We start from the raw sequence: 55,572 nt of genomic DNA, 5'->3' as shown, positions 1-55,572 counted from the left end.
AACTGGCCGCCGCCGCGCTCGCAGCAGAAGCCGATGCCGATGCTGATGCCGGCGCGCCATGCTCAGCGGCCGGCACGGCTGGCACAGCCGATGCTGCCGCTGCCTGAACCGACGCTGCATGCGCCGCCGAAGCGGCCGCTGCATGCCCAGCCGCAGCCCCGCCACTTGCCGCGCCGCCATGCGTCCCCGCCGACGCAGAAGACGGCAACGCAGCCGGCGCCGCCGCAGTGGCCGCCCCGCCTTTCGCGGCCAACGCCCCTTGCAGCACCTTCACCTTGCCCTCCAGCTCGACGAGCTTGCTGGACAATTCCACACTGTGCGTATCCAGCGCCGCGCATTCTTTCGCACTCATGCCGGACGGAGTGCAAGCGGCCGGAGCCGCAGGCCGCTTCACGCCCTTAGGCAGCGGCAACGGCGCCAGGGGCAACAAAGCCTGCGCCACGCCCAGCGGCACGCCGCCGTCAGCCTGCGCCGCTTCGCTGCTGGCCGACGGCTTGGCCGGCGCAGGATGTGGCGGCAGGCGCGGCGTCGAGCCCATCGCGTCGGCTATGCGCTCCGGCAAATTCCGCACCGCCGGCGACAGCCGCCGCGCCGGCGCCGTCCGCAAACCAGCCGGCTCGCCCACTTCGGATTCATGCGCCGCCGGCATCGGCGCTGGCCGCGTCCGGTCCCGCACCGGCGCCACGGCCGGCGCCTCCGCTGCGGCGACCGGCGCCGGTGCCAAAGCCGCCTCCCTGGCCGCCCGCTCCGCCCGCGCCAACGCCGCCGCCTGCGCCGCCGTCATGGCCGGCGGTGGCGGCGGCGCCGGATTCGGATCCGCCTGCAGCCACACGGTCGCCGCGCGCACATCCTGGCGCCCGGCAGCGCTCAGCTCCAGGAACAAATGCACATACTCGGCATCGATCGCGCGGGTGGTCGTGACATGCAGGAACTGCCGGCCATCGCGCCGCACCACCGACAGGTGCAGCGAGGCCAGCGCGGGATTCATGCTGATATTGGCGCCGCGAAACACATCCTGCTGCGCCAGCCGGACCTGCAGGGCCGACACCTCGTCCGGCGCCAGCTGCACCAGCTCGATATCGGCCGCCAGCGGCTGGCCGATGTAGGAACGCACGGCGATATCGCCCAGTTCCGCCGCCGGCGCGGCGGCCGCCAGCAGCAACGCGCCGGCGCAAGCAAAGATCGTGGTCAGGAATGGTGTGCGCTGCATGTCGGGGTCGCTTGGACGCGAATTCTTAAAGTGTATCAGCTATAACGGCTGATTTTCCCGGTTTTGTAGCCCTAGGTTAATTTTTCAGGACTGCGCTACACTGGCAGGCACTTAGCAAACACACATGATTGCCTCCCCGCCCAAAGGAAAAACCATGAACACCAGAAGTGAACGTGACAGTTTTGGCCCGATCGACGTCCCCGACCACCAGTTGTGGGGCGCGCAAACCCAGCGCTCGCTGGAACACTTCCACATCTCCACCGAGCGCATGGCGCCGGAGCTGATCCACGCGCTGGCCAGCGTCAAGCGCGCCGCCGCCCGCGTCAACCTGGACCTGGGCCTGCTCGAAGGCGCCAAGGCCATCGCCATCACCCAGGCCGCCGACGAAGTGCTGGCCGACAAGCACCCGACCGAGTTCCCGCTGGCCGTCTGGCAGACCGGCTCCGGCACCCAGTCCAACATGAACATGAACGAAGTGCTGGCCAACCGCGGCTCCGAGCTGATGGGCGGCGTGCGCGGCGAAGGCCGCAAGCTGCACCCCAACGACGACGTCAACAAGGGCCAGTCGTCGAACGACATCTTCCCCACCGCCATCCACGTGGCCGCCGCCCAGGCGCTGGCCAACCAGGTGCTGCCGGCGCTGCGCGCGCTGCGCGACAGCCTGCACGCCAAGGCCGAGGCGTTTGCCGACATCGTCAAGATCGGCCGCACCCACCTGCAGGACGCCACGCCGCTGACCCTGGGCCAGGAATTTTCCGGCTACGTTGCCCACCTCGACTTCGCCGAGCGCGCCATCAGCACCGCCCTGCCCGGCGTGCTGCAACTGGCGGCCGGCGGCACGGCGGTCGGCACCGGCCTCAACGCGCACCCCGAATACGCGCACCGCATCGCCGCCGAGCTGGAGCACACGCTGGCCCTGCCCTTCCGCAGCGCCGACAACAAATTCGCCGCGCTGGCCGGCCACGACGCCCTGCTGTCGGCCCACGGCGCGCTCAAAACCCTGGCCGCCGCGCTGATGAAAATCGCCAACGACGTGCGCTGGATGGCGTCGGGCCCGCGCTCCGGCCTGGGCGAGATCAGCATCCCGGAAAACGAGCCGGGCAGCTCCATCATGCCGGGCAAGGTCAATCCCACCCAGTGCGAAGCGCTCACCATGCTGTGCTGCCAGGTGTTCGGCAACGACGTCGCCATCACCATCGGCGGCGCCTCCGGCAACTTCGAGCTCAACGTCTACAAGCCGCTGATCGCCCACAACTTCCTGCAAAGCGCGCGCCTGCTGGCCGACGGCATGCGCAGCTTCGAGCAACATTGCGTGCACGGCATAGAGCCCAACCTCGGCCGCATCGCCGAGCTGATGGAACGTTCGCTGATGCTGGTCACCGCGCTGGCGCCGCACATCGGCTACGACAAGGCCGCCACCATCGCCAAGCAGGCGCAGCACGAAGGGACGACGTTGAAGGAAGCCGCGCTGGCGCTGGGCTACGTCAGCGCCGGGCAGTTCGAGCAATGGATCGTGCCGCTGGACATGACCCGTCCCGGCGCCAAGGGCTAAAAGCCGTAGGAGTAGCGCACCCCGGTCAGCCAGTCTGGCCGGGCGTTGGCGTCGTGGCCGGGATTGACCCGCCACATCACCGCGCCGGTCAACTTGCCCCCACGGCCATCGCGGCCGAACGAGGTGGTGTAGCCGAACTCCAGGTCGCGCTCGGTGGCGGTCGGCCGCAGGTTCAGGGTCGGCGCGCCGAAGGCCGGCGCGCCCGGGTCGCCGGACTGCGGCGCGGAGCCGCTGTATTGCAGCGTGCCAGAACGCACCTTGGCCGGCACCGACAGGGTCACCGCAAAGCGGTCATGGCTGTTGAACACCTCGCGCGTCGACAAGCCCACACTGAACGCCATCGTCCGCACCGACGACACTTGCGCGATCAGGCTGTCGGGATTGCCGATGCCCTCGGTCTTGCCGTAGGACGCCATCAACATCAGCGCGCTGCGCGAGCTGAGCGCATAACCCAGCGACAGCGAGGTGAAGGTGGTGGTCGGCCGGGTGTTCATGGCCAGCGCCGGCGACTGCTGCGAGCCCAGCGCCGAACCGGTCTCGCGCAACACACCGATGGTCAGGATGCCGACCGCACGTCCCATTTTCTTTTCAAAATCCGCGCTGGTGAGGAAACGCTTGCTGTACTCGTTGAGCATGGGCCCCAGCGGATCGAGCAGCGCCAGGTTGTCCGGCAAGGCGCCGAAGTGCAGCCGCGGCCCGCCGCTGTAGGCGGCGCCATAGCGCGGCGCGGCGTCGCTCTGCAGCTGCTCGCTGAGCGCCAGCTGCCGGTCCGCCGCCTCGAACAGCAAGGACGAATTGGCCCGTTTTTCAAACGCGGGCGGCGGTTTTTGCAGGGAAAAGGGATCGGATGTGGCGGCGCCCGCCAAGCCGGAAAGCGGACAAATCAGGACTGCGACTGGCCAGTAGAGCTTATTCATGATGCAACTCACTGAGAGCAAACCATGCTGCACAAATATTCAGCAGTTAACTCAGGATAGCAACTTTTTTTCCAGACGGCAACCTCAACCGTGCGGGATTCGTGGAGTAAACTGCGGCCCTGTCGGAATGCCGCTACACTACTGAAAGTAAGCGGCGGCGCCGATTTCACATCATAGCAACAGAGGATAAAATGCAGAAAGTAAGTTTTGAATTGAGCGGGGAGTTTGTTGAGCTGAATCAACTGCTCAAGCTGGTTGGCCTGTGCGATAGCGGCGGCGCCGGCAAGATGCTGGTCGCCGGCGGCGGCGTCAAGGTCGACGGCAAGCAGGAATTGCGCAAGACCGCCAAGATCCGCGCCGGCCAGCAAGTGAGCGTGGGCGACATCCGCATCAGCGTCGAGGGCGCGTGAATTGGTCTTGCATTTGGGCAATAACGATCTAAGCTGAGAGTCAGGACGGGTGGGCGCGTTTGATCCAACGCAAACCGGCGGACCTGACCGCCGATATATTGGGATGGCCTGCTACCCGGCTTGTTCAACCAGTTTTCTTATGACCAGGGGAACGTCATGGACGATCCTGAACACAATATGCAAACGCAGGAACGCCTGCTCGACGACCTGCGGCAAGTGATCGAAAACGCCGAGGAGTTGCTCAAGAACACAGACCAGTACAACGGCGCGCTGTACCAGGCGGCCCGCGCCAAGCTGGCGCAGGCGCTGCTGACCGCCACCGAAGAACTGGCGCGCTTCGAAGACACCCAGCTCAACCGCATGATCGAGCTGACCGCCGCCGCCAACCGCCTGCACCAGGACCTGACCGGCGAAGCGAAAATCCTGCGCGCCTTCCGCCCGGGCTAGGCCGCCCGGCGGCCGGCCAGCCACGCATCCAGCGAAAATTTACCCGGACCAAAGGCCACCAGCGCCAGCAGCATCGCGCCCCAGTAGAAATGGTCGTTGATCGCGGCCGGGCATTCAAAGCTCAACAGCTGCGGGTAGGAAATCACCGCCATCGCATTCACCAGGAACAGCGCCAGCGCCGCCGGCCGCGACACCAATCCCACCCACAGCAGCAGCGGCAGCGCCAGTTCGCCGGCCGCGCCGAAATAGGCCGCCAGGTCGGGCGGCAGCAGCGGCACCATGTACTCGTCGTGGAACAGCGCCAGCGTCGCGCTCCAGTCGCCGACCTTGACCAGGCCGGCCTTGAAGAATTGCCAGCCCACATACCAGCGCAGCGCCAGGCTCATCAGTGAACCGCCCCAGGCGGTCAGCGCCGCGTCGTAGCGGGATAATTGTTGGTGCAGTCCGAGGATAGTTTTCATCTTTGCGCTTTCAAAATTAGTTAGTCGCCGCTAGGCGTCTATCCTGACAATCAAGGCGAAATCTATCCACTGCCGCAAATTGGCGGCGAAGTCGTAGTCATCGTCACGCTCGAAGGCCGCGTCCAGCGCCTCACCCAGCGCGCCGCCGGCCACCAGCACCGACAGCGCCGCATGGCTGGCCGCGCTCAGCGGCAGGACCCGGGTTTTCCAGTGCGGCCGCGTGACCAGTCCGTAGCCCGGCGCCGCCAGCTCGTCCGGGAACGGCACGCCGCTGCCGGGCTGGTGCGCCTGCCACAGCGCGACCGTCGCCCACTCCGACGCCAGCAGCGTGCAGGCCGGATGCAGTTGCAGCCGCGCCGTTTCGATCTGTTCCGGCGTCAGCGCCGCCATCTGCTGCGCCGTCACGCCGTCGGCCGAGGGCGCGTAGTGGGCGCGGTGCAGGGTCCACTCCAGCGCCGCCATGTCCGGCAAATACGGGTAGTCGGCCACATGCGGGAAGGCGCGCAGGAAGGCGCCGAAGTGCGCGCCGAAGCGGTTCAGGTCGCCGCTGTCGGAAGGATGGGCATGGCCGTAAGCCTGCGCCAGGCCGCCGAAGAATTCTTCGCCCACCAGCATCTGGATCACTGGATAGGCCTCCCCCAGCACCTTGCTCCAGCTGGCGCTGAGGTTGCCGCGATACAGCGCGTAGCGGTGTTCCTTGTGTTCGCCCTTGAACAGCGCCAGCGCCGCCGGCGTCAGTCGCGCGTCGAACAGCGCGTCGGCGAACACTTGCTGGCTGGCGGCCAGCGCCGGCGCCTGCTGGTCCGCCACGTGGTCCGCCGGCACGGCCGCGCGCGGCGCAGCGGCCACGGCAATCGCAGCATGGCGGCGCTGCATCAAATCAGCCTTTTCCGCCTCGCCCAGCAGCACGCTCAGTTCGGGAATATCGGTATCCCACTCGATCAAGGTCGGCAGCGCGCCGAAGCGCTGCAAGGCCGCCTCGTACAGGCGCCAGACCGGCTCGGCCACCGTGTCGCCATGATGGTCGATCACCGCCTGCGGCGTCACCAGATGGCCGGCCAAATGCATCTCGCCCACCATGCCGGGCCGGATCGCGGCCAGCGCGGCCAGCGCGTCCTCGCCATGGTTGCATTGATTGACGTACAGGTTGTTAATGTCCAGCAGCAGCCCGCAGCCGGTGCGCGCCGCCAAGGCCGCCATGAATTCCGCCTCGCTCATGGCGTCGCGCCGGAAGCGCACATAGGTCGACACGTTTTCCAGCAACAGCTGGCGCTTGAGCGTGTCCTGCACGCGGCTCACGCGCGCGCACAGCAGGTCGAGCGCGGCCTGGTCCAGGGTCAGCGGTAAAAGATCGTTGAGTTGCCGGTCGCCGACGGCGCCCCAGCACAGATGTTCGGACACCAGCATGGGCTCCACCCGCTCCACCAGGGCGCGCACGCGCTCCAGATGATGGTCGGAAAAGCCGCGCGCCGAGCCCAGTCCGAGCCCGACGCCATGCAGGCTGATCGGATAATCGTGCCGCAATTGCTGCAACACGTGCCAGTCCCAGCCGGCTTGATCGAGGTAATTTTCGGTATGGACTTCGAGCCAGGCGGCGCGTGGCCGCTGCTCGATAAACTGGCGGTAATGCGGAGCCCTCAGCCCCACGCCCACGCCCGGCAAAGACTGCGCTGGACCGGGCAAGGACATGGCTCCGCGACCGCCGGCTGCGATTACTTGGCTGGCGCTGCGGTTTTGCCGCCGGCTTTTTCGCAAGTGCCCTTGGCCACATATTTCCACTCGGCGGCGCCGTTGTCGGTCTTCGACTGGCCGGCGCAGGAGTGCGCACCGTTGGCGGCGGCGCAATCGTTCTGGCCTGCCTTGGCGATGCCGAAGCATTTCTCTTTTTCAGCGGATGCCGACGCGGTCGCGGCGGAAGCGGTGCCGACGGAAGCGGCGCATACGGTGGCCAGGGCGGCGGCGATCAGGGCTTGACGTTTATTCATGGTAAGTCTCCTCAATGATGGAAGTTAAGTTCAACGTGCAACGAAAATCGTCTGCAACTGTACGGTAGTCGGCAAACAGCGCTCCAGCCTTACACTTTTTTTCAGAATTTTTTTTCGCAAGATCTTCAAGCAGAAGCAGCGTACCAGCAATAACGCGACTCTGCATCATTCTGTTGACAGGATTCAATTCGGGAGGGGAATGCCGGGCGCGAACACACGCCGGCACGCTGCACACCGGCCGGCGCGCAGAGCGTTCACGCGGCGCCTGGCGGGCCGCGGCGATGCCGTTCAGGCAGTCGTGTTGATGGTGTTGCCGAGATGCGAAGGCAGATTCGGCGCCGATGGCACCGGAGGAATCGCCTCGATCAGGGCAGCCGCGCTCGACGCCTGGATATCCTGGGCTTTTTTCAATACCGCGATGCCGACCGCCTGCTTGGTGCCGGTGTCTGCAATCGTGGTTGCCGTTTGAGCAATACCTGAAACGTCCATGTGATTCTCCAGTAAGGCGTATCACTTTATTTACGGACGTTCCGGGCGTAACTTTAGGCGTTGGCTGAAACTTTTTTCAGATGGCCGCCCAACCAGGCCAGCACGGCCTGCGGCTGGTTCAGGTCCAGCCAGGCCAGGCCGGGCCGCAAATCCGCCGGCGCCGGCTGGTCGGAGGCGACCGCGATCACGCAATCATCGTTGGGATACAGCGGCGGCTTGCCGGTCGCGGTGCGATACACCTCCAGCTTGGCCACCGGATAGGACTTGAAGCCTTCCAGCAGGGTCAGGTCGGCGGGGGCGAGACGGTCCAGCTGCTCATCCAGCGACGGCTCGGGCGCGCCGCGCAATTCGCGCACGATCGCCACCCGGAACGGCGACGCCACCATCACCTCGGCCGCGCCGGCCCGGCGCAGGCGGGAACTGTCCTTGTGCGGCGGCTCCAGCTCCAGGTCGTGGTGGCTGTGCTTGACGACATTGACTTTCAAGCCCTGCGCGGCCAGCCCGGCGATCAGAAACTCCAGCAGCGTGGTCTTGCCGCTGCCCGACGTCCCGGTCACCGCCAGCACTGTGCGCTCGCGCGCGGGAATTACTCTCTGCATTGCCTGACTCTCCGCTGCATCATGTTGCCGCCATTATACGCAGCAACATCGGAGCGGGGCTGGCGGCTTACTCTTCGTTCAAGGCCTTGAAGCGTTCGCTACGGGCGCTGCGCGTGCCCAGCAGCAGCAAGCCGAGGCTGATGAAGCCGGCGACATAGGAGCCGGTATCCTGCTGCACTTGCGGCGTCTGCTCAGCGGCGTGGGCGCGCGGAACGGCGAAGGCTGCGGCGATCAGCAGCGGCAGCAATTTCATGTATTTCATCGTGTTTCCCGTGCATGTATGTCAATGATAGGAAAATATCATTGCAACATGACGGGCGGATGACAGATATCAATACGGAACGCGGTAGCGATAACCCTTGAAATTGAATACCGCCTCGCGCGGCTGCAGTTTATCCAGGATCAGGCCGGGGGCGACCTCCTCGCCTTCGTGGCGCAGTATCTTGTCGATCAACAACAGGCGGTCGGCAGGATTCTTGGAATAGATGTAGCCGCCCACGGTGATATGCGGGATCGAGCGCTGTATCGGTTCCGGCAAATCGCGCAGGTTCTGGACCGGCTCTTCCTGCGCGACAGCCGGCTTGGCGGCTTGCTCCACCACCGGCGCCGCCGCGACCGGCTCCGGCGCCGGATGCGGACGCGGCGCCGGCGTCACCGTCGCCACCGGCGGCGGCAAGGCGGCCGCCAGCGGCTGGCCGTCCGCCGGAACGGCTGGCGCGACAGCGCGCGCAGGCGCAGGTGCGGCTGACGCGGCGACTGGCGTGACTGCTGTTGCGACTGGCGCCGCGGCTGGTTGCGGTTGCGGTTGCGGCGCGGGGCGCAGCACCAACGCCAGCAATACCGCGATCGCCACACCCATCGCCAGTAGCGCGAGCACCACCGGCTTTTTCAAGGCGCCGCCTGCCGACTTGCCGTCCGCCGCATGCAGCGTGGGCGCGTGCAGCGTCGGCGCACTGCCCAGTTGACGTTCCGCCTGCGCCTTCTTCAACGCTTCCAAAATATAAGACATATTATTTCCCTGCCGCGCTGGCCAATAAGCGCGGCTCCTGCACGCCGCCCAGCTGATACAGCCGGATGAAAGTTTTCGGACCGGCCACGCCGTCCGCCTTGAGATGTTGCTCGGTCTGGAATTCGGTCAGGCGCGCGCGCAAGCCGGAGCTCAGCGGCTGATCGTCCTGCGGCTTCTTCAGGCCATAGATCTGCGCCAGCCGCCGCGCCAGCCAATCCACATCGGGACCATGATCGCCGCCGTGGACCTCGTCGCGCCAGCTACGCGGCGCTCGCCAGAAGGTCGTGAACTCGCCATCGAAGCGGGCCTCCAGCGCGTCCAGGCTGATGCTTTGCGGCTTGCCGCCGGGTGCGGCGATGGTCGCGCTGTGTTCGTCCATCGCCGTCAGCAGCACGTAGTTGGGCGCGGTGGGATCGTCATGCAAGGTCAGCATCGCCGGGCGGTCCAGCAGACGCAATTCCGCCACGCCGCCCTTGACCTGCAAGCAGCGCAGGTTCAAGCGCGCCGCCGTCGGACAAGGCTCGCCGTCCGGCAGCGCCAAGCCCCAGACCGCCGCCAGCTGGCGCAAAGCCGCCGCGCTACCGCCTGCCGCCACAGAGGCAGGCACAGGCGTCGCCCCTGCCGCTGGCATAGGCGTCGCCGCTGGAGCCGACACAGGCACCGCCGCCTTGGGAAGCGTCGCTCGCGCCGTCGCCGAAGCCGCTTGCGCGCCCTGCAAAACCGGTTTCGCATCATGCGCGGCCAACTGCCACGCAGCCACACTCAACACCACGCCGCCCAGCACCCCGGCCGCCACCAAAGGCCAGCGCGCCGCGCCCGCCTGCGCGCCCTCGCCGCCGATCGCCGCATCCGGCCGCGCAAACACCTCGGCCGCAGCCTTGCGCAGGATGGTGCGCGTCACCTGCGGCTGGTTCTCGACATACGCGCCCAGCAAAGCCCGGTCGCACAGCAGATTGATACGGCGCGGCACGCCCTTGGCCAGCTTGTGCACCAGGCCCATCAGCCCACGCGGAAACGGCGCGATCGCCGCCGCGCCCGCCACCGCCAGCCGGTGCTCGATATACGCCCCGGTCTCCGCCTCGCTCAGCGAGCCCAGGTGGTAACGCGCAATCACCCGCTGCGCCAGTTGCTCCAGCTCCGGCCGCGCCACCATCGCGCGCAGTTCCGGCTGGCCGATCAGGATGATCTGCAACAGCTTGCGTTCGCTGGTCTCCAGATTGGTCAGCAGGCGCAACTGCTCCAGCACCTCCGCCGACAGGTTCTGCGCCTCATCGATGATCAGCACATTGTTGCGGCCCTGCGCATGGCTGGCCAGCAGATAGGCATTGATCGCATCCACATAACCCTTGACGCTGACCGCCCCCGCGCCCGGCGGCACCAGCGCGATGCCGAACTCGTCGCAGATCGACAACAGCAGCTCCTCCACCGACAGCTTGGGATTGAAGATGTAGGCCAGCTTGCAGTTCTCGGGGATCTGCTCCATGAAGCAGCGGCACACGGTGGTCTTGCCGGCGCCGATCTCACCGGTCAGCAGCACGAAGCCGCCGCCGCTGCCGACGCCATACAGCAGATGCGCCAGCGCCTCGCGATGGCGTTCGCTCATGAACAGGTAGCGGGGATCGGGCGCGATGGAAAACGGCGATTGCTTCAGATTAAAAAAATGCGTGTACATGAAGACCCTGGCGATGCGCTACTTCAAGCGCTGGCGCACCGGCGGCGGCTGCACCGGCGGCAAGGGCTTGAACTTGGCGCAGTAAATCTTGGATTTGGTATCGAAATACACGATGCGGCTGGCCGGCTTGGCCTCGCGCACCGGATAGGCCGAGCTGTCGATTCTCGCATAATGCAGGCCGACCTGGGTGATGATGGCCTGCTCCAGCTCCTCCGGCGTGGCCTCGGCCACGGCGCCGACGAAGATATAGGTGCTGGTGTCGTCGCTGACCATGACCTCGGAAATCGGCTTGCCCCACAGATTGGCGCCGTCGGTCTTGAACCAGTAGGCGCCGCCGTCGTGCTTGTACGCCGGGCCGAAAGCCTTGAGCAGATAGTCGTAGTAATACAGGTTGTCGGTCTGGTCGCGGCACAGCAGGCCGTTGCCAACGATGGTGCCGAAGGTGGTCGGCACCGATTGCGCACCGGCGGCGCAGCAAGCCGCAGCCAGCACGGCGGCCAGGACGCCGCGCAGCAAGCGCATGAATGACGGCATTATAATTTCTGCAACCAGGACCGGTTGGCGCTGATGCGCGCCTTGGCGGTGGCAGGAAGGGCTTCGTAACAGCCTGGGTATTGTTTCAAGGCGCTTTCCCGAATTTCCTTCTGCAAGCCGTTAATCAAAAAAATATACAGCACCGAGCCGTCTTCCGTATTTTTGGTCCCCATGTACCTGATCATGTGCGCTCCTTTGATCTGCGCAGGTGTTCCCCGGCAATACATCTTACGTCCATTATGACATTAACGGTCGTGCCGCACTGAAGTTGAATGACGGTTCATCACCGTTTTTTTGCAGCTGATCCCCTCATTCCGCGCGTCCGTCCCATTCCGCGCGCCGGCTGGCGGCGTTTGTCATATCGTTCAATCCTCGCCACTTCCCATAATCGAGATAAAAATGAAGCAGACGATCAAACACACCGCGCTGGTTTCCGCCCTGATGGTGGCATCCCTGGCCAGCTTCGCCGTCCAGGCCGACACCAAACAGGATGACACCGTCGGCACCGAAACCCGCACCGTGGCGGCCTTCAGCAACATCGCCATCAGCGGCCCGTTCCAGGTGATCGTCACCGCGCAGCCGGGCAACGCCATCGAGCTGTCCGGCCTGCGCCGCCAGTTCGCCGAAATCGAAACCTCGGTCAGCGGCGATACCCTCACCGTGCGCCAGCCGCGCAAGAACAAGGGCTGGGTCTTCAACTTCGGCTGGGGCAAGAAGGACAGCAAGCCGCCGATGACCATCCGCATCAGCGCGGCCGGCCTGAAGAGCCTACGCAACTCCGGCAGCGGTGACGTTGATTTGCAACAATTCCAGGGCCAGCAACTGAGCCTGACCTCCGAAGGCCCGGGCGACTTGCACGCCAGCGGCGCCGTGCGCGACCTGACCGTCACCGCCTCCGGCAGCGGCGACCTCGATCTGCGCACCCTGAAGGCGGCCAGCCTGAACCTGACGATGAGCGGCCCCGGCGACGTCAACGCCGGCGGCATGACGCAGGACGTCAACCTGACCGTCAGCGGCTCGGGCGACCTCGACCTCGGCGACCTGCACGCGGGCAAGATCAACGCCTCGATGCACGGACCGGGATCGGTGTCGCTGCACGGCACCAGCAAGGAAATCCGCGCCGAGATCGCCGGCTCGGGCGACCTGGAAGCGTGCTCGCTCAACACCGAAGCGGCCAGCGCCATACTGCACGGCCCGGGCGAAGCCTGCCTGGCCGGCGCCATCAAGAAATTCGAAGCGGAAGTGCACGGCTCGGGCGACCTGACGGTGCGCGGCCTGCAAGCGCCGAGCGCGCGCGCCCTGCTCAGCGGACCGGGCAATATGAACCTGTCGGGCAGCGTGGGCGTGCTCAGCGCGGAAGTGAGCGGCTCGGGCGATCTGGAGGGGCAAGCATTGCAAGTGGCGCGCGCGGTCACGCGCAGCCGCGGCCCGGGCAACATCATCCTGAGCAAAGTCAGCGACGCGCTGGACGCCGAGTTGAGCGGCTCGGGCGACCTGAGCGCCACGACCGCCTGCAAGAACGTCAAGCTCAACATGCACGGCCCGGGCGAGGTCAAGCTCGAAGGCAAGACCGACACCCTGGTCGCGCAGCTGAGCGGCTCCGGCAGCCTGCATGCCCGCCAGCTGTGGACCAGCCAGGCCGACGTCAAGGTGAGCGGCCCCGGCAACGCCGTCGTCAACGTCGCCGACAAAGCCGTCACCTACGACCGCAAAGGCCGCAGCCAGTAAAAATCGGGGTCAAGTCTGACATTCGGACACGAGCTCTGCCGTAAGCCCGCTTACGGCAGAGCTCGTGTCCGAATGTCAGACTTGACCCCGGTGTGTTAATCGAAGCAGAGGCGCTTCTTGGTGGCGGCGATCAGTTTGTCGTCGTACGGATGCAGGTTTTCGATAAACAGCAACTCCGTCTCATCCGGCTCTTCCAGACACATCGCCAGCATCATCGGACCATCCTCCATCCGCCCGATGAAATGCTTGGGCCAGCGATTCTTGCGGTTCGCCTTCATCACTTCCATCCCCAGCTTGGCCAGCGGCGCCTTCACGCCCGCAGCCAACGCTTCCTTCTGCCAGTCGTCCCAGTAATCGTTCATCATCTTGCTTTCAAAGTGCACTAAAGCCGTAGTGTACTCCCTCGCCCCGCCCCCTACCAAAAGCAGACCAAAGTGGCATGCAAATGCGACACCAAACCACTTGCCGAAAAATCCAGCAATACCCAGCAAAAACAAACACTTACAAATACGTTCCAAGTCGACAACGCCAGTCCACTTCAATATTTTATAATACCAGTTAAATACCTGTTGACAAGCTGGTTTGCCAAACATATAGTGCCCTCACACGGGGGATCCCGGCACAGCATTCTCGGATAATCATGATCGAATTTTTAATCGGCGTAGACGGCGGCGGCACCGGCACCAGGGTGCGACTGGCGCGCGTCGACGGCATTGAACTGGCCGAAGGCGTCAGCGGCCCGTCCGGCCTGATGCACGGCATCGCCAACGCCTGGGCCGCCGTCGAGGACGCGGCCGGCATGGCCTTCCGCGCCGCCGAACTGCCCATCCCCGCCAAGGAACAAGTCGCCATCGGCCTCGGCCTGGCCGGCGTGCACAACCGCGCCTGGGCGGCCGAATTCGTCGCCGCCAATCCCGGCTACGCCCGCGTCGCGCTGGAAACCGACGGCCACACCACCGTGCTGGGCGCGCACCGCGGCCAGCCGGGCTCCATCATCGCGCTGGGCACCGGCAGCGTCGGCGAGATCAAGCGCACCGACGGCGTCCACGTCGAAGTGGGCGGCTGGGGCTTCCCGGCCGGCGACGAAGCCAGCGGCGCCTGGATCGGCCTGCGCGCCATCAACCACGTACAACAGGTGCTGGACGGCCGCTTGCCGGCCTCCCCCTTCAGCGCCGACCTGGCGCAAGCCTGCGGCGGTGGCCGCGACGCGCTGCAGAACTGGCTGGCCAAGGCCACGCAAACGCAGTACGCGCAACTGGCGCGCATCGTGCTGCAGCACGGCGAATCGAACGACACCGCGCGCGCCATCCTGCTTGAAGCGGGACGCCAGGTGGAGTTGATGGGCAACGCGCTCGACGCCGGCGGCAAGCTGCCGATCGCGCTGTGCGGCGGACTGGCCGCGCCACTGCGCCCCTACTTGCCGGTATCGATGTTGAAGCGGATCGTCACGCCGCAAGGCGATTCCGCAGCGGGTGCCTTGCGGCTGATCCAACAACGTCTGAAGGAGTAAGCCTGTGCTAGCCCAGTTGAGCGATTTCAAGCCCGATGCCGAGAGCGACACCCCCCTCTACATGCAGCTTGCGAACAAGCTGTCCGACGGGATCGCGGCCGGCGACTGGCGCGCCAACGAGGCCCTGCCGTCCGAGCGCGTGCTGTCGGACATGCTCAACATCTCGCGCGTGACCGCGCGCAAGGCGATCGACATGCTGTGCGAGCGCGGCATGCTGACCCGCAAGCGCGGCTCCGGCACCTACATCACGCCGAAACTGGAGCAGCCCTTATCCCGCCTGACCAGCTTTTCCGAAGAGCTGCGCGAACGCGGCTTCACGGCCGGCTCGCGCTGGCTGCAGCGCGACATCGGCATCGCCTCGCCGGTCGAGCTGCTGTCGCTCGGCCTGTCGCCCAACATGCCGGTGGCGCGCCTGAAGCGCCTGCGCACCGCCGACGACGTGGTGATGGCGATCGAGACCACCACCATCCCGGCCCAGTACATGCCCAACCCGCACAGCGTGACCGATTCGCTGTACGGCTACCTGGAAGCCAACGGCACCATTCCGATGCGCGCGCTGCAGCATATCCGCGCCGTCAACGCCAGCGCGGAGCAAGCGCGCCTGGCCAACATACCTGCGGGTGCCGCGATGCTGCACATCACCCGCGTCAGTTATCTCGACAACGGCGCAGCGGTGGAACTGACCCACTCGTATTGCCGCAGTGATTATTATGAATTCGTAGCGGAGTCGCGCAGATGAGCAGTGCAATCCAAGGCAATATCCTGACCTCGGCGGGCTGGGTCCGCGGTGAGATCACCTTCAGCGACCGCATCGCCGCCATCCACGGCAGCAGCACCGACCCGTCGAAAAACGAAGACGTCTATATCCTGCCTGGCTTTATCGACCTGCACGTGCACGGCGGCGGCGGCAAGGACGTGATGGAAGGCGGCGACGCCGTCCACACCATCGCCGCCATCCACGCCAGGCACGGCACCACCAGCATGCTGGCCACCACCATGACGGCGCCGCCGGAAGACATCGACCTGGCGCTGCAAGGCATCGGCAAAGCCGCCGCCCTGCGCGGCAAAGGCGAAGCGCGCGTGCTGGGCGTGCACCTGGAAGGCCCGTTCATCAACTCCGGCAAGCTGGGAGCGCAGCCGCCGTTCGCGCGCACCGCCAAGCTGGCCGACGTCGAGCGCCTGGAAGCGATCGCGCCGATCAAACTGATCACCGTGGCGCCGGAAATCGGCGGCCATCTGGAGCTGGTACGCGAACTGTCGGACGCCGGCATGCGCGTGCAGATCGGCCACACCCTCGGCACCTACGAGGACGGCGTGGCCGCGCTGGAGCACGGCGCGCACGGCTTCACCCATTTGTTCAACGCCATGACCGGCCTGCATCACCGCGAACCCGGCATGGTCGGCGCCGCGCTGGCCCATGCGCAGTATGCCGAATTCATCCCCGACCTGCTGCACGTGCACCCCGGCGCCATCCGCACCGCGCTGCGCTGCATCCCGCACCTGTACTGCGTGACCGATTCGACCGCCGCCACCGGCATGCCGGACGGCGAGTACATGCTGGGCCGCCACACCGTCATGAAATGCATGGGCGGCGTGCGCCTGCCCGACGGCACGCTGGCCGGCAGCACCCTCACCATGGACCAGGCGCTGCGCAACCTGGTCGGACTCGGCCTCGATCTGGCGGACGCCTCGGCACGGGTCTCAACGTATGCAGCCGACTATCTCGGCCTGCAAGAGCGGGGCCGCCTGGCCCCCGGCGCCTACGCCGACTTTGTAGTGCTCGACCGTGACCTGAATCTCAAAGCCGTCTATATCGAAGGAGAATTGTTGTGACCTCAATGATGTTGAAAGAAGCCCTGTCCGCAGCCGATTGCGTAGCCCTCCAGCTGGCCAGCGATGGCGACCGTTACGCGGAGCTGGGCCGCAAATTGAGGAGCACGTCCTTCTCGACCGCGCTGACCATCGCGCGGGGCAGCTCCGACCACGCCTGCGCCTACGCGGCCTACCTGATCATGGCCCGCCTGGGCCGCGTGGTGGCGTCGCTGCCGATGTCCCTGGTGACCTTGAACAAATCGCCGCTGATCACCCGCGACACGCTGGCGATCTCGATCTCGCAATCGGGCCAGAGCCCGGACGTGGTCGAGCCGATCAAATACTTCCGCGACGGCGGCGCCACCACCATCGCGCTGGTCAACGACATCGACTCGCCGCTGGCGCATGCCGCCGAGTGGTCGATTCCGCTGCGCGCCGGCAAAGAGCAAAGCGTGGCCGCCACCAAGAGCTTCATCACCAGCCTGGTGGCAGGCGCCCGCCTGGTCGCCGCATGGCAGAACGATCCTGAGCTGCTGGCCGGCCTGGAAGCCCTGCCCGACTCGCTGCGCGAGGCCGCCAAGGAAGACTGGTCCTCGGCCATCGAAGTGCTGGCGCCTGCCCGCAACATCATGGTGGTCGGCCGCGGCATCAGCTTCCCGGTCGCGCTGGAAGCGTCGTTGAAATTCAAGGAAACCTCGGCCCTGCAGGCGGAAGCCTTCAGCGGCGCGGAGATCAAGCACGGCCCGATGGCGTTGATCGAAGAAGGCTACCCGCTGGTGATCTTCGCCACCCGTGGCCCTACGCAAGCGAGCCTGCTGCAGCTGGCGACCGAGATGCGCGGCCGTGGCGCGCGCGTGCTGCTGGCCGCGCCGGCCGACGTGGCCGACCGCGACCTGACCTTGCCAGTGGCGGCGACGCCGGATCTGGATCCTATCGTGGCGATCCAGGCCTTCTACGTGATGGCGGCCCAGCTGTCGGCGGCACGCGGCATGGACCCGGACGCCCCGCGCCACCTGAGCAAAGTCACCAAGACCAACTAAGCAGCGGCACCATCAATGAAGAAACGCATATTGCTGACGGCATTGATGGTGCAGGCCTTGCTGAGCGGCGCTGCCCTCGCGGCGCCTGAAAAAATCGAATTCTGGACCTTCAGCATGAAGCCCAAATTCACTCCCTACTTCGAGACGCTGGTGAAAAACTACGAAGCCGGCAATCCAGGCGTGAAAGTCGAGTGGGTCGACTTTCCATGGGACGTGATCCAGACCAAGCTGGTAACGCGCATCGTCGCCGGCACCCCGCCCGCGCTGGTCAACCTGAACGTGCCCTGGGCCGACGAATTCGCCCGCGACGGCCTGCTCACGCCGGTCGACGCCCTGCTCGGCGACGCCCGCCCGCGCTACCTTCCCAGCACACTGGAAGACCTGACCTTCGGCGGCAAGACCTACGGCTTCCCGATGTACAGCAACGTCGCCGTCATCGCCTACAACACCCAGATATTCAAAGCCGCCGCCATCCCGCACGCGCCGCGCGATCTCGACGAACAACTACTGTTCGCGCGCCAGATCGCCGCCCGCACCGGCAAGGCCGGCCTGTGCCCCGCGCTGTCCAAGATCGACGGCCTGATGATGCAGCAAGGCCTGGCCGTGATCCAGAACGGCAAGGCGGTGTTCAACTCGCCCGCCCACATCGCGCTGATCAAGAAACTGGCCGAGACCTACAAGGCCGGCGGCCTGCTGAAAGATGCGCTGTTCGCCGAAGATAACTTCCCCGCCGCGATCGACGCCTACAAAGGCGGCCGCCTCGGCATGCTGCTGGCGCCACCAACGGCCGTCAAGCGCATCCAGAGCGACGCCAGGGACATCTACGCCATCACCGACGTCGCCCCCGCGCCGCTGGGTCCCACCGGCATCGCCGACGGCGGCTGGCTGATTCACTTCGCCGTGCCAAAGAACGTCGACGCAAAACTGCTGCCGGCGGTCGGCAAGTTCGCCCGCTACCTAACCAACGACGCCAACCAGCTGGCCTTCGCCAAGCAGGCCAGCGTGTATCCGGCCATGTCGCAGGCGGCCAACGATCCCTTCTTCATGACCGTGCCGCCAGGCGCCGGTGCGGCCGAGAAGGCCGTATCGGCGGGCGCCGTTTCGATGCCGCATTCACACACGCTGTACGTGGCCGGCATCACCGACTACGACGAACTGCGCCGCTACCTGGTGAAGGCCGTCGAAGCCGGCGTCACCGGCAAGCAGGACGTGAAGGAAGCGCTGGACCAGGCGGTGGCGATCTGGAACAAGAAACTCAGCGCGCAGCGGAGCCACTGAGATGAGCCGCTCGAACCTCACCGCCTGGCTGTTCCTCGCCCCCGCGCTGGCGCTGCTGGCCGTGTTCTCGTTCTGGCCGGTGGCCTTCGGCTCCCTGCTGGCCTTCACCGACTACAGCCTGATACGCGACACCCACTGGGTCGGCCTGGACAACTTCCGCTACATCTTCGACAACGAGATGTTCGTTACCGGCCTGAAAAACTCGCTGATCTTCCTGCTGATGGTGCCCTTCGTGCAGATCGGCGCACTCGGCCTCGCGGTACTGGTCAACAACCAACTGCCCGGCATCCGCTACTTCCGCGCCGCCTTCTACGTGCCGGTGGTGACCACGGTGTCGGTGGTCGGCATCATGTGGGGCTTCATGTTCCACGAACAGGGCGCGCTCAATTACGTGCTGATGACGCTGCGGCTGGTCGGCGCGCCGGTCGGCTGGCTCTCCAACGACAGCCTGGCGCTGTTCGCCATCATGTTCGTCACGCTGTGGCGCGGCCTGGGCTGGTACATGGTGATGTACCTGGCCGCGTTGCAAGCCGTCCCCGCCGACATGCAGGAAGCGGCCATCCTCGACGGCGCCAACCGCTGGCAGCGTTTCTGGCGGATCACCGTGCCGATGCTGCGCCCGACCATCATGGTCTGCACCATCCTCTCCGTGCTGGCCGCCCTGAAGGCCTACCAGGAAGTGGACGTGCTGACCCAGGGCGGACCGATGAACTCCACCTTCACCGGCTTGTACTACGCCTACGACCAGGGCCTCAAGCACCTGAAGCTGCCGCGCGCGCTGGCCGCCAGCTTCGTCATGTCCATCTTCTGCATCGGCATCGCCCTGCTCTGCCTTCGCTACATCAAGCCCAAACACCGATGAAGACGATCACCCACTACCTGCTGCTCTGCGCGATCGCGGTGGTCTGCGTGTTCCCATTCTGGTGGACGCTGGTGACGGCCATCTCCACCGAAGGCAACATCTTCGCCTTCCCGCCGACCTTCTGGCCGAACCAGCCGTCGTTCGAGAACTTCATCGAAGTGTTCAGGGCGATTCCGATCTGGTCCTTCTTCCGCAACTCCGTCTTCATCGCCGCCTGCACCGTGTTCTGGAAGCTGGCGCTGTGCTCCGCCGCAGCCTACCCGCTGGCGCGCATGCACTTCAAGGGCCGCAAGCTGGTGTTCGGCCTGATCCTCGCCACGCTGGTGCTGCCGTCGGAAGTGAACTTCCTGGTCAACTTCATCACCGTGACGAAACTGAGCCTGGTCGACACCTACACCGGCGTGATCCTGCCCAACGTCGTCACGGCGGTTGCCATCCTGCTGCTCAAGCAAGCCTTCGAGGAAGTACCGCAGGACCTGATCGACGCCGCCCGCGTCGACGGCGCCTCCGAATGGACCATCTTCAGTAAAATCATGCTGCCGCTGATCGCGCCGTGGCTGGCCACGGTCGGCATCCTGACGGCGGTCGAGGCATGGAACGAATACATCTGGCCATCCATCGTGATGAGCAAACCGGACGAATTCCCGCTGTCGGTGGGCGTGCTGTACTTGCGCGGCACCTTCGGCAGCAGCACGCGCGTGATCGCCGCCGGCACCATCTTGACCATCCTGCCCACGCTGGCAGCCTTCCTCTTTACTCAACGATTCTTCATGCGTGGCATGGACGGAGCTGTGAAATGACCCCAACCCAAAACGACCTCAGAAAAATCGCCGGCCAGCTGATCATGATCCGCTTCCCCGGCACCGTGCTCGATGCCGCCACCGCCGACTTCATCAAGGCCAACGGCATCCGCGCCGTCTGCCTGTTCCGCGGGAACATGACCGACTCCGAACAGCTGGCCAAGCTGACCGCCGACCTGCGCGCCGTCATGGGCCCCGAGTCGCTGATCGGCATCGACCAGGAAGGCGGCGCCGTGGTGCGCTCGACCTGGGTGCCGGCGCCGCCGGCCGCCATGGGCCTGGGCGCGGCCAACGACACCGACCTGGCCTACCGCACCGGCGCCGCCGTGGCGCGCGCGGTCAAGGCGCTGGGCTTCAACTGGAACTTCGCGCCGGTGCTGGACCTGAATAACAACCCGCACAACCCGGTGATCGCAGAGCGCTCCTTCGGCGCCGAGCCGCAACGCGCCGCCGAACTGGCGATGGCGTGGATGGCCGGCAGCCATGCGGAAGGCGTATCCTGCTGCGTCAAGCACTTCCCCGGCCACGGCGACACCAACGTCGATTCGCACCGCGACCTGCCGACCGTGAACAAGCCGGTCGAGGAACTGGACCGCATGGAACTGGCGCCGTTCCGCATCGCCTCCGGCGCGGCACCGGCCATGATGACCGCCCACATCGTCTACCCGACACTGGACCCGGACAATCCGGCCACCATGTCGCGCCGCATCCTCACCGGCCTGCTGCGCGAGGAATGGCAGTACAAGGGCGTCGTCATCACCGACGGCATGGACATGCACGCCATCGCCGGCCGCTACGGCGTGGGCAACGCGGCCGTGCGCGCGCTGACCGCCGGCGCCGACATGGTGATGGCGCTGGGCACCACCGAAACGCAAAATGAAACGCTGGACTCCATCGCCGCCGCCATCGCCTCGGGCGAGCTGTCCATGGACGCCGTCAAGCAGCGCCTGGACCGCCTGGCGTCGCTGGCGCTGGCCTATCCATGCAAGCCGCGTTCGTACAAGGAAGACGCCGCCGACCGCGAAGTGATGGCCGAAGGCTGGCGCCGCAGCCTGACCGCCTACGGCGCGCCCACCCGCCCGGCCGCCGGCGCGCAGGTGCGCCTGGTGGTGCGCCAGGACGTGGTCAGCGACGGCGTGTCCGAAGCCGGCGTGCCGGCCGAAGGCGTGGCCGCATCGCTGCGCCGCCTGTACGACGTCGAACTGACCACCTTCGCCGACGCCGACACCTTCGACTGGAGCGCGCTGCCGCAGGACGGCCGCTTCACGATCCTGGCCTCGACCTCGCGCCTGCGCTACGGCGAGCACGCGCGCGCGACGTGGAAGCCGGACCTGCACCTGGCCTTGTGGAATCCGTACCAGGCGCTGGACATCCAGGCGCCATCGCTGATGACCTACGGCTTCGCCCAGCCGGCGCTGGACGCGGTCAACGGCTGGCTGTGCGGCGAACTGGAAGCCACCGGCAACGCACCGGTGCCCGGCTTCGCATAAACAATCAATCAGGGGAGGAGGCAATATGGACAACAAAAAAATACGCAACCCGAAGTTCTGGGTACCCAGCCTGTACCTGGCGCAGGGCCTGCCGTTCTTCGCGGTGGCGATCGTCGCCAACCAGATGTTGAAGAGCATGGGCGTGCCCAACGACGAGCTCAATCACTGGACCGGCTTGATCGGCTTCGCCTGGGTGTTCAAGCCCCTGTGGAGTCCCTTCCTGGAACTGGCCAGCAGCAAGAAGCTGGTGGTGGTCGGCTTCCAGATCTTCGGCGGCTTGTGCCTGGGCGGCGTGGCGCTGGCGCTGCATGCGCCGTTCTGGTTCGCGGCCTGCATGGCCATGCTCGCGCTGGTCGGCATCTCGTCGGCCACGCACGACATCTCCTGCGACGGCCTGTACATCTCCAGCCTCGATGAAAAAGGCCAGGCCAAATACGCCGGCTGGACCGGCACCTTCTTCAACGCCGGCAAATTCTTCACCACCGGCGGCCTGCTGCTGCTGGCCGGCCACTTCGAGAAGACCTTGGGCGTGGTGCCGGCATGGACCATCAGCTTCTGCATCCTGGCCGTCATCATGGTGGCGCTGGGCCTGTACAACAGCTGGGCGCTGCCGACCGCGCTGAACGAAGTCACGGCCGACACCAACGCCGGCGCCATCGCCCGCACGCTGGGCGAAGTGATCGTCGAGTTCTTCAAGAAGCCCGGCATCTGGGTCTCGATCCTGTTCATCATCCTGTTCCGCGCCGGCGAGGCGCAGGTGCAGTCGATCGGCCCGCTGTTCCTGCGCGAGGCGCGCAACCTCGGCGGCCTGGGACTGACCACCGCCGAAGTGGGCGCCGTGTACGGCACCGTCGGCACCGTGGCCTTCGTGGTCGGCAGCATCGCCGGCGGCTACTTCACCTCGTGGCTCAGCCTCAAGCGCGCCATCCTGTGGCTGATCCTCGCGGTCAACCTGCCCAACCTCGCCTTCTACCTGCTGTCGGTGTTCCAGCCCACCGAGCTGTCGGTGATCGGCGTGGCGCTCAGCGTCGAGATGTTCGGCTACGGCTTCGGCTTCGTCGGCCTGATCCTGTACATGATGCAGGTGGTCGCGCCGGGCAAATACCAGACCGCGCACTACGCCTTCTCGACCGGCATCATGCAGCTGGGCTTCGTGCTGTTCAAACTGTTCAGCGGCGACATCCAGCTGTCGCTGGGCTACCAGCACTTCTTCGTGTGGGTGATGCTGTGCGCGATTCCGGTGGCGGTGCTGTCGCAGATCATTCCGATGACCGCGCGCCCGCAGGCGGAGGAAGAGCCGGCGCCGCAAGCCGTGCGCGCGGGATAAGCGGATGGCCAGCGTCAGCCTCAAACAAATCGTCAAGAGCTACGACAAGACCCCGGTGGTGCACGGCGTCGACCTCGATATCGCCGACGGCGAATTCATGGTCTTCGTCGGCCCTTCCGGTTGCGGCAAGTCGACGCTGCTGCGCATGATCGCCGGCCTGGAAGACATCAGCGGCGGCACGCTGCACATCGGCGGCGCGCTGGCCAACGACATCGCCCCGGCGCAGCGCAAGCTGGCCATGGTGTTCCAGTCGTACGCGCTGTATCCGCACATGACGGTGTACGAAAACATGGCCTTCGCGCTCAAGCTGGCCGGCCGCAAGCCGGCCGAGGTGGCGGCGGCGGTGGAGCGCGCGGCGGCCATCCTGCAGATCGCGCCGCTGCTCAAGCGCCGGCCCAAGGAGCTGTCCGGCGGCCAGCGCCAGCGCGTCGCCATCGGCCGCGCCATCGTGCGCACGCCGGAGGTGTTCCTGTTCGACGAGCCGCTCTCCAATCTCGACGCCAGCCTGCGCGTGCAGATGCGGGTGGAAATCAGCCGCCTGCACCAGGAGCTGAAGACCACCATGATCTACGTCACCCACGACCAGGTCGAGGCGATGACCTTGGGCCAGCGCATCGCGGTGTTCAACGCCGGCCGCATCGAGCAGGTCGGCACGCCGCATGAACTGTACAACCATCCGGCCAACCTGTTCGTGGCCGGCTTCCTCGGCACGCCGAAGATGAACTTCATCGCCGGCGAGATCGTCGCGCTGTCGGCCGACCACGCCAGCGTGCTGCTGCCCGGCGGCGCCATCGTCGAGGTGGACGCGCGAGGTTCCGAGCGCGGCCCGCAACGGGGCGACCGCGTCACGCTGGGCGTGCGCGCCGAGCACCTGTCCATCGTCGGCGCCGCCGGCGCCGGGGCCAACACCATCGACGTCGGCATCGGCCATGTGGAATACCTGGGCGACCAGTCCATCGTCTACACCACGCTGGCCGGCGCCGGCGAAATGATCGCCGTCAAGCAGCCGGCCGAAGCGCCGCCGCTGCACGCCGGCGACCTCACCCGCATCCACCTGCCGCCGTCGCGTTGCCTGTTATTTAACGCCGGCGGCCAGGCGCTGGCGCGCGGGCCGACACACGCTTGAATTCGTAATTGCTACCGGTTTTATGTAACAATACGCGGGTTTGTACTGTCGCGATGGCACGGCCTACCCGCCAGCCCTCTAATTTGTTTGATAGAAAGAAGGATAATTCATGTCCCACATTCGTCTCGCTCGTATTAGCCTGATCCTGGCCGCCATCGGCCTGAACGCCGTACCGGCCGTGCTGGGCATGTCCCCGGTCTACGCCGCCGAAGCCGCCAAGCCGGCCGAAGCGCCGAAGGATGCCGTGCGTCCCGAGATCTACAAACTGATCGACCCGGCACAGACCAAGGAACTGCTGGCAGCCAAGAACTACGCCGAATTCAAGAACCGCATCGACACCGCGGCCGCCATGCCGAACGTGACGCCGTATGAAGACTTCATCCTGAACCAGATGCGCGTGCAACTGGGCCAGGCCTCCGGCGACTATCCAGGCACCGTCAAGGCGCTGAGCGCCATGATCGACTCCGGCCGTCTGAAGTCTGAAGACAAGCTGCGCTTCATCGACGCCGTCGGCGGCATCTACTACAGCCAGATCAAGGACTACGACCAGGCCATCGCCTGGTTCACCCGCTACGGCACCGAGTCGGGCGACACGCTCAAGCAGCGCCAGTTCATCGTGCGCTCTTACTTCTTCAAGGACGATTTCGCCACCGCCAAGGCCGAGGCGCTGAAGGACGTCGCCGCCGCCAAGCAGTCCGGCATCGCGCCGCCGAAGGACGAGCTGAACCTGCTGGGCAACGTCGGCATCAAGACCAAGGACACCGAGCTGTATCTGCAAGCGGTGGAAGAGCTGACCCGCTACTACCCGAACGAAGACTACTGGTTCGACCTGCTGAACCGCACCCGCGGCAAGAAATCCTACGCGCCGCGCCTGGACCTGGACATCGCCCGCCTGAAAGCGCTGGCCGCGCCAGCCAAGATGGAGCCTGAGGACTACGCGGAAATCGCCGAACTGGCGGTGCTGGGCGGCTTCTTCACCGAAGCCAAGATCGCCATGGACAAGGGCTACCCGGGCGCCATCCCGGCCGACAAGAACAAGGCCGCGCTGCAGAAAATCCGCGACAGCGCCAACAAGGGCGCCGCCGACGATGCCAAGAACATCGACAAGGGCATCGAGTCCGCGCAGAAGTCGAAGGACGGCGTCGGCATGGTGAACCTGGGCTACAACTTCGTGACGCTGGGCCAGGCCGACAAGGGCATCGAGCTGATGAAGCAAGGTATCGCCAAGGGCGTGGCCAAGAATCCGGAAGACGCCAAGCTGCGCCTGGCCTACGCGCTGGCCATCGCCGGCAAGAAGGACGAATCGGTCAAGCTGCTGGAAACCATCAGCGGCGCCGACGGCCGCGGCGACCTGGCGCGCTACTGGATCATGTACCAGAACCCGCCAAAGGTAGTGGCGGAAGCCAAGTAATTCCCCCCCAAAAAACCGGCCTCGCGCCGGTTTTTTTATCGCCGCATGGCGGCCGACAAGGCGTCGAGCAGCTGGTGCTGGCCATCGTTGCTCAGCTCCCAGAACATCGCCCCGCGCAGGCCCTGCGCCTTGATGTAGCGGGCCTTCTCCTTGAGCGAGGCCGGGTCCTCGTAAGTGATCCAGACCCGCTCCGCCGCGTGGTACAGGTACGGCGCCTTGGCCGCGTCGTTCCAGTAGCGCCGGTAGCCCCTGTCGCCCTCAAATCCCGCCGTCAGATAGCCCTGCTTGAGCAGATGGCTGAACCCATACGAATTGCCGCCGTCCACGCCGCCGCTGGCGCCGCCGTCGCACGGCTGGTACTGGCCGTCGCCGTTGGCGCCGGGCGCGCAGCCCTTCCAGCCGTAGCCATAGAACGGCACGCCCAGCACCAGCTGGTGCGCCGCCACGCCGGCCTGCAGGTAGCGCTGCACCGAACCCGCCGCGTAGAAGCCGCTGGCCGCCACCGGATCGCCGGGATCGGCCAACAGCGCCGCGTGATGGCCGCTGCTCTTCTCCCACGGCATGTGGTAGTCGTAGGCCATGATGTTGATCCAGTCCAGGCTTTGCGACAGCTGTTTGATCCAGCCGCTGCCGGCCGCGCCCTCGTTGACGTAGTTGGCATTGCCGCCGGCCGCGATGGTGATGCTGTAATGCTTGCCATCCTGCTTGCCGGCGGCGTCGAAGGCCGCGCGCAGCTCACGCGCCAGCAGGATGAAGTTCTGCTTGTCGGCCGGCCGCGCGCACACCGCGCCCGCCACGCAAGGCACGCCGGCCTCGGTCGGATATTCCCAGTCGATGTCGACGCCATCCAGGCCGAAGCGCCGCATCAGCTTCACCGACGAGGCGACGAAGCTGGCGCGCGCCGCCACGCTGTCGGCCACGTTGGAAAACTGGTTGGACCAGTCCCACCCGCCGACCGACACCACCACCTTGAAGCGCGGATGCTGCTTTTTCAGCGCCACCAGCGCGCGCAGGTTGGCGCCATCGCTGGCGGCGTCGCGGAACACCAGCGCGCCGTTGGCCGAGGCGGCGTCGCCGGCCGCGTCCTGGCACGCGGCCACGTAGTTGACCGAGGGCTCGGGGTTGCCATGCCGGCCGTTCCAGCAGACGTCGAGGAAGGCGTACAAGGCCATCGTCAGCTTGCCCGCGCCGACGTTGGCGGCGGTGACCGGGAAGGCGTCCGACTTCCAGCCGGGATAGTAGCCGACGATTTCCGCCGAGGTGGCGGTGGTGGCGGTGGTGGCGGCGCTGGCGGTGACAGGCAGCGCGGCGGCCAGCGCCGCCGCCATGGCCCAGCGTTTCAGGTGATGCGCGTTCATAGATCCTTGCAAGGTTAGCTGGCGTTCAATTCCGCCACGAAGTCATACATATCGCCGCGGAAGTAGGAGCGGCAGAATTCCACCGCGCGGCCGTCGCGCAGGAAGCCGAGCCGCTCGACCGACAGCCCGGCGTCGCCCTCCTTCGCCTGCAGCAGCGCGGCCTGTTCGGCGTTGAGCAGCAGCGCCGACAGCCGCTGCAGGGCGCGCACCGGCCGGTTGCCGGCCTTTTCCAGCGCGTCGTACATCGACACGTCGACCGCCTCCAGCGACGGCAGGCAGGACGCCACGATGGTCGCGTACTCCAGGCACATCGGCACGTCGTCGGCGTAGCGCATGCGGTGGAAGCGGTACACCGCCGCGCCGGGACTGAGTCGCAGCCGCATCGCCTCGTCCGGCGTGACCGTGCCCTCCGAGCGCTTGAGCCAGACGCTGCGCGGCGTGCGCCCGCGCGCCCGCATGTCCTCGGAAAACGAGGTCAGCTTGGCGAAGTTCTTCTCGATGCGGGTGTTGATGAAATTGCCCGAGCCGGGCCGGCGCACCAGCACGCCCTCGGCGACCAGGCCGTCGATGGCCTTGCGCACCGTGATGCGCGACACCGCCAGGTCCGCCGCCAGTTGGCGCTCGGCCGGCAGCGCGTCCTCCGGCTTGAGCAAATGCTGCTCGATGGCCGAGCGCAAGGCCCGTTGCAGACGCTGGTACAGAGGCAGGTTACTGGTCTCATTGAGGTGCGCCCGGATGTGTACCAGTGGGGTCATAGAATCGTTGTCCATAACGAGGCAGGCATCCTGTTTGTAGTTGTCAATTGATAATACCAAAAAAAGACCAGCACACAATCGCCGTCACCATCCGGATCCGCAAATATTTTTCGCAAAACCCGCACAACCCGCATGGATGCTGGCTTTCAGGCTGTTGCAGATCATCACAACAGCGGTCCATACCAGCGCCGCAGCGGTATTACATAGTTGCCGAAGACACACTCTGTATGCCGCATACAACATTACGAAAAAGAATTTCAAAGTGGTAGTGATCTGGTATTAAAAGACGGGTATATTGGCGTTGGATTGGTTTTGTAAGTGGTTTGTAAGAAGTAAAAAACGGCATCAACAATCAGTGGGCTCGGCGGAGCCTTCATCAACGGGAGGGAACATGTACCACAATTCGAATAACACTAAAATGTCCAAACTGACGCCTATCGCGACCGCAGCCGCCATCCTGGCGCTGAGCGTCTCGATGACCGCTCAGGCACAACAGGCCGCGGCAGACAAAGAGCCTGAAGTCGTGATCGTGAGCGGCATCCGCGGCTCGCTGCAGCAATCGCTGTCGGTCAAGCGCAACGCGTCGAGCAACGTCGACGTGATCACCGCCGAAGACGTCGGCAAGATGCCGGACAAGAACGTCGCCGACTCGCTGCAACGCGTCCCCGGCGTGAACATCTCCACCTCGGGCGCAGGTTCGGGCGGCTTCGATGAAAACGACCGCGTCTCGATGCGCGGCACCGCGCCGTCGCTGACCCAGACCCTGATCAACGGCCACGCCGTCGCCTCGGGCGACTGGTTCGTGCTGGACCAGGTGGGCGGCGCCGTCGGCCGTTCCGCTTCCTACTCGCTGCTGCCGTCGGAAATCGTCGGCCAGGTGGTGGTCTACAAATCGCCGACCGCCGACCAGATCGAAGGCGGCTCGAGCGGCTCGATCGACATCCGCACCCGTCATCCGCTGGACTTCAAGCAGCCGATCTCGATGGAGGCGACGGTGCAGGCGGTGTACGCCACCCTGCCGGAAAAAACCGACCCGCAAGTGAGCGCGCTGTTCAACTGGAAAAACGAAGCCGGCACGCTCGGCCTGATGGTGCAGGGCTTCTCGGAAAAACGCAGCCTGCGCCGCGACGGCCAGGAGCTGCTGCAGTGGACCCAGGTCGCACCGACCAACGCCGCCGTCAAGACCAATCCCGACCTGGCCAACGTCTGGTTCCCGCGCCTGATCGGCTCCTCGCTGTTCCAGCAGGAGCGCAAGCGCAAGGGCGGCCTGCTCGACCTGCAATTCAAGCCTAGCCGCGACCTGAGCCTGGAGGCGACCTACTTCCGTTCGAAGATGGACGCGTCCAACTTCAACACCAACTACATGACCGACATGAACGGTTCCGGCATGCTGGGTTCGGGCGTCGCGCCTGATCCGGGCTACGTGATCCGCAACGGCACGCTGGTGTCGGCCTCGTTCGCCAACAAGGGCACGGCCGCCAAGCCGCTGCGCTACGGCATCGTCGACGACATCGTCCGCGAAGGCGCCTACGCCCAGACCGAGTTCTTCGACCTGGACGGCAAGTGGCGCGCCACCGACAAGCTGGTGTTCACCGCCAAGGCCGGCTCCACCAAGGGCAAGGGCGTGACCCCGAGCCAGGGCGTGTTCGAGGGCGACGTCAACAACTCCGGCGCCAGCTACCAGTTGAATGGCCTGGGCAGCCCGGCCAACGTCAAGTTCCCTAACATCGACGTCTCCAAGTTCACCGGCACCCCGCTGGACTGGGTGTTCGGCGTCTCGCCGGCCACCACCGACGACAAAGAGACCTATGGCCAGATCGACGCGGCCTTCGCGCTCGACAGCGGCGTGTTCCGCGAACTCAAGTTCGGCGTGCGCGGCTCGCACCACACCCGCGCCAACTTCGAAGTGGCGCAAGGTCCTAACTGGGCCAACACCGACGTCGGCGGCAGCACCACCAACCCGGCCTGGAACGGCACCACCTATCCTGGCAACTTCGGCAAGGACCTGGGCGGCGACTTCCCTAGAAACGTCTGGATCCTGGACCCGGCGATCCTGAACGCCTGGGGCGACCTGCACTCGAACCGCGATGTCTCGCGCACCTACTACCAGGACATGTTCGACCTGAAGGAAAACACCAAGGCGATCTACGCCCAGGCCGAGATGGAAGGCGAAGGCTGGAACGGTAACGTCGGCCTGCGCATCGTGCGCACCGAAGGCACCTCGAACGGCTACCAGATCCTGCAGAACCAGCCAGCCGGCGGCACGCTGCCAGCCTATCCATGGGGCGGTTTCGTCCAGAAGACGGCGATCGACAACAACAGCACCATCCCGCTGCCTAGCCTGAACCTGAAGTTCGACCTGCGCTCCGACCTGGTGGCCCGCGTCGGCCTGTCGCGCACCATGACCCGTCCCGACTACGGCGCCCTGGGCGGCGCGGTGCTGCTGACCGACGAGACCCACACCGGCAACGGCGGCAACGCTGCGCTGAAACCGGTCAAGTCGAACAACCTGGACGCCAGCCTGCAATGGTACTTCGCACCGCGCGCCCTGCTGTCGGCCGGCGTGTTCTACATGGACCTGCATGACTACGTCGGCTACGGCGTCAGCACCGGCACCTTCATCGACAGCCGCGCTTCGCAGGAACAGAAGAAGCCCGTGTTCGCGACCTACAGCATCACCTCGCCGATCAACGTCGGCGCCAAGGTCAAGGGCATGGAACTGGCTGCCCAGGTACCGGTCGGCATGGGTTACGGCTTCGACGCCAACGCCACCTTCGCCGACTCGCACCTGGACTTCGGCGCCTGCCCGGCGATGCAGACCGCCACCTCCGGCGATCCGTGCGACATGCTGGGCGCTTCGAAGGTCACGGCCAACGCCGGCGTGTACTACGAAAACGACAAGTTCAACGTCCGTCTGAGCTACGCATGGCGCTCGGCGTTCCTGGCAGCCCAGGACCGCGGCACCCCGCTGTACCAGGACGCTTCGGGCACCCTGTCGGCCTCGTTCAACTACAACATCAGCAAGAACATCGTGCTGACGCTGAGTGGCCAGAACCTGAACAACCCGATCCTGAAGAACTACATCTTCAACCAGGATCAACCGGCACGCTTCTATGCCAACGGCGCGCAGTACTACGCTGGCCTGCATATCAAGTACTGATCGGTAACCGTTTCATTGTGTAGTCTGTTCCCGCCACGGCCGCTCCCGGCCCTGGCGGGTTTTTTTTATGCCATCATACGATCCATGAACCAGATCATCGAATATCAGGACCTCGACCCGGCGCGCTTTGACGACGAGATCGTCGGCAGCTACCGGCCCGCCATCCTGCGCGGCTTCGTGCGCCACTGGCCGGCCGTGCACCAGGCGCTGCAGGCGCCGGAAGCGCTGTGCCAGTACCTGATGGGGTTCGACAGCGGCCACCAGGTCGACGCCGTCATGACGCCGCCGGACCAGCGCGGGCGGCTGTTCTACAAGCCGGACATGGACGGCTTCAACTTCGTCCGCAACAAGGTGCCGGTATCGAAGGTGATCGAGCAGCTGGCGCGCTACTCACAGTTCGAGGCGCCGCCGTCGGTGGCGATCCAGAGCGCGCTGATCGACGACTGCCTGCCGCAGTTCGCGCTGCATAACGTGGCGCCGGCGCTGCCGCCGTCGGTGCGGCCGCGCATCTGGCTGGGCAACACCATCACCACGCCGGCGCACTTCGACGAATCGTACAACCTGGCCTGCGTGGTCAGCGGCGAGCGGCGCTTCACGCTATTCCCGCCCGAGCAGGTAGCCAACCTGTATATCGGCCCGCTGGATTTCGCGCCGACGCCGACGCCGATCAGCATGGTCAATTTCCGCGATCCCGATTATGTGCGGCACCCGCGCTTCCGGCAGGCGATGGAAGCGGCCCTGGTGGCCGACCTGCTGCCGGGCGACGCGCTGTTCATCCCGCCGCTGTGGTGGCACCACGTGCAGTCGAACGGCATCCTGAACATGATGGTCAACTACTGGTGGAAGAATGAGGAGCCGGCGCCGGATGCCGGCACCACCTTCGAAGCGCTGGTGGCCACGCTGCAAAGCATGAAGCACCAGCCAGCGGAACTGCGCGCCGCATGGGGCGCGATCTTCCAGCACTACGTGTTCGATCCGGCGCAAGACCCGTCCGCGCACATACCGGAACACAAACAGGGCGTGCTACACAACGCCCGCCCGCCGCGCCAGCCCTGACGCCGCGCATTGCAGGCCGAGATGCTCAGGCGGCTGCGGCCAGCCCGAAGATCAGCGACTAATGGGCGGCGGCGCCGGCCATCGCGCCGTCTGCCACGGCCAACGCCACATTGCCGAACATGCGCGCCGCGTCCCCGCACACAAACACGCCGGCCACGCTGGACGCCTTCATCGCGTCGACGCGCACATGCGAGCCGGTCGCCCCCTGCTCCACCTCGCATCCGAGCTGCTCGGCCAGCGCACTGCCGCTGTGAGTACGGGTCAGCACGAACAGACCCGCCATCTCAAGGCTGCGCCCATCCTGCAACTGGACGGCCGCATGGCCGCCGACAGACTGCACCGGCACGCGTTCGATCGCCACACCGCGCGCCGCCAACGCCGCCAGCTGCGCCTCGTCCGGCTCGAACGCGCCGTTGAGGAAGAACGTCACCGCCCCCCAGTCCGGCAGCATCATCGCGTGGTGGATGGACAGCGGGCCGGTCGCCAGCACGCCGATCGCGCCCTCCATCAATTCATAGCCGTGGCAATAGGGGCAGTGGAAAGCGCTGCTGCCCCAACGCTCGGCCAGGCCGGCGACAGGCGGCAGCTCGTCGACCACGCCGGTCGCCAGCAACAGCCGCAACGCATTGAACGCGCTGCCGTCGTCCAGCGTCACGCGGAAGCCTTGCGCCGTCCGCGCCGCCTGCGTGGCCGAGCCTTCGATCCAGCGCACCGTCGGATACTTCATCAACTGGGCGCGGCCGTCGGCGACGATGGCCGCAGCCTCGCGGCCATCCTGCCCAAGGAAGCCATGTGAATGCTGGGCGTATCGGTTGCGGCGCTGGCCGGCATCGATCACCAGCACGCGACGGCGGGCGCGCGCCAGCTGCATCGCCGCCGACAGGCCGGCGTAGCTGCCGCCGATGACGATGACGTCGAACTCAGTCGCCGGATGGGGGATGTGCATGGGAAGCTCCTTTGTGATGGGCGTATCCGTCGTTGAAGCGGGCCGACAGGTCGGCCAGCGTCACGTCCTTGAAACGTTCGATCAGCAAAGCCTCGGCTTCATCGAAGGCGCTGGACAGCGCGTCGTTGACGGCGCGCTCCACCAGGCACCGAGGATGCTCCTCGCGGTTCCCCATCGCGAACACCGTGGGCGAACCGACCGCCTCGTAGATGTCGCGCAGCGTCACCTTGCGCAGGTCGCAGGTGATGCTCCAGCCGCCGCCGTGCCCTTTGCCGGAGCCGACGTAGCCGCGCTCGCGCAGCCCGGCCAGCACGCGCCGCACCAGCACCGGATTGGTGCCGAGGAAGCTCGCCAGCTCGTCGGAGGTAAACGGCCGCTCGGCGTGCGCCATGTGCAGCAGCACGTGCAGGATGGAAGATAGTTTGCTGTCTCGTCTCATGTAACTAATGATAGTACATAATCGGAAAGCGCGCTTGCCGCGTCGCTTTTTACAGCGTGGGCAGAATTTTGAAGTCGCCGTCCGCCGATTCCAGCGCCAGGCCTTCTTCGATAACGACGTTGGCAACGCGGGCGGCGGGCGGGCCACGCCTGGCCCAGGTGGTAATGGCTTCGATCGCCTGAGGGCCGCCATCGACGGCAGCCTCCACCGAACCATCGCGGCGATTGCGCACCCAGCCGGACAGACCCAGCGCCCGCGCCTGCTCCGCAAACGAAGCGCGATAACCGACACCCTGGACCCGCCCCTCTATCATCAATCGCCTCATGATCGCTCCCAAATTTCCGTGAGAATACAGGGTGGGGCTAGTACTGCCCGTCCCTTCGCCGGACGATACTATTTCGGCTTTCTGCTTTTATCTATTTTCGTCATTTCCGAACTCTTTTTTCGAGCGCTGGTCCAACAGAGAGGAATAGAAGACGCCAGCAAAAACCAGACAGGAGAATCAGAAATGAATTTCACAAGGTCTCAAAAAACCTCCCCCAAGGTCCCTCCCGCCGCCTATGACGAGCTCTGCGATTTCCTGCGCCAGAGCGGCAGCCCGCTGACACCCGCCGAAGCCATCGCCGGCGCGATCAAACTATGGATAGAAAAGAACCGCGAAGACGCAGCCCCGTTGCGCGGCTACCAATGGAAGCAGCTGTTCCTGCCCGAAGCCACGCGTCTGCGCCTGCACAGCGGCGACAACTGGCACGGCGCCGAAGTGGTCGGCGACGACCTCATCTTCCGCGGCGCGGCGGTCTCACCGAATCAGATGGTACAACAAGTATGCGGCGATGCGCGCAATGCCTGGCTCGAACTCTGGGTACGCTTCCCGGGTGAAAAGAACTGGACCAAAGCCGCCCAGTTGCGCGCCTGCCAGAACGAGCTTGCCGCCAAGGCGCCTTTGTCGCCGGCGGACGCGATGGCCGCCGCCGCCAAAGCCATGAGCGCCGCACTGAGCACGGCGCTCACACTGGTCGAACACGCGAACCACCAATCGCAAAACACGCTGGAACGCCGCCTGCCCCGCTACCGCCGCACCCACGACCAGTTGGACGACATCCATTGACGCCGCCAAGTCTGGCTATTTCGCACTCGCGGCGGACGCCGCACCTTTGGCCTTGGCCTCATCGCCCGCCGTCACCACCGTCAGCTTGGCCGGATCGACGGCCTTGCGGAAGGCGGCGTTGACCTGCGCCAGCGTGGCCGCCTTGAGCTTGTCCTCATACTCCTTGCTCCAGCTGTAGGTGCGGTTCATGTACAGGTTGCGCGTCCAGCCCGCGGCCAGCACGTTGTCCTTGGAGCGGTTCTGCACCCGCTGCTGCAACAGACCCGATTTCGCGCCCGCCAGTTCGGCCGCCGTGAAGCCGTCCTTCACCGCGCGCTCCAGCTCCTGCCGGATCGCCGCTTCCAGCTTCTTCAGGTTCTGCGGCGCGGCGATGGCGTCGATGCCGAAGCTGCCGGCGCGGTCGATCTCGCCCGCCTGCAGGCCCGAACCGCCGCCGTAGGACAAGCCATCCTTCTGTCGGATGCGGTCCATCAGGCGCGATTTCAAACCGCCTTCGCCGAAGATGTAGTTGGCCAGGTCCAGCAGCGGATAGTCAGGGTCATTGACGTTCAGGTCCAGGTTCAGGCGCGCCGTGTAGAAACCGTTCTCCTTGTCCGGCGCGTTGATGGCCTTGTGCAGCGGCGCCTTGTCCTCGTTGGCCGACGTGATCGGCGTATAAGCCACCTTGCTGTCCCAGCCACCGAAGCTGTCGGCGATGGTCTTGCCGATCGCAGCCTTGTCGAAATCGCCGACGATCGCCAGCTCGCCATGATTGGCGCCGTAGTACTCGCGATGGAAGGCGATCACGTCCTCCAGCTTCAGCGCCTTCACCGCCGCCAGCTGCTCATCGACCGTCATCGGCGCGCGCACGTCGCCTTTCGGATAGTGGTTGAAATACAGGTCCACCTCCGTGCGCGCCAGCGCTTGCGGCTCATTGCGCGACGCCTCGATCGCCACCAGCCACTGCTGGCGCAACTGCTCGAATTCCGCCGCCGGGAAGCTGGCCTCCTTCAGCACATGCGCGACCAGCCGCAGAGCCGCGTCCAGGTTCGGTCCCGTGGTATCGAAGCGATACAGGCTGCCGGAGATCTTCAGCTTGGCGAAGGCGTCAGCCAGCTGCTCGCGGCTGTATTTGCTGGTGCCGCGCATCAGCATCTCGCTGGCAGCGCTCGAGACGATGGCCGTGTTGAACAGGTTTTTCTCATCGCCCCAATGCAGCTGCAAGTCCACCGACACCGCCTCGCCGCGATTCTTCTTGTTCAGCAGCGCGACCTTCAAGCCGCCGACGGTCTTGATCTCGGTGCGCGCATTGATATTGGCCTGGCTCGGATCGAACACCTCCGACGTCAGCACGCTGTCCTTGCCCTTGAAGTCCTTCATCACCTCCGCCACCGAAGGCGCGGCCGGGATCTCGGCGCGCAGCGGTGCATCCTCCGGCACGAAGCTGCCGACCACGCGATTGTCGCGCTTCAGATAGCGTCCCGCCGCAGCGGCCACCTGCTCCGGCGTGATGCCCGGCAGCTTGTCGCGGCCCTGGAACAGCAGGCGCCAGTCGCCCAGCGCGATCTCCTCGGACAAGCTCACGCCCACCCGCTGCGGATCGTTGAGCGACTTCTCGATGCCGTTGGCGAAGTTGCGCCGCGCGCGCTCCATCTCTTCCGCCGTCGGCGGCGTCGCCGCGAAGCCCTCCACCGTCGCGATCAGCGCATCGCGCACCGGCTCCAGCGGTTCGCCCGCCTTCACCACCGCGCCGATGATCTGCAGGCCTGGCGCATAGCCGGTCTGGCCGAAGCTGAACACCTGCGCCGCCTTGCCGCTCTCCACCAGCGCCTTGTGCAGGCGCCCGGTCGGCGTATCGCCCAAGATCTCGGACATGAAACTCAGCGCATCGCTATCCTCCTGCAAGGCCGACGGAATCTTGTAGCCCAGCGCGATCACCTGCATGTCGCCCTTGCGCCGCACCACGAAGCTGCGTTCCCCATCCTGCGTCGGCTCGACCGTCCAGAACGGCGGCAGGCTGCGCTTGGGTTTCGGGATCACGCCGAACGATTTGCTGATCCAGGCCAGCGTCTGCGACGGCTCGAACTTGCCGGCCACCAGCAGCACCGCATTGTCCGGCTGGTAGTAGGTGCGATAGAAAGCCTGCAGATTCTCGATCCGCACATTCTCGATATCGCTGCGATTGCCGATGGTCGAACGGCCATACGAATGCCAGTCATACGCCACGCTCTGCATGCGCTTGAGCAGCACCGAGAACGGATCGTTCTCGCCGCTCTCGTACTCGTTGCGCACCACCGTCATTTCCGAATCGAGATCCTTGCGGGCGATGAAGGAATGCACCATGCGGTCCGCCTCCATGTCCAGCGCCCACTTCAGGTTGTCCTGGCTGGCCTGGAACACCTCGTAGTAGTTGGTGCGGTCGTAGGAAGTGGTGCCGTTGAATTCCATGCCGCGGTTGGCGAATTCCTGCGGGATGCTGCGGTTCTTCGGCGCGCCCTTGAACATCATGTGTTCCAGCAGGTGGGCCATGCCGGTCTCGCCGTAGTTCTCGTGCCGCGAGCCGACCAGGTAGGTCACATTGACCGTCACCGTCGGCTTGGACGCATCGGGGAACAGCAGCACTTTCAAGCCGTTCGGCAGGCGGTACTCGCTGATGCCCTCGACCGAAGGTCCCTTGACCACGCCGGCCGGCAAGGCCTGCGCCCACGCGCTGCCGGTGGCGACAAAGGACAAACCGCACAGCATCAGGCTGGCGGCGGCGGCGTGTTTCAAACGGCTGTTGTTCATGGTCTCTCGCGAAAAAAACTGAAGAACAGGCAGCATACGCCCTACCCCGCCCTCGTGGGTAGACGCTTAAGCAAATTTTAAAACAAGGGGGAGGTCAGGCCAGGATCAGGCTTTTTCAGGCAGGATGCAGGCGTCGACCATTTGCAGGTCGTTGTCCTTGGCGAAGGAGATGACGAAGTGATAGGCCAGCGGTTCGAGCTGGCGCAGCTTGCCGTTGACCACCACCGACTTGACGCCATCGATGACGGTCGGTGTGACATACGGCGAGAACTGCAAATGGGCGTCGCGCCCGCCGCCATAGCCTTCCGGCTTGAAGCACGACATCACGCCGCACAGGCGCTCGGCCCAGTCGCTGGGACGGAACTGCCTGCCATTGCTGGTCTGGCCGAGGATGAAGAACGAATCCTGCTGTTCTGACGGTTTTTGAGCTGACTCTGCCATAGGCGGCTGCTTATGAGTAGATACTTGTTGGTAACAAGAATGCGTGGAAGATCCCGACTTGGTCGGTCGGGCGGATATCATTCTGTAAGATTCTTACGTATTATATCTTATAGAAGACCTGAATACGTAAGTCATTGATTTCAATCCAGATTCCAACGCGATTAACCACTTTGGTGCAGAATAATCATTATTCTGCACCACAGCAATGCCGCTATTGTACCCGCTTAAGGGGTCGCTCCGAGCCAGACTGCGCCGGACAACAGCAATAACAACATCATCCACAGCAGCAAGGCGCGCCACACCAGGCCCACCGTGCTTTGCAGCGCCCGCACGCTGGGCTCCTCGCCCGGCAGCATGTCCGGCTCTTCGTCGCCGATGTCGACGGTGGCGGCATCGGCCGGCAGCACCTTGGCGGCGTTTTCCACCGGCGAGCCCAGGCGCACGCCCATGGCGCCGCCGCCGGCCGACAGGATGATGCCGATGGCCTCGTCCGCCCAGCGGTGGGCGAAGTTGCGCCAGGCGTAGATCGCGTCCTCGAAATTGCCAACCACGGCGAAGGCCACCGCCGTCAGGCGCACCGGTATCCAGTCGATCCAGTAGAAGGCGCGCGCGGCGAACTGGCCGAAGGCTTCGTTGCGCATGTGCTCAGGCTCGTTCCAGGCGCGCGCCAGATGCTCGGACACGCGGTACATCACGGCGCAGGCAGGGCCCAGCGGCATCAGGAACCAGAAAAACACGCCGAACACATTGCGGTGCGTGGTGATCAGCGATTTCTCGACCGCCAGGCGGGCGATCTCCGACGCTTCCATGCCCACCGTGTCCTGCCGGGTCCATTCGGCCAGCAGCGCGCGCGCGGCGGCGTCGTCGCCGGCGTTGAGCGCCAGCTGGATCGAGGTGAAATAGTGGCTGTAGTGGCGAAAGCCCAAGGTCAGGTAGACAATCAGCACGTTCCACGCGAACGCCGCCAGGAACCAGTTGTAGTGCTTCAGCACCCAGTAGATCAGCGCCGTCGGCACCATCAGGATGGCCATCATCAGGAACCAGCCCATGCGGCCGTGGGTCGAGTCGCCGGCGTTAAACCAGATCTCCATCCGCAACGCCAGGCGCTTGATTTCGGCGTAGATCGGATTGTCTGCGCGCAGCGGCTTCATTTGCTCGATCAACAGCGCGCATAGAATGGAAAGAAAAGTCATTAAGAATCCTTTGAGTCGGCAATGCCTTGATGCCCGCTACGATAGCGTAGTGTGACTATGCGCGCAAGAAATGGAACAGATTGCGCAGCATGCCCGCCGTCGCGCCCCAGATGTAATAGTCGCCATATGGCATGGCGTAGAAGCTGCGCCGCCCGCCCGGCAATTGCACCGACAGCCGCTGGTGGTTCAGCCCATCCATCAGGAAAGCCAGCGGCACTTCGAAGATTTCCGCCACTTCGGACGGATCGGCGGTCAGCTCAAACGGCGGCGCGATCAGGCCCACCACTGGCGTGACGCAATAACCGGTGCCGGTGAGATACTTGGGCAAGGTGCCCAGCACGTCGACATGGCGGCGCGCTAGGCCGATCTCCTCCTCCGACTCGCGCAGCGCGGTGTCGACCGCATCGCTGTCGTAGTCTTCGGCGCGGCCGCCGGGAAAGCTGATCTGCCCGCCGTGATCGGTCAGGTGCGCGGTGCGCTGGGTCAGCAGGATGGTCAGGCCGCCCTCGCGCAACACCAGCGGAATCAGCACCGAGGCCGGCGTCGGCGTCGGCCGCTGCGACAGGCTGCCCAGCGATTCCTCGGCGCCCTCGGGCTTCCAGGCCGGCTGCTCGATGAAGCGGCCGCGCAGCCACGCGGGCGTCAGGCGCTCCGGCGCGACGGCGGGTTCGCCGGCGATGGCGTCAATTGGTAGTTGCTGGGGATCGAACAGGGACTTGGCCAAACGCGACTCCATTATGAAAAAAAAGGGGCACCGATGGCGCCCCTTCTATCCAAACACAAACGCAGCTATTAAGCGGCGGTTGCTTTCGCCACTGGGCGACGGTTTGGCAGTTTTTCCTTGATACGTGCCGATTTACCGGAACGATCACGCAGGTAGTACAGTTTAGCGCGACGTACGTCACCGCGGCGTTTCACTTCGATCGAAGCGATCAGCGGGGAGTACAGCTGGAAGGTACGCTCGACGCCTTCGCCGGACGAGATCTTACGAACGATGAAGTTCGAGTTCAGGCCACGGTTACGACGGGAGATGACTACGCCTTCGTAAGCCTGGGCGCGCTTGCGGGTGCCTTCGACTACGTTAACGTTGACGATCACGGTATCGCCAGGTGCAAAGTCAGGGATGCTTTTGCCCAGGCGAGCGATTTCTTCTTGCTCGAGTTGTTGAATCAGATTCATTTAGATGACTCCATAAACCATCGTGCTGGCGCGCTATGAGTCGAAACTCGATGCCCAGTAGAGGATGGGGTTAAACAACCATGCGGACGACATGTCCGCCGGCTTCTACAACAACAGGTTTACAAACCTGCCAAAAACTTTTCATCAAGCTTGGTGAGCTGCCCTGCCTCACGCGCCTTGACCAGCAAATCCGGGCGCTTGCGCGCGGTCGCCTCCAGCATGCGCTGACGGCGCCATTTCTCGATCTCGGCGTGGTTGCCGCCCATCAGCACCGGCGGTACGCCCACACCTTCATACGTTTCCGGCCGCGTGTAGTGCGGCGAATCCAGCAGGCCGTTGACGAAGCTGTCCTCGATCGCCGACGCATCCGTGTTCAACACGCCGGGAATCTGGCGGATCACGGCATCCATCAAGGCCATCGCCGGCAACTCGCCGCCGGACAGCACGAAATCGCCAAGGCTGATTTCCTCGTCGATGCAACGGTCCAGCAAACGCTGGTCCACCGCTTCGTAGCGGCCGCACAGGATCACCAGACCGGGCTCCTGCTTCAGCTGCATCACGCGCTCGTGCGTCAACTGCTTGCCCTGGGGCGACATGAACACCACGCGGGGCGTCGGCAGACCGGCTTCGGTCTGGCGTTGCTTCGCCGCGTTGAGCGTCGCTTCCAGGGGTTTGGCCAGCATCACCATGCCGGGGCCGCCGCCATAGGGGCGGTCATCCACGGTGCGGTGATTGTCGGTCGTGAAATCGCGCGGATTCCACAACGACAAGCCACATTTATTCTGTTCAAACGCGCGCCGGGTGACACCCGACTGCGTCAGTGCGGCGAACATTTCAGGGAACAGGGTCACGACATCGAATTGCATGGCGGGCCGCCCTTATGTTCTTTAATAATCAAGGCCCCAGTCGACAGTGATCTTCTTTGCGGCCTTGTCTACCTTGATGACAAACGCGTCCACAAATGGAATCAGGCGCTCTTGCGCCGCAACCTCGGGATCTGCATCTGGCGTAGCGGCTGGCTGTATGCGCAAGATCGACTGCGGACCATTGCTCATCATGTCAGTCACCGTACCGAGGTGCTCACCTTGCAAATTCTCTACTTCCAGACCAATCAACTCGGTCCAGTAAAACTCATCGTCGGACAAGGCCGGGAAACGACTGCGCGGAACCGAAACAGCTGCGCCCTTGAGCGCTTCTGCGACGTCCCGATCGGTCACTCCCACCAGCTGTGCGACCACGTCGCCGCCATGCAGTTTGCACTGCTTGACTTCGACATCGTGCAAGCTAGGCTTGTCGATCCACCAGTTTTTTACCGACAGGAGTGCATCCGCATCTTCCGAGAAAGGACGTATCCTCACCCAGCCAGCGACGCCGTAAGCACCGAAGACAAAGCCTACCTGTGCCAGATCGTCGGGGACTTGCACCCCGGATGCATTCTTATCGGTCAAACCAGCAACCAGACTTAAGCAGCTTTGTTCGAAGCTACCAGGCGAGCCACGGTAGGCGACAGTTGTGCGCCAACCGATTGCCAGTGAGCCAGACGGTCAGCGGTGATGCGCAGTGGCACTTCGCCACCGGATGCCATCGGGTTGTAGAAACCGATGCGCTCGATGAAACGGCCATCGCGACGATTGCGCGAGTCGGTTGCAACGATGTTGAAGAACGGACGCTTCTTGGCGCCTCCACGAGCTAAACGAATAACGACCATAATATTTCCAAAAAGTGTGCTAGGACGGAAAAAGCCGCAAATTATAGCGCGCTTTGCCGCGAAGCAGCAAGCGTTAATGAAATAATCGGGCAGATTGGGGTAATCGAAGATTATCCCCCGAACCGGCGTGCGGGGCAATAGCCTTGTCCATAAAAAAGGTCCGCCGGGGGCCGTATTATGACCGATACTGCATGTTTTCCGTCTACTGCCGAACAAACATGACTGTTTCGCACCACACATCGCACAAAAACAAGACCTTCGCCACCCTGCTGGCCTTCCTGGTGGGCGGCCTGGGCCTGCAACGGCTGTACCTGCGCGGCCCGCGCGACCCCTGGCTGTGGACCCACCTGGCCGCGCTGCCGGCCGCCGCCGCCATCGCCGCCACCTGGCCGGACGCCGACGGCTTCTACAAGCTGCTGCCCATCATGCTCTCCGGCCTGGTCGGCTTCCTCGAGGCGCTGGTGCTGGGCCTGATGTCCGACGAAAAATGGGATGCCCGCTTCAACCCCGGCTCCGGCAAGCAGTCCGACACCCACTGGCCGCTGGCCGTGGTGCTGGTGGCCAGCATGATGCTGGGCGCGGGCAGCCTGATCGCCACGATTTCCCGGCTATTTGACTTGTTGTACACTGGTGGTTCCTACGGTTAATAAGGAGAAAAAGCATGAACCGTTCTATTCTGGCAGCACTGCTGCTGGCCGGCCTGGCCTCCTCGGCCCAGGCGCAAAGCCCTAAAGAGCAATTCAACGCAGAATCCAAGCGCATCGCCACCCGCTACGCCGACGACAAGAAGCTGTGCGCTGAAGAAAGCAACTCGGCGGCCCGCATGCAATGCACGCGCGACGCCAAATCCGAATACGACAGATCGCTGGCGCTGGCCAAGGCCCAGCTCAAAGCCAGCCCCGCCAAGCCGGGCAGCTGCATGGAATGCGGCAAGGTCACCTCGGTGGTGGTCAGCGAGAAGGCCGGCGAAGGCAGCGCGCTGGGCGTGATCGCCGGCGGCGTCGCGGGCGCCCTGCTGGGCAATCAGGTCGGCAGCGGCCACGGCCGCGAATTGGCCACCGTCGCGGGTGCGGCAGGCGGCGCCTATGCCGGCAAGAAGATCGAAGAGAAGGCCAAGTCCAGCAAGCAGTGGACCGTGCACGTGCAATACGACGACGGCAAGCAGGTCAGCTTCAACTTCGACCACGACCCGCGCATGATGAGCGGCGACCGGGTCCGCAACGACAACGGCAACCTGGTCCGCAACTAGGTAGAATAAAGACAGCCTCCGGGCTGTTTTTTTTCGACCACTACTGGAGATCCCGTGCACCAACCCGCCTTCCCCATCCAATGGCAGCCGCTGGTAGACCAGGCCGCCACCACCCTGCGCGCGCTGGCGCTCGACGAGAGCGCCAAGGAAAAGTTCTGCAACGATCCGCTGCTGCGCCCTTACATGCACAAGGTGTCGCAGCGCTACGTGGCCGGCCGCACCGTGGCCGAGGCGCTGCAGCGGGTCGAGCACATCATCGCCCAGGGCCACGCGGCATCGGTCGAGTACATGGGCGAGAGCGTGCGCGACGAAGCCTTCGCGATGGCCGAGACGGAAGTGTTCATGGAGCTGACCCGCGCCATCGGCCAGCGCAACCTGAACTGCTCGGTCTCGCTCGACCTGTCGCACGTGGGCATGACGGTGGACCCGGAACTGGGCTACCGCAACGCCCGCCGCATCGCGCTGGCGGCGGCCGAGATCAACCGTGAGGTGATGATCTCGATGGAGGCCGCCGACCGCGCCGACGACATCTACGCCATCTACGCGCGCCTGCATAAGGAAGACGGCTTGCACAACGTCGGCATCACCGTGCCGGCCAAGCGCCACCGCACGGCGCAGGACCTGCCGACGCTGATGAAGATCCCCGGCCGCATCCGCCTGGTGAAAGGCGCCTTCCTGGAGTCGGAGCAGGTCTCGCACCATCGCAACAGCCCCGAGCTGGCCGCAGCCTACCGCCGCTATGCGCAGGAACTGCTACTGAGCGGCCACAAGTGCTCGATCGCCACCCACGACCGCGGCATCCAGCAAGACGTCAGCGCGCTGATCCTGAAGGAACGCGTCGACCCGCGCTGGTTTGAATTCGAATCGCTGATCGGCCTGGGCACCGAGCAGATCGCCGAGCTGCACGCACGCGGCTTCCCCACCCGCGAATACGCCGTCTTCGGCGACGAGCACTTCCTCTACGTGCTGAACCGCATCGCCGAAGAACCGGTGCGCGTCTACCAGGCCATCATCGATGTGATGAGCCCGAGTCAGGCTGCGACGTCCACGTAAGCGACCATGCTGGCCGGCGCGGGGTCAGTGCAAGCGCAACTCCACCAGCGTGGTCATGCAGGACTCGGCCTCGCGCAGCGCGCGGGCGGATGGGCGGGCGCCGGCGGCCACAGCCCAGGCCAGCACCCAGTGGCCGGCCTGGATTTCCTCCCCGGCCGACTCGGCATACAGCAGGCGCTGGGCGGCGATATTCATGCGCTTGACAGCGTAGGCCTTGCGATCAGACGTGGAAGGCGTCGGGGACAGAACGATGGATTTCATACTGGGCCTCATGGTTGATATCCTCCTTGTACGCAACACACACAGCGGTGGATTCAACTTTTTGAGGCTCGGCCTCAATCTTCCAGCGCGGGCTGACCGCCGCCGGCCGTGCCATCCAGCAAAAGATCAGACGCCAAGCCGAAGCGCTGAATCCGCAAGCCATGCAAAACCTCAGCGCCGAACAGCAGCAAACGCTGCGCAGTCTGCTGCTGCAAGTCAAAACCAACCTCGACGACTGCGCATAAAAAAAGCGGCCCGAAGGCCGCTTTGCTGGAGACGAAAACGCCGCTTAGAACTGGTCTTCGCTCAAGGCCAGCACGCCGGCGCTGCCGTCGATGATGGCGATGCGCAGGCTCGATGCCTGCGACAGGATGTGGTCGGCAAAGAAACGCGCGGTGGCGATCTTGGCCTTGTAGAAGCTGGCGTCGCCTTCGTTGGCGTCCAGCTTCTGCTGCGCCACCAGGGCCGCGCGCGCCATCTGCCAGCCGCCCAGCACCAGGCCGGCCAACTTCAGGTACAGCACGCTGCCCGAGAACACGCCCTTGATATCGCTCTTCATATTGGCGACCACGTAGTCCACCACCGCTTCCAGATCCTTGCCGCCGGACGACAGCTGCGCCAGGATCGCCTTGAAGTCGGCATTGTCCACAGCAACCAGCTGCGCCTCGGTCGCGCGCACCTGGGCAATGATGCCTTTGGCCACGGCGCCGCCGTCGCGCACGGTCTTGCGACCAACCAAATCGTTGGCCTGGATCGCGGTCGTGCCTTCGTAGATCGTCAGGATCTTCGAATCGCGATAGTGCTGGGCCGCGCCGGTCTCTTCGATGAAGCCCATGCCGCCGTGCACCTGCACGCCGTCGCGGGTAACGTCTTGCGACATCTCGGTCGACCAGCCCTTAATCACCGGCACCAGATATTCGTACACGGCCAGGTTGGCCTTGCGCACCTCGGCGTCGGCGTGGCTATGCGCCACGTCGCTGATGCCGGCGCCGACATAGGCCAGCGCACGCGCCGCCTCGGTCTGCGAACGCATCGACATCAGCATGCGGCGCACGTCCGGATGATGAATGATCGAAACCGGACCAGCCGAACCGGCCAGGTCGCGCGACTGCACGCGGTCCTTGGCGAAGGCAACCGCCTTCTGGTAAGCACGCTCGGCCAGGCCGATGCCCTGCAGGCCGACGCCGAAGCGGGCCGCGTTCATCATGATGAACATGTATTCCAGGCCGCGATTCTCTTCGCCAACCAGCGTGCCGATGGCGCCGCCGTGGTCGCCGAATTGCAGCACGGCGGTCGGGCTGGCCTTGATACCCAGCTTGTGTTCGATCGACACGCAATGCGCATCGTTGCGCGCGCCCAGCGAGCCGTCGGCGTTGACCAGGAACTTGGGCACGATGAACAGCGAAATACCCTTCACGCCCGCAGGCGCGTCCGGCGTGCGCGCCAGCACCAGGTGCACGATGTTCTCAGTGAAGTCGTGCTCGCCGTAGGTGATGAAGATCTTGGTGCCGAACACCTTGTAGGTACCGTCGTCCTGCGGCACGGCGCGGGTGCGCACGGCGGCCAGGTCGGAACCGGCTTGCGGCTCGGTCAGGTTCATGGTGCCGGTCCATTTGCCCGACACCAGGTTTTCCAGATAGGTGGCTTTTTGCGCATCGCTGCCGGCGGTCAGCAGCGCTTCGATCGCGCCGTCCGACAGCAACGCGCACAGCGCGAACGAGATGCTGCCGGCGTTGAGCATTTCAATGCACGGCGTCGCCAGCAGTTTCGGCAAGCCCTGGCCGCCGAACTCCACCGGATGCTGCACGCCCTGCCAGCCAGCCTCAGCAAACGCCTTGAAGGCGTCCTTGAAGCCCTTGGAGGTCGTGACCTGGCCATCGTGCCAGAAGCTCGGATCTTTATCGCTAGGATTGTTCAGCGGTGCCACCACGTTGGCGACGAACTTCGCGTTCTCTTCCAGCACGGCTTCGGCCGTGTCCGGGGTCGCGTCTTCATTGCCCGGCAGCGCGTTGACGCCAGCCAGGTCGGCCAGTTCGTTCATCACGAACAGCATGTCTTTCAGGGGTGCTTGATACGGCATCTTATGTCTCCAAGAAAAAGGCCACGGCAATCCGGTCATCCGGATCAGCGTGGCCCTGTATTCATCACGGCTTGATTAGCCCAGTTCTGCAACCAGTTGCGGCACGATTTCGAACAGATCGCCGACGATGCCGTAGTCGGCAACGGAGAAGATCGGTGCTTCAGGATCCTTGTTGACCGCGACGATCACTTTGGAGTCCTTCATACCGGCCAAGTGCTGGATCGCGCCGGAAATGCCGACCGCGATGTACAGCGTAGGCGCAACGATCTTGCCGGTCTGGCCGACTTGCCAGTCATTCGGCACGTAGCCGGCGTCGACTGCTGCGCGCGATGCGCCCATGGCGGCGTTCAGCTTGTCTGCCAGCGGTTCCAGGATCTTGAACGCTTCGCCCGAGCCCATGCCGCGGCCACCGGAAACGATGATCTTGGCGGCGGTCAGTTCTGGACGATCCGACTTGGCCAGCTCGCGGCCGACGAAGGCCGATTTGCCGTTGTCGGCAACTGCGGCGACGTTCTCGGTCGCAGCCGAACCGCCGGTGGCGGCAGCGGCGTCGAAGCCGGTCGAACGCACGGTGATGACCTTGATCTTGTCCGACGATTGCACGTAGGCGATCGCGTTACCGGCGTAGATAGGACGCTCGAAGGTGTCCGGCGAGTCCACTTTGGTGATTTCCGAAATCTGCGCAACGTCCAGCTTGGCGGCTACGCGCGGCAGGATGTTCTTGCCGTAGGCGGTGGCTGGAGCCAGGATGTGGCTGTACGAACCGGCCAGCGCCAGCACTTGCTCGGCGATGTTCTCGGCCAGGCCGTCGGCGAAGTAAGCGGCGTCGGCCACGATGACTTTCGACACGCCGGCGATTTGCGCGGCGGCGGCAGCGGCGGCGCCGGCGTTCGAGCCAGCGACCAGGACGTGCACGTCGCCACCGCATTGGGCTGCGGCGGTCACGGTGTGGAGGGTGCTGCCTTTCAGGCTAGCGTTGTCGTGTTCTGCAATAACTAATGCGACCATGATTTTTCCTTTGATTATTCCCGTCCCCGGCTCCACCGGGGACGAAAATGAAGTTCTTAGATGACTTTGGCTTCGGTGCGCAGTTTTGCGACCAGGGTGGCGACGTCTGGCACCTTGATGCCGGCCGAGCGTTTTGCAGGCTCGACGACTTTCAGGGTTTTCAGGCGCGGGGTCACATCGACGCCCAGGTCTTCCGGCTTGGTCACATCCAGCGGTTTCTTCTTGGCCTTCATGATGTTCGGCAGGGTCACATAGCGTGGCTCGTTCAAACGCAGGTCGGTGGTGATGATTGCAGGCAGCGTCAGCGCCAGGATTTCCAGGCCGCCGTCCACTTCGCGGGTCACGGTGACTTTGCCATCTTCCAGCACCACTTTCGACGCGAACGTCGCTTGCGGCCAACCCAGCAGGGCTGCCAGCATCTGGCCTGTCTGGTTCGAGTCATCGTCGATGGCTTGCTTACCCAGGATGATCAGCTGCGGCTGCTCTTTGTCAGCCAGCGCCTTCAGCAGCTTGGCGACCGCCAGCGGCTCCAGCTCGACAGCGGTTTCCACCAGGATGCCGCGGTCGGCGCCGATCGCCATACCGGTGCGCAGGGTTTCCTGGCACTGGGTCACGCCGCACGACACGGCGACCACTTCGGTGACTTTACCGGCTTCTTTGAGGCGCATCGCTTCTTCCAGCGCGATCTCATCGAATGGGTTCATCGACATTTTGACGTTGGCGATATCGACGCCAGTGCCGTCGGACTTGACGCGCACTTTGACGTTGTAGTCGACCACGCGTTTGACGGGTACCAAGACTTTCATAGCTGTGCCTTTGGAAAAATTAAAGAATTCGGGACTAAATTATGTGGGCTAGATTATATGAGAAATTCAGCCCGCACAAGAAAATAAAGCACGATCGTGCGTTTTTTAGCTAGTAGAAATCGTCTAAAAAATAAATCTCTCAGACGATGTTTCTACAGAAAAAGACGCAGCAGGCTTATTTGCGCTGCATCAAAAAGACAAATTCACGACCGGTCTGGACATGGGACAACAGGGCGTTGCCGGTTTGCTTGGCAAATGCCTGGAAATCGCGCACCGAACCTGGGTCCGTCGCCATGATGCGCAGGACTTCGCCACTTTGCAACTCGGACAAGGCTTTCTTGGCCTTGAGAATCGGCAACGGGCAGTTCAGGCCGCGTGCGTCGAGTTCTTTGTGGAATTCCATGATTTCGTTTTCAAGTATCGTGTCGCTCATCAAGAACCCGCATGTTTTGTTAGGACTGTCGTCATACTACTCCAAAACGGATCAAATGACGCGCTGCACCAAAATAGTTCATAGTGCGTTGCAAGTTTGCAACGGGAACTGGCAAGTATACAACAGCTCGCCTCAGACAACAACGGCCTGCGCAAGATACGCAGGCCGCATAGTTACTGCATTACAAGGCTTTTTGGCAACTTAAGCGCGCTCGCCTACCCAGCCCGGAACAGCCGCCAGAGCCGCTGGCAAACCGCTAGGATCGGTACCGCCGGCCTGCGCCATATCAGGGCGTCCGCCGCCTTTTCCGCCCACTTGTTGTGCAACGAAGTTCACCAGCTCGCCCGCCTTGACCTTGGACGTGGCGTCCGCCGTCACGCCCGCGATCAGGCTGACTTTGCCGTCGGCTACGCTGGCCAGCACGATGGCGGCGGTTTTCAGCTTGTCCTTCAGCTTGTCCATGGTTTCGCGCAGGCGGGCCACGTCGGCGCCTTCCAGCACGGCCGCCAGCACCTTGATGCCGTTGACATCGACCGCTTGCGTGACCAGCTCATCGCCCTGGCCCGAAGCCAGTTTCGATTTCAGCGCGGCCAGTTCCTTCTCCAGCGCCTTGACATGGTCCTGCACCTGGCCGATACGCGCGGTCAGTTCTTCCGGAGTCGCCTTCAACGCTGCCGAAGCTTCCAGCAGGCGACGGTTCATGGACTGCACCAGTGCCACTGCGCCTTCGCCGGTAACTGCTTCCACGCGGCGGATACCGGCAGCAACGCCGCCTTCCGAGATGATCTTGAACAGGCCGATGTCGCCGGTGCGGTGCACGTGCACGCCGCCGCACAGTTCTTTCGAGCTACCGATGTCCATCACGCGCACTTCATCGCCGTACTTCTCGCCAAACAGCGCCATCGCGCCATGCTTGACGGCGTCGTCGAACGACATGTGGTGCTGCTGGACTGAAGTGTTGGCCAGCACTTCGCGGTTGACGATGGCTTCCACCTGGGCGATCTGCTCGGCGGTCATCGGTGCGTTGTGGCTGAAGTCGAAACGGGCCTTGTCAGGATCGACCAGCGAACCTTTCTGTGCCACGTGCGAACCCAGCACTTCGCGCAGGGCTTTATGCATCAAGTGGGTGGCCGAGTGGTTGCGGATGGTGCGCGCGCGCTTGGCTTCGTCCACGTTGGCGCTGACGGCGTCGCCCACTTTCAGCGAGCCCGATTCCAGCACGCCGTGGTGGCCGAACACGTCGGCTTGAATCTTCAGCGTATCGCTGACGGCGAACTGCGCCGCGCCGGTGGCGATCACGCCCTGGTCGCCGACCTGGCCGCCCGATTCGGCGTAGAACGGCGTGGTGTCCAGCACCACGATGCCGGCCTGGCCAGCTTTCAGTTCCTGCACCGGCGTGCCGGCTGCATACAGGGCAACGATCTTGCTGCTGTGGGTCAGGTTGTCGTAGCCGACGAATTTGTTTTTCTCGCCGGTGTACTCAACCTTGGCATCCTTGGTCGACTTGCCGCCTTTGCGCGACAGTTCCTGGCTTTCTTTCAGCGCGGCGTCGTAGCCGACCTGGTCGAACTCGATATCGCGTTCGCGGCAGATGTCGGCGGTCAGGTCCGGCGGGAAGCCGTAGGTTTCGTACAAGGTGAAGGCGGTGGCGCCGTCGATGCCCTTGCCGTCCTTGGCCAGCTGCGCTTCCAGCACTTTCATGCCGGTTTCCAACGTCTCGCCGAAACGCTCTTCCTCGGCCTTCAGCATCTGGGCCACGCGGTCCTTGGCTTCTTCCAGCTCAGGATAGGCGGCGCCCATCTCGATCGACAGGTCGGCCACCAGCTTGAAGAAGAACGGCTTGGTCTGGCCCAGCTTGTGGCCGTGACGCAGCGCGCGGCGGATGATGCGGCGCAGGACGTAGGCGCGGCCTTCGCTGCCAGGAATCACGCCGTCGACGATCATGAAGGCGGCGGCGCGGATGTGGTCGGCGATCACGCGCAGCGATTTGTTTTCCAGGTCGGTGGCGCCGGTTTCGCGCGCGGCGGCCTTGATCAGGGCCTGGAACAGGTCGATCTCGTAGTTCGAGTGCACGTGCTGCAGCACGGCGGCCAGGCGCTCCATGCCCATGCCGGTGTCGACGCACGGCTTCGGCAGCTTGTGCATCACGCCCGCTTCGTCGCGGTTGAACTGCATGAACACCAGGTTCCAGATTTCGATGAAACGGTCGCCGTCTTCGTCAGGCGAACCTGGAGGGCCGCCTGGAATGTCGGCGCCGTGGTCGTAGAAGATCTCGGTGCACGGGCCGCATGGGCCGGTGTCGGCCATCTGCCAGAAGTTGTCCGATGCGTAGCGCGCACCCTTGTTGTCGCCGATGCGGATGATGCGCTCTTTCGGCACGCCCACTTCGTTAGCCCAGATGTCGTAGGCTTCGTCGTCTTCCATGTAGACGGTGACGGTCAGCTTGTCGACCGGCAGGCCGTAGACCTTGGTCAGCAGTTCCCATGCGAAGTTGATGGCATCGCGCTTGAAGTAGTCGCCGAAGCTGAAGTTGCCCAGCATTTCGAAGAAAGTGTGGTGACGCGCGGTGTAGCCGACGTTTTCCAGATCGTTGTGCTTGCCGCCGGCGCGCACGCAGCGCTGCACGGAGGTGGCGCGGGTGTACGGACGGCTGTCGGTACCGGTGAACACGTCCTTGAACTGCACCATGCCGCTGTTGGTCAGCAGCAGGGTCGGGTCGTTGCCAGGCACCAGGGAGCTGGAACGGACAATCGAATGACCCTTGGATTCAAAAAACTTGAGGAATTTGTCGCGGATTTCAGATGATTTCATGTCGTAAGCAGTGGTAGCTGGCAAATGCAAAGGGTTGATTATATATGACCGCGAGAGCCACAGGGTCTTAGGCGAAACCCGGTCCGATCAAATCGATCCGATCCGTACAAAAGCCATCCACGCCCCATGACAGGATCTCCCTGCCGCGCTCGGGATCGTTGACGGTATAGCAAAACAGCCCGTAGCCGGCCGCCTTGATCTGCGCCGCCAGCTCGCGGGTCAGGTGCTTCTGGTTGGTGTGGATGGCCACCGCGCCCAGTTCGCGCGCCTGCGCCTGCCAGTCGGCGGGGATGCGGTCCAGCAGGTAGCCGCGCGGCAGCTCGGGCGCCGCGTCACGGGCGGCGGCCAGGGCGTCGAAGCTGAACGAGGACAACAGGGGAACGGCGGCCGGGTCGCCCGCCGCCATCTCGGCGGCGTAGTGCTCGCGTGTTATTTTTGCAACCCAGGCGCCGGTTTCGCGCTCGTAACCGTCGGCTGGCTTGATTTCCACGTTCATCCAGATGCGTTGCTGCTTGCAATAATCGATGAACTGGGTGAAGAATGGCACCGGCTCGTCGCGGAATTGCGGCCCGAACCAGCTGCCCGCGTCCATGCCGGACAACTCGATGGCGTCGGTCTCGGCCACGCTGCCCTGCCCCGCCACCGTGCGGCCGAAGTCGGGATCGTGCATCACCATGCCGATGCCGTCGCGCGACAGCATGACGTCGAACTCGACCGCGTGAAAGCCGTAGGCCAGGCCGGCGCGCAGGCCGGCGACGGTGTTTTCCGGCGCCAGCGTACCGCCGCCTCGGTGTGCAACGATTTTTGGGTAAGGCCACATGGTGGATGCCTCGAAAGCAGTAATGGACACGATGTCAACATTATCACGAATGCGGGACCTGGCAAATAGGCGGCGCTGGGCAGGCCGGCTGCTGCTGCCCGCGCTGTTCACGCTGCTGGCCGGCGCGCCCGCCGCCGTGCCCGCGCAGGACGCCGCCGCCCTCACCCAGCAACTGCTTATCACCCGCGCCGCCCAGGTGTACGCCGCCCGCCTGAACGACCATGTGCTGGACGCCGACGCCAGCTTCACCGCCCGCGTCAGCGCCATCGCCGCGACGCTGATCGCCCGCGCCAGGCGCGACTATCCCGACACGGCCGGCTGGGCCTGGGAAGTCCACACCACCAACGATCCCGACCAGAACGCCGACTGCATGGCGGGCGGCAAAATCCTGGTCAGCCTGGCCTATGTGCAGCGGTTGGAACTGGGCGACGCCGAGCTGGCCATGTTGCTGGCGCACGAGATCGAGCACGCCGCCCTGCACCACAACCTGCAGGAATACCAGCAGGCGCTGAAGCTGGCGCCGCGCTGGGCCGAGCGCCCCTTCCTGGAACTGGAACACGCGGTCGACTACGACAACGATCTGATCGGCCAACTGGCGCCCACCAACTATGCCCAGGAAGTCGAAGCCGACCGCGAAGGCATGCTGCTGGCCTGGCGGGCCGGCTGGCCGGCGGCGCAGTTGGCGGGCTATTTCAGGAAAATGTACCGGGGCAGCGCGCAGCCGCGCCTCATCAAGCCCGACTATCCATCGCCGCAGCTGCGCTGGCAGGCCGCGCGCGAACTGGCCGCCACCTTGCAAAAAAATTATGTGCAAGCGCCGACTGAGCCACTACACTAGCGGCCTGATCGGATTACTCAAAAGGTTACACTCATCATGACAGCTCCAAAAGCGCTAGGCCATATCCGCGTCCTCGACCTCAGCCGCGTGTTGGCGGGACCGTGGTGTTCGCAGAATCTGGCCGACCTCGGCGCCGACGTCATCAAGATCGAACGGCCTGGCAGCGGCGACGACACCCGCGCCTGGGGCCCGCCGTACGCCAAGGACGCCGAAGGCCAGGACACCACGGAAGCGGCCTACTACCTGGCCGCCAACCGCGGCAAGCGCTCGGTCACGATCGACATCGCCAGCGCCGACGGCCAGGCCCTGATACGCGAACTGGCCAGCCACTGCGACGTGGTGCTGGAAAACTTCAAGGTCGGCCAGCTCAAGCGCTACGGCCTGGACTATGAATCGCTGAAGGCCATCAAGCCCGACCTGGTCTACTGCTCGGTGACCGGCTTCGGCCAGGACGGCCCGTACGCGCACCGCGCCGGCTACGACTTCCTGATCCAGGGCATGGGCGGCCTGATGTCCGTCACCGGTGAGCGCGACGACCTGCCCGGCGGCGGTCCGCAGAAAGCCGGCGTGGCGCTGACCGACCTGATGACCGGCATGTACGCCACCATCGCCATCCTGGCCGCGCTGACGCACCGCGACCGCAGCGGCGAAGGCCAGTACATCGACATGGCGCTGCTGGACGTGCAGGTGGCGATGCTGGCCAATATGGGCAGCAACTACCTCAACAGCGGCAAGCCGCCCAAGCGCTGGGGCAATGCGCATCCGAACATCGTGCCGTATCAAACTTTCCAGTGCGCCGACGGCTACATCATCGTCGCCACCGGCAACGACGGCCAGTACCAGAAGTTCGTCGAAGTGGGCGGCCGCGCCGACCTGGCGACCCACGAGCGCTATGCAACCAATCCGCTGCGCGTGAAGCATCGCGACGAGCTGGTGCCGCTGCTGGCCGAAATGGTGCTGGCGCAGCCGCGCGATTTCTGGATCGACAAGCTGGAAGCGGTCGGCGTGCCGTGCGGCCCGATCAACAACCTCGACGACGTCTACAAGAACCCTCAAGTACTGGCGCGCGAGCTGGTGATGGAGGTGCCGCATCCGACCGCCGGCAGCACCAGGCTGGTGCGCAGCCCGATGAAGATGTCGCTCACGCCGACCGACAACGCGGTCGCGCCGCCGCTGCTGGGCCAGCACACCGACGAGATCCTGCGCAGCCTGTTGGGCCAGAGCGACGACGACATCGCCGCCTTGCGCGCGCAGGGAGTGCTGTGATGGACAAGCTGATCGCGGAATTGCAGCGGCTGTACCTGCTCGACGACCAGGAGTGCTTCCCCGCAGGCGCGCTGACGCCGGAGATGCTGGCGCAGCACCTGGGCGGCGAGAAGACCGGCGCCATCAACCTGGTCTCCGACAACGGCCTGGTGCGCACGATGATCATCGACTTCAACCGCATGGGCGACGCGCCGGCCTTGCAACACTGGGATCGTCTGTGCGGCGTGGCGAACGCGCTGCAGGATCAACTGAGCCTTCCTGCGCCGGCGGTGAGCATCAGCGGTGGCAATGGCTATTCGCTGTGGCTGTCGCTGGAGACGCCGGTGCCGCTGAATCAGGCGCAGCATTTCCTGCACCTGCTGCGCAAGACCTACTTCCCCGACATTCCGAACGAAGAGATCGGCCTGCGCCCCGACACCCTGACCAGCACGACGGCCGAACTGCCGCCTTGCCTGCACATGGCCAGCGGCCGCTGGGCCGCCTTCATCAATCCCGGCATGGGCGCCTCGTTCGCCGACGAATCGGGACTGGAAATGATGCCGCCCTACGCCGCGCAAGCCGCGTTCCTGGAGGGACTGCAAAGCATCAGCGACAAGCAGTTCACGCACGCCATCACCACCATGCACCCGGCGCACGGCAAGGAGCGCCCGCACAAACCGGCAGCGCCGGCGGCGCACATAGCCCAGGAAGGCCTGCTGTTAAAAGACGCGACGCTGGAAGACATCATCCAGCACCTGCACGGCAAAAACATCGAACCGACGTTCCGGCATGTGATTCCAAAAGACTCATTCTCTTGAACGTTTGCGTCTCCGTTCGGAGCGGATCATTTCCGCCTTCATAGCCCGGCAAGCGCCGGTTATCGGAAGAAAATAAAGGCGCAAACTCTCCTTGAACATGCGCCATGCATAACTCTCTTCTTTGTGATTTGCAGGATTATTCATTTCCGAAGTCCCTTCACAAAATCCCAGCTCTGAAAAAGCAAGGAGACAAAAAATAGTAGCATGTCCAATGCGAACATGCAGTGCGCACTCCAGGCGATTATTTCGTATGTCCAGTCTGCGACGCCCAAGGTCTTTACCCACTGTGACAACAGGTCTAACGCCACCGCAGTCGCAGCCAACACCAGGAACAAGGCAATACTGCAAAGCAGGCGAACTATTTGGTACTTG

Annotated in this window: 57 protein-coding genes and 1 pseudogene (1 of these 58 only partly in view); 24 read left to right on the top strand and 34 right to left on the bottom strand. The window is 64.4% G+C overall.

Translation table 11 applies throughout. From position 1 onward, the window contains the following. Positions 1–1,210 carry the 5' portion of a FimV family protein gene (locus tag D0T21_RS22760; protein ID WP_116993469.1) on the bottom strand. It extends 332 nt beyond the left edge of the window, so the window shows 1,210 of its 1,542 coding nt (coding positions 1–1,210); it begins with the start codon at positions 1,208–1,210; its stop codon lies beyond the left edge, outside the window. Between the two features lie 154 nt (positions 1,211–1,364). On the opposite strand from D0T21_RS22760, the gene fumC reads away from it, so the two are divergent. Then, on the top strand, positions 1,365–2,762 hold the full coding sequence (gene fumC / locus D0T21_RS22755; RefSeq protein WP_116993470.1) for a class II fumarate hydratase: 1,398 nt from the start codon (positions 1,365–1,367) through the stop codon (positions 2,760–2,762). On the opposite strand, the gene D0T21_RS22750 is transcribed toward fumC, so the two are convergent. Further along, complete coding sequence (locus tag D0T21_RS22750; RefSeq protein ID WP_116993471.1) at positions 2,759–3,679, bottom strand: hypothetical protein; 921 nt, start codon at positions 3,677–3,679, stop codon at positions 2,759–2,761. The two genes, fumC and D0T21_RS22750, sit on opposite strands and share 4 nt — an antisense overlap. A gap of 191 nt (positions 3,680–3,870) precedes the next feature. On the opposite strand from D0T21_RS22750, the gene D0T21_RS22745 reads away from it, so the two are divergent. Beyond that, positions 3,871–4,089 (top strand): RNA-binding S4 domain-containing protein, encoded by a 219-nt coding sequence (locus D0T21_RS22745; RefSeq protein ID WP_116993472.1) that lies wholly within the window; start codon positions 3,871–3,873, stop codon positions 4,087–4,089. Positions 4,090–4,245: 156 nt separating this feature from the next. Beyond that, positions 4,246–4,536: a DUF883 family protein gene (locus D0T21_RS22740; protein WP_116993473.1), complete on the top strand. Its 291-nt coding sequence runs from the start codon at positions 4,246–4,248 to the stop codon at positions 4,534–4,536. Here D0T21_RS22740 and D0T21_RS22735 read toward each other — a convergent pair. The 10 genes and pseudogenes from D0T21_RS22735 to D0T21_RS22690 all read right to left on the bottom strand — a co-directional run bounded on the left by D0T21_RS22735 (position 4,533) and on the right by D0T21_RS22690 (position 11,470). Then, positions 4,533–4,997 carry a DoxX family protein gene (locus D0T21_RS22735; RefSeq protein WP_116993474.1) on the bottom strand — a complete coding sequence of 155 codons (465 nt, stop codon included), beginning with the start codon at positions 4,995–4,997 and terminating at the stop codon, positions 4,533–4,535. The two genes, D0T21_RS22740 and D0T21_RS22735, sit on opposite strands and share 4 nt — an antisense overlap. A 30-nt stretch (positions 4,998–5,027) precedes the next feature. Further along, positions 5,028–6,686, bottom strand: coding sequence for a DUF692 family multinuclear iron-containing protein (locus tag D0T21_RS22730; RefSeq protein ID WP_116993475.1), 1,659 nt, complete (start codon positions 6,684–6,686; stop codon positions 5,028–5,030). Between the two features lie 23 nt (positions 6,687–6,709). Further along, a complete protein-coding gene (locus D0T21_RS22725) occupies positions 6,710–6,982 on the bottom strand; it encodes a DUF2282 domain-containing protein (protein WP_116993476.1) in 273 nt (90 codons plus the stop codon). Between the two features lie 288 nt (positions 6,983–7,270). After that, positions 7,271–7,471, bottom strand: coding sequence for a YjfB family protein (locus D0T21_RS22720; protein ID WP_020705444.1), 201 nt, complete (start codon positions 7,469–7,471; stop codon positions 7,271–7,273). Positions 7,472–7,524: 53 nt separating this feature from the next. After that, positions 7,525–8,085 (bottom strand): annotated as a pseudogene (mobB, locus tag D0T21_RS22715) (molybdopterin-guanine dinucleotide biosynthesis protein B); the annotation flags it as partial. Between the two features lie 52 nt (positions 8,086–8,137). Beyond that, positions 8,138–8,332: a hypothetical protein gene (locus D0T21_RS22710; protein ID WP_116993478.1), complete on the bottom strand. Its 195-nt coding sequence runs from the start codon at positions 8,330–8,332 to the stop codon at positions 8,138–8,140. A 69-nt stretch (positions 8,333–8,401) separates the two neighbouring features. Beyond that, complete coding sequence (locus D0T21_RS22705; RefSeq protein ID WP_116993479.1) at positions 8,402–9,079, bottom strand: general secretion pathway protein GspB; 678 nt, start codon at positions 9,077–9,079, stop codon at positions 8,402–8,404. A gap of 1 nt (position 9,080) precedes the next feature. After that, a complete protein-coding gene (locus D0T21_RS22700) occupies positions 9,081–10,751 on the bottom strand; it encodes an AAA family ATPase (protein ID WP_116993480.1) in 1,671 nt (556 codons plus the stop codon). 18 nt (positions 10,752–10,769) lie between these two features. Continuing rightward, positions 10,770–11,285: a hypothetical protein gene (locus D0T21_RS22695; protein WP_116993481.1), complete on the bottom strand. Its 516-nt coding sequence runs from the start codon at positions 11,283–11,285 to the stop codon at positions 10,770–10,772. Next, positions 11,285–11,470, bottom strand: a complete 186-nt coding sequence (locus tag D0T21_RS22690) for a hypothetical protein (RefSeq protein ID WP_116993482.1) — start codon at positions 11,468–11,470, stop codon at positions 11,285–11,287. The genes D0T21_RS22695 and D0T21_RS22690 overlap by 1 nt, the downstream gene beginning before the upstream one ends. A gap of 214 nt (positions 11,471–11,684) precedes the next feature. Here D0T21_RS22690 and D0T21_RS22685 point away from each other — a divergent pair, with 214 nt between their 5' ends. Continuing rightward, complete coding sequence (locus D0T21_RS22685; protein ID WP_116993483.1) at positions 11,685–13,013, top strand: GIN domain-containing protein; 1,329 nt, start codon at positions 11,685–11,687, stop codon at positions 13,011–13,013. A gap of 95 nt (positions 13,014–13,108) precedes the next feature. Here D0T21_RS22685 and D0T21_RS32545 read toward each other — a convergent pair whose 3' ends face one another. Then, entirely contained in the window at positions 13,109–13,606 is a 498-nt protein-coding gene (locus D0T21_RS32545) for a hypothetical protein (protein ID WP_229211603.1), read from the bottom strand. A gap of 47 nt (positions 13,607–13,653) precedes the next feature. On the opposite strand from D0T21_RS32545, the gene D0T21_RS22675 reads away from it, so the two are divergent. The 11 genes from D0T21_RS22675 to D0T21_RS22625 all read left to right on the top strand — a co-directional run bounded on the left by D0T21_RS22675 (position 13,654) and on the right by D0T21_RS22625 (position 25,669). Further along, entirely contained in the window at positions 13,654–14,523 is an 870-nt protein-coding gene (locus tag D0T21_RS22675; protein ID WP_116993484.1) for a BadF/BadG/BcrA/BcrD ATPase family protein, read from the top strand. 4 nt (positions 14,524–14,527) lie between these two features. Further along, the gene (locus tag D0T21_RS22670; RefSeq protein WP_116993485.1) at positions 14,528–15,262 is read left to right on the top strand and encodes a GntR family transcriptional regulator; all 735 of its coding nucleotides are present in this window, start codon (positions 14,528–14,530) and stop codon (positions 15,260–15,262) included. Continuing rightward, entirely contained in the window at positions 15,259–16,356 is a 1,098-nt protein-coding gene (gene nagA, locus D0T21_RS22665) for an N-acetylglucosamine-6-phosphate deacetylase (RefSeq protein WP_116993486.1), read from the top strand. The genes D0T21_RS22670 and nagA overlap by 4 nt, the downstream gene beginning before the upstream one ends. A gap of 5 nt (positions 16,357–16,361) precedes the next feature. Then, positions 16,362–17,375 (top strand): SIS domain-containing protein, encoded by a 1,014-nt coding sequence (locus D0T21_RS22660; protein ID WP_116993487.1) that lies wholly within the window; start codon positions 16,362–16,364, stop codon positions 17,373–17,375. A gap of 15 nt (positions 17,376–17,390) precedes the next feature. Continuing rightward, positions 17,391–18,653, top strand: a complete 1,263-nt coding sequence (locus tag D0T21_RS22655; protein WP_116993488.1) for an ABC transporter substrate-binding protein — start codon at positions 17,391–17,393, stop codon at positions 18,651–18,653. A 1-nt stretch (position 18,654) separates the two neighbouring features. After that, on the top strand, positions 18,655–19,515 hold the full coding sequence (locus D0T21_RS22650) for a carbohydrate ABC transporter permease (protein ID WP_116993489.1): 861 nt from the start codon (positions 18,655–18,657) through the stop codon (positions 19,513–19,515). Further along, positions 19,512–20,315 (top strand): carbohydrate ABC transporter permease, encoded by an 804-nt coding sequence (locus D0T21_RS22645; protein ID WP_116993490.1) that lies wholly within the window; start codon positions 19,512–19,514, stop codon positions 20,313–20,315. Before D0T21_RS22650 ends, D0T21_RS22645 begins: the two co-directional genes overlap by 4 nt. Beyond that, a complete protein-coding gene (gene nagZ / locus D0T21_RS22640; RefSeq protein WP_116993491.1) occupies positions 20,312–21,805 on the top strand; it encodes a beta-N-acetylhexosaminidase in 1,494 nt (497 codons plus the stop codon). Before D0T21_RS22645 ends, nagZ begins: the two co-directional genes overlap by 4 nt. A gap of 25 nt (positions 21,806–21,830) precedes the next feature. Continuing rightward, the gene (locus tag D0T21_RS22635) at positions 21,831–23,132 is read left to right on the top strand and encodes an MFS transporter (protein WP_116993492.1); all 1,302 of its coding nucleotides are present in this window, start codon (positions 21,831–21,833) and stop codon (positions 23,130–23,132) included. 4 nt (positions 23,133–23,136) lie between these two features. Continuing rightward, positions 23,137–24,258 (top strand): ABC transporter ATP-binding protein, encoded by a 1,122-nt coding sequence (locus D0T21_RS22630; RefSeq protein ID WP_116993493.1) that lies wholly within the window; start codon positions 23,137–23,139, stop codon positions 24,256–24,258. Between the two features lie 109 nt (positions 24,259–24,367). Then, entirely contained in the window at positions 24,368–25,669 is a 1,302-nt protein-coding gene (locus tag D0T21_RS22625) for a hypothetical protein (RefSeq protein WP_116993494.1), read from the top strand. A 35-nt stretch (positions 25,670–25,704) separates the two neighbouring features. Here the strand turns inward: D0T21_RS22625 and D0T21_RS22620 are convergent, their stop codons facing one another. Both D0T21_RS22620 and D0T21_RS22615 read right to left on the bottom strand, forming a co-directional pair. Further along, positions 25,705–27,027, bottom strand: coding sequence for a glycoside hydrolase family 18 protein (locus D0T21_RS22620; RefSeq protein ID WP_116993495.1), 1,323 nt, complete (start codon positions 27,025–27,027; stop codon positions 25,705–25,707). A gap of 14 nt (positions 27,028–27,041) precedes the next feature. Further along, on the bottom strand, positions 27,042–27,782 hold the full coding sequence (locus D0T21_RS22615) for a GntR family transcriptional regulator (protein ID WP_229211602.1): 741 nt from the start codon (positions 27,780–27,782) through the stop codon (positions 27,042–27,044). Positions 27,783–28,200: 418 nt separating this feature from the next. On the opposite strand from D0T21_RS22615, the gene D0T21_RS22610 reads away from it, so the two are divergent. Next, entirely contained in the window at positions 28,201–30,942 is a 2,742-nt protein-coding gene (locus D0T21_RS22610) for a TonB-dependent receptor (RefSeq protein WP_116993497.1), read from the top strand. Between the two features lie 84 nt (positions 30,943–31,026). Then, the gene (locus D0T21_RS22605) at positions 31,027–31,998 is read left to right on the top strand and encodes a cupin-like domain-containing protein (protein ID WP_116993498.1); all 972 of its coding nucleotides are present in this window, start codon (positions 31,027–31,029) and stop codon (positions 31,996–31,998) included. Positions 31,999–32,056: 58 nt separating this feature from the next. Here D0T21_RS22605 and D0T21_RS22600 read toward each other — a convergent pair whose 3' ends face one another. The 3 genes from D0T21_RS22600 to D0T21_RS22590 are packed head-to-tail and all read right to left on the bottom strand — an operon-like array spanning position 32,057 to position 33,708. After that, the gene (locus tag D0T21_RS22600; protein ID WP_116994529.1) at positions 32,057–32,944 is read right to left on the bottom strand and encodes an NAD(P)/FAD-dependent oxidoreductase; all 888 of its coding nucleotides are present in this window, start codon (positions 32,942–32,944) and stop codon (positions 32,057–32,059) included. Next, on the bottom strand, positions 32,919–33,383 hold the full coding sequence (locus D0T21_RS22595) for an Rrf2 family transcriptional regulator (protein ID WP_116993500.1): 465 nt from the start codon (positions 33,381–33,383) through the stop codon (positions 32,919–32,921). Before D0T21_RS22595 ends, D0T21_RS22600 begins: the two co-directional genes overlap by 26 nt. Positions 33,384–33,432: 49 nt before the next feature. Beyond that, positions 33,433–33,708, bottom strand: a complete 276-nt coding sequence (locus tag D0T21_RS22590; RefSeq protein WP_116993501.1) for an acylphosphatase — start codon at positions 33,706–33,708, stop codon at positions 33,433–33,435. A 183-nt stretch (positions 33,709–33,891) separates the two neighbouring features. Between D0T21_RS22590 and D0T21_RS22585 the strand changes: the two genes are divergently transcribed. Beyond that, on the top strand, positions 33,892–34,491 hold the full coding sequence (locus tag D0T21_RS22585; RefSeq protein ID WP_116993502.1) for a hypothetical protein: 600 nt from the start codon (positions 33,892–33,894) through the stop codon (positions 34,489–34,491). A gap of 15 nt (positions 34,492–34,506) precedes the next feature. Here D0T21_RS22585 and D0T21_RS22580 read toward each other — a convergent pair whose 3' ends face one another. The 8 genes from D0T21_RS22580 to rpsP all read right to left on the bottom strand — a co-directional run bounded on the left by D0T21_RS22580 (position 34,507) and on the right by rpsP (position 41,778). Next, positions 34,507–37,257, bottom strand: coding sequence for a pitrilysin family protein (locus D0T21_RS22580; RefSeq protein ID WP_116993503.1), 2,751 nt, complete (start codon positions 37,255–37,257; stop codon positions 34,507–34,509). 105 nt (positions 37,258–37,362) lie between these two features. Beyond that, positions 37,363–37,698, bottom strand: coding sequence for a DUF3579 domain-containing protein (locus tag D0T21_RS22575; protein WP_116993504.1), 336 nt, complete (start codon positions 37,696–37,698; stop codon positions 37,363–37,365). A gap of 224 nt (positions 37,699–37,922) precedes the next feature. Next, positions 37,923–38,891, bottom strand: coding sequence for a CobD/CbiB family protein (locus D0T21_RS22570; protein WP_116993505.1), 969 nt, complete (start codon positions 38,889–38,891; stop codon positions 37,923–37,925). Between the two features lie 55 nt (positions 38,892–38,946). Next, positions 38,947–39,615, bottom strand: a complete 669-nt coding sequence (locus D0T21_RS22565) for a CoA pyrophosphatase (RefSeq protein WP_199538613.1) — start codon at positions 39,613–39,615, stop codon at positions 38,947–38,949. 68 nt (positions 39,616–39,683) lie between these two features. Further along, positions 39,684–40,070 carry a 50S ribosomal protein L19 gene (gene rplS, locus D0T21_RS22560; protein ID WP_008446022.1) on the bottom strand — a complete coding sequence of 129 codons (387 nt, stop codon included), beginning with the start codon at positions 40,068–40,070 and terminating at the stop codon, positions 39,684–39,686. A gap of 119 nt (positions 40,071–40,189) precedes the next feature. Further along, entirely contained in the window at positions 40,190–40,936 is a 747-nt protein-coding gene (gene trmD / locus D0T21_RS22555; RefSeq protein ID WP_116993507.1) for a tRNA (guanosine(37)-N1)-methyltransferase TrmD, read from the bottom strand. A 21-nt stretch (positions 40,937–40,957) separates the two neighbouring features. Continuing rightward, positions 40,958–41,518, bottom strand: a complete 561-nt coding sequence (gene rimM, locus D0T21_RS22550; RefSeq protein WP_116993508.1) for a ribosome maturation factor RimM — start codon at positions 41,516–41,518, stop codon at positions 40,958–40,960. 14 nt (positions 41,519–41,532) lie between these two features. Continuing rightward, complete coding sequence (rpsP, locus tag D0T21_RS22545) at positions 41,533–41,778, bottom strand: 30S ribosomal protein S16 (RefSeq protein WP_008446017.1); 246 nt, start codon at positions 41,776–41,778, stop codon at positions 41,533–41,535. A gap of 218 nt (positions 41,779–41,996) precedes the next feature. Here rpsP and D0T21_RS22540 point away from each other — a divergent pair, with 218 nt between their 5' ends. Genes D0T21_RS22540 through D0T21_RS22530 form a run of 3 tightly spaced genes read left to right on the top strand, consistent with a single transcriptional unit; the run spans position 41,997 to position 44,080 of the window. Further along, positions 41,997–42,425, top strand: a complete 429-nt coding sequence (locus D0T21_RS22540; protein WP_116993509.1) for a hypothetical protein — start codon at positions 41,997–41,999, stop codon at positions 42,423–42,425. A 14-nt stretch (positions 42,426–42,439) separates the two neighbouring features. Beyond that, positions 42,440–43,027: a glycine zipper 2TM domain-containing protein gene (locus D0T21_RS22535; RefSeq protein WP_116993510.1), complete on the top strand. Its 588-nt coding sequence runs from the start codon at positions 42,440–42,442 to the stop codon at positions 43,025–43,027. Between the two features lie 54 nt (positions 43,028–43,081). Then, positions 43,082–44,080 carry a proline dehydrogenase family protein gene (locus tag D0T21_RS22530; protein WP_116993511.1) on the top strand — a complete coding sequence of 333 codons (999 nt, stop codon included), beginning with the start codon at positions 43,082–43,084 and terminating at the stop codon, positions 44,078–44,080. Between the two features lie 24 nt (positions 44,081–44,104). Here the strand turns inward: D0T21_RS22530 and D0T21_RS22525 are convergent, their stop codons facing one another. From D0T21_RS22525 to ugpQ, 8 genes are all read right to left on the bottom strand, one after another. Next, positions 44,105–44,341, bottom strand: a complete 237-nt coding sequence (locus D0T21_RS22525) for a hypothetical protein (protein ID WP_116993512.1) — start codon at positions 44,339–44,341, stop codon at positions 44,105–44,107. Between the two features lie 74 nt (positions 44,342–44,415). Beyond that, entirely contained in the window at positions 44,416–44,556 is a 141-nt protein-coding gene (locus D0T21_RS32085) for a hypothetical protein (RefSeq protein WP_158568039.1), read from the bottom strand. A 74-nt stretch (positions 44,557–44,630) separates the two neighbouring features. After that, the gene (locus D0T21_RS22515; protein ID WP_116993513.1) at positions 44,631–46,421 is read right to left on the bottom strand and encodes an acyl-CoA dehydrogenase; all 1,791 of its coding nucleotides are present in this window, start codon (positions 46,419–46,421) and stop codon (positions 44,631–44,633) included. A 75-nt stretch (positions 46,422–46,496) separates the two neighbouring features. Beyond that, the gene (locus D0T21_RS22510) at positions 46,497–47,429 is read right to left on the bottom strand and encodes an electron transfer flavoprotein subunit alpha/FixB family protein (protein ID WP_116993514.1); all 933 of its coding nucleotides are present in this window, start codon (positions 47,427–47,429) and stop codon (positions 46,497–46,499) included. A 56-nt stretch (positions 47,430–47,485) separates the two neighbouring features. Beyond that, positions 47,486–48,235, bottom strand: coding sequence for an electron transfer flavoprotein subunit beta/FixA family protein (locus tag D0T21_RS22505; protein ID WP_116993515.1), 750 nt, complete (start codon positions 48,233–48,235; stop codon positions 47,486–47,488). 175 nt (positions 48,236–48,410) lie between these two features. Next, positions 48,411–48,668 (bottom strand): sulfurtransferase TusA family protein, encoded by a 258-nt coding sequence (locus D0T21_RS22500; RefSeq protein WP_008445984.1) that lies wholly within the window; start codon positions 48,666–48,668, stop codon positions 48,411–48,413. Positions 48,669–48,869: 201 nt separating this feature from the next. Further along, entirely contained in the window at positions 48,870–51,479 is a 2,610-nt protein-coding gene (gene alaS / locus D0T21_RS22495) for an alanine--tRNA ligase (RefSeq protein ID WP_116993516.1), read from the bottom strand. Positions 51,480–51,546: 67 nt separating this feature from the next. Next, positions 51,547–52,299, bottom strand: coding sequence for a glycerophosphodiester phosphodiesterase (gene ugpQ, locus D0T21_RS22490; RefSeq protein WP_116993517.1), 753 nt, complete (start codon positions 52,297–52,299; stop codon positions 51,547–51,549). 49 nt (positions 52,300–52,348) lie between these two features. On the opposite strand from ugpQ, the gene D0T21_RS22485 reads away from it, so the two are divergent. From D0T21_RS22485 to D0T21_RS22475, 3 genes are read left to right on the top strand one after another with little or no spacing between them, the layout of a single operon-like run. After that, positions 52,349–53,137 (top strand): M48 family metalloprotease, encoded by a 789-nt coding sequence (locus D0T21_RS22485; RefSeq protein WP_158568038.1) that lies wholly within the window; start codon positions 52,349–52,351, stop codon positions 53,135–53,137. A 36-nt stretch (positions 53,138–53,173) separates the two neighbouring features. Continuing rightward, positions 53,174–54,403, top strand: coding sequence for a CaiB/BaiF CoA-transferase family protein (locus D0T21_RS22480; RefSeq protein WP_116993519.1), 1,230 nt, complete (start codon positions 53,174–53,176; stop codon positions 54,401–54,403). Next, a complete protein-coding gene (locus D0T21_RS22475; protein ID WP_116993520.1) occupies positions 54,403–55,200 on the top strand; it encodes a hypothetical protein in 798 nt (265 codons plus the stop codon). Before D0T21_RS22480 ends, D0T21_RS22475 begins: the two co-directional genes overlap by 1 nt. Positions 55,201–55,572: the final 372 nt, after the last annotated feature.

Source organism: Duganella sp. BJB476 (assembly GCF_003416895.1).
In the GTDB taxonomy this organism is placed as follows: Bacteria; Pseudomonadota; Gammaproteobacteria; order Burkholderiales; family Burkholderiaceae_D; genus Rugamonas.
This window is presented reverse-complemented; position numbering and strand designations above follow the sequence as displayed.

Bases quoted from the DNA above. Each gene is read 5' to 3' on its own strand.
- D0T21_RS22575 (WP_116993504.1), bottom strand. From the start codon at position 37,698: ATGGCAGAGTCAGCTCAAAAACCGTCAGAACAGCAGGATTCGTTCTTC.
- nagA (WP_116993486.1), top strand. From the start codon at position 15,259: ATGAGCAGTGCAATCCAAGGCAATATCCTGACCTCGGCGGGCTGGGTC.
- D0T21_RS22710 (WP_116993478.1), bottom strand. From the start codon at position 8,332: ATGAAATACATGAAATTGCTGCCGCTGCTGATCGCCGCAGCCTTCGCC.
- D0T21_RS22630 (WP_116993493.1), top strand. From the start codon at position 23,137: ATGGCCAGCGTCAGCCTCAAACAAATCGTCAAGAGCTACGACAAGACC.
- D0T21_RS22585 (WP_116993502.1), top strand. From the start codon at position 33,892: ATGAATTTCACAAGGTCTCAAAAAACCTCCCCCAAGGTCCCTCCCGCC.
- D0T21_RS22535 (WP_116993510.1), top strand. From the start codon at position 42,440: ATGAACCGTTCTATTCTGGCAGCACTGCTGCTGGCCGGCCTGGCCTCC.
- D0T21_RS22750 (WP_116993471.1), bottom strand. From the start codon at position 3,679: ATGAATAAGCTCTACTGGCCAGTCGCAGTCCTGATTTGTCCGCTTTCC.
- D0T21_RS22745 (WP_116993472.1), top strand. From the start codon at position 3,871: ATGCAGAAAGTAAGTTTTGAATTGAGCGGGGAGTTTGTTGAGCTGAAT.
- D0T21_RS22740 (WP_116993473.1), top strand. From the start codon at position 4,246: ATGGACGATCCTGAACACAATATGCAAACGCAGGAACGCCTGCTCGAC.
- D0T21_RS22525 (WP_116993512.1), bottom strand. From the start codon at position 44,341: ATGAAATCCATCGTTCTGTCCCCGACGCCTTCCACGTCTGATCGCAAG.
- D0T21_RS22620 (WP_116993495.1), bottom strand. From the start codon at position 27,027: ATGAACGCGCATCACCTGAAACGCTGGGCCATGGCGGCGGCGCTGGCC.
- ugpQ (WP_116993517.1), bottom strand. From the start codon at position 52,299: ATGTGGCCTTACCCAAAAATCGTTGCACACCGAGGCGGCGGTACGCTG.
- D0T21_RS22500 (WP_008445984.1), bottom strand. From the start codon at position 48,668: ATGAGCGACACGATACTTGAAAACGAAATCATGGAATTCCACAAAGAA.
- D0T21_RS22605 (WP_116993498.1), top strand. From the start codon at position 31,027: ATGAACCAGATCATCGAATATCAGGACCTCGACCCGGCGCGCTTTGAC.
- D0T21_RS22595 (WP_116993500.1), bottom strand. From the start codon at position 33,383: ATGAGACGAGACAGCAAACTATCTTCCATCCTGCACGTGCTGCTGCAC.
- D0T21_RS22485 (WP_158568038.1), top strand. From the start codon at position 52,349: ATGCGGGACCTGGCAAATAGGCGGCGCTGGGCAGGCCGGCTGCTGCTG.
- D0T21_RS22475 (WP_116993520.1), top strand. From the start codon at position 54,403: ATGGACAAGCTGATCGCGGAATTGCAGCGGCTGTACCTGCTCGACGAC.
- D0T21_RS22695 (WP_116993481.1), bottom strand. From the start codon at position 11,285: ATGCCGTCATTCATGCGCTTGCTGCGCGGCGTCCTGGCCGCCGTGCTG.
- D0T21_RS22725 (WP_116993476.1), bottom strand. From the start codon at position 6,982: ATGAATAAACGTCAAGCCCTGATCGCCGCCGCCCTGGCCACCGTATGC.
- rpsP (WP_008446017.1), bottom strand. From the start codon at position 41,778: ATGGTCGTTATTCGTTTAGCTCGTGGAGGCGCCAAGAAGCGTCCGTTC.
- alaS (WP_116993516.1), bottom strand. From the start codon at position 51,479: ATGAAATCATCTGAAATCCGCGACAAATTCCTCAAGTTTTTTGAATCC.
- D0T21_RS22515 (WP_116993513.1), bottom strand. From the start codon at position 46,421: ATGCCGTATCAAGCACCCCTGAAAGACATGCTGTTCGTGATGAACGAA.
- D0T21_RS22635 (WP_116993492.1), top strand. From the start codon at position 21,831: ATGGACAACAAAAAAATACGCAACCCGAAGTTCTGGGTACCCAGCCTG.
- D0T21_RS22735 (WP_116993474.1), bottom strand. From the start codon at position 4,997: ATGAAAACTATCCTCGGACTGCACCAACAATTATCCCGCTACGACGCG.
- nagZ (WP_116993491.1), top strand. From the start codon at position 20,312: ATGACCCCAACCCAAAACGACCTCAGAAAAATCGCCGGCCAGCTGATC.
- D0T21_RS22505 (WP_116993515.1), bottom strand. From the start codon at position 48,235: ATGAAAGTCTTGGTACCCGTCAAACGCGTGGTCGACTACAACGTCAAA.
- D0T21_RS22660 (WP_116993487.1), top strand. From the start codon at position 16,362: ATGATGTTGAAAGAAGCCCTGTCCGCAGCCGATTGCGTAGCCCTCCAG.
- D0T21_RS32545 (WP_229211603.1), bottom strand. From the start codon at position 13,606: ATGTTTGGCAAACCAGCTTGTCAACAGGTATTTAACTGGTATTATAAA.
- D0T21_RS22690 (WP_116993482.1), bottom strand. From the start codon at position 11,470: ATGATCAGGTACATGGGGACCAAAAATACGGAAGACGGCTCGGTGCTG.
- D0T21_RS22615 (WP_229211602.1), bottom strand. From the start codon at position 27,782: ATGACCCCACTGGTACACATCCGGGCGCACCTCAATGAGACCAGTAAC.
- D0T21_RS22480 (WP_116993519.1), top strand. From the start codon at position 53,174: ATGACAGCTCCAAAAGCGCTAGGCCATATCCGCGTCCTCGACCTCAGC.
- fumC (WP_116993470.1), top strand. From the start codon at position 1,365: ATGAACACCAGAAGTGAACGTGACAGTTTTGGCCCGATCGACGTCCCC.
- D0T21_RS22625 (WP_116993494.1), top strand. From the start codon at position 24,368: ATGTCCCACATTCGTCTCGCTCGTATTAGCCTGATCCTGGCCGCCATC.
- D0T21_RS22540 (WP_116993509.1), top strand. From the start codon at position 41,997: ATGACTGTTTCGCACCACACATCGCACAAAAACAAGACCTTCGCCACC.
- D0T21_RS22590 (WP_116993501.1), bottom strand. From the start codon at position 33,708: ATGAGGCGATTGATGATAGAGGGGCGGGTCCAGGGTGTCGGTTATCGC.
- trmD (WP_116993507.1), bottom strand. From the start codon at position 40,936: ATGCAATTCGATGTCGTGACCCTGTTCCCTGAAATGTTCGCCGCACTG.
- D0T21_RS22730 (WP_116993475.1), bottom strand. From the start codon at position 6,686: ATGTCCTTGCCCGGTCCAGCGCAGTCTTTGCCGGGCGTGGGCGTGGGG.
- D0T21_RS22655 (WP_116993488.1), top strand. From the start codon at position 17,391: ATGAAGAAACGCATATTGCTGACGGCATTGATGGTGCAGGCCTTGCTG.
- D0T21_RS22685 (WP_116993483.1), top strand. From the start codon at position 11,685: ATGAAGCAGACGATCAAACACACCGCGCTGGTTTCCGCCCTGATGGTG.
- D0T21_RS22580 (WP_116993503.1), bottom strand. From the start codon at position 37,257: ATGAACAACAGCCGTTTGAAACACGCCGCCGCCGCCAGCCTGATGCTG.
- D0T21_RS22645 (WP_116993490.1), top strand. From the start codon at position 19,512: ATGAAGACGATCACCCACTACCTGCTGCTCTGCGCGATCGCGGTGGTC.
- rplS (WP_008446022.1), bottom strand. From the start codon at position 40,070: ATGAATCTGATTCAACAACTCGAGCAAGAAGAAATCGCTCGCCTGGGC.
- D0T21_RS22650 (WP_116993489.1), top strand. From the start codon at position 18,655: ATGAGCCGCTCGAACCTCACCGCCTGGCTGTTCCTCGCCCCCGCGCTG.
- D0T21_RS22720 (WP_020705444.1), bottom strand. From the start codon at position 7,471: ATGGACGTTTCAGGTATTGCTCAAACGGCAACCACGATTGCAGACACC.
- D0T21_RS22705 (WP_116993479.1), bottom strand. From the start codon at position 9,079: ATGTCTTATATTTTGGAAGCGTTGAAGAAGGCGCAGGCGGAACGTCAA.
- D0T21_RS22675 (WP_116993484.1), top strand. From the start codon at position 13,654: ATGATCGAATTTTTAATCGGCGTAGACGGCGGCGGCACCGGCACCAGG.
- D0T21_RS22600 (WP_116994529.1), bottom strand. From the start codon at position 32,944: ATGCACATCCCCCATCCGGCGACTGAGTTCGACGTCATCGTCATCGGC.
- D0T21_RS22510 (WP_116993514.1), bottom strand. From the start codon at position 47,429: ATGGTCGCATTAGTTATTGCAGAACACGACAACGCTAGCCTGAAAGGC.
- D0T21_RS22610 (WP_116993497.1), top strand. From the start codon at position 28,201: ATGTCCAAACTGACGCCTATCGCGACCGCAGCCGCCATCCTGGCGCTG.
- D0T21_RS22570 (WP_116993505.1), bottom strand. From the start codon at position 38,891: ATGACTTTTCTTTCCATTCTATGCGCGCTGTTGATCGAGCAAATGAAG.
- D0T21_RS22700 (WP_116993480.1), bottom strand. From the start codon at position 10,751: ATGTACACGCATTTTTTTAATCTGAAGCAATCGCCGTTTTCCATCGCG.